Genomic DNA, 55466 nt, shown 5'->3' on the forward strand with positions numbered 1-55466 from the left:
TGTTGTAGAAGGAAAGCCTCAGGGTCTCGATCAGCGGCAACACCATGATGGCCGAATAAATGATGAAGGCTGGCAGCAGGAACACGCCGATATGCCAGCGCACCGGACGCTTGATGGCTGGCTCATGTGTTGCTGGCAGATCGGTCATCAATGGCTCGCCCTTGGCTTAGTTCTCCCTCGTTTTCCTGTGCTGTCACAGGATCAGCCACGCCAACTTCTTCGCGTGCAGGGAGTGTCTTGCGTCGCGGACGCAATGCTGCTTTGTTCCTGCGCAAATACAGGGATAAGGGGCGCCTAATGCGCCCCTCTTGAACGTCGGTTCACTTAGCCGGCTTGTACCAGCTGTCGAGGCCCTTCTGGAGCTTTTCACCGGCGACCTTCGGCGTATCCGTGCCGTTGATGACATTGGCCGATTCCACCCAGGTCTCGTTTTCGAGGTTGGGCTTGCCCCGCGACAGGATCTGGTAGGTCGAGCGCACGGTCGGCTTGAACGAGTCCCGCCAGGAAACGAATTCCTGGGCCAGCGGATCGGCCATCTTCACTGGCGTCGAATTGAGGCTGAAGAAGCCCGGCAGCGCATTGGCGTAGATGTCCGCAAATTCCGGCGAGGCGACCCAGGCGAGGAACTTCTTGGCTTCTTCCTGATGGGCGCTCTTGGCATTGAGGCCTACGCCGATATCCGGATGGTCGGAAATATAGCCCGTCTCGCCAGCCTTCAGGACCGGCGGCGGGAAGGCGCCCATCTTGAACTGCGCCTGGCTGGTGAAGAGCGCGATTTCCCAGGAGCCGGCCGGATAGATGGCGGCGCGCCCGAGCGTGAAGAGGTTCTGGCTGTCGGAATAGGTCTGGGCTTCGAAACCGTCACCAAGATAGGGCTTCCACTTGGCAAGCTCCTCATAGGGCTTGACCCATTCCGGATCGGTCAGCTTCTGCTTGCCCTCGATCAGCGCCTTGCGGCCTTCCTCGCCCTTCCAGTAGTTCGGGCCGATGTTCTGGTAGCCCATGGTGGCGGCTTCCCAGAGATCCTTGGTGCCCATGGCGAGCGGGATATAGGTGCCGTCGGCCTTGATCTTGTCGAGCGCGGCGTGGAATTGGTCCACCGTCTTCGGCACCGAAATGCCGAGCTTGTCGAAAGCATCCTTGTTATAGATGAAGCCGTGAATAACGGAAGCCATAGGCACGCAGAAGGTCTTTGCGCCATCGTCTGTGGACCAGGCGGCCTTTGCGACGGGCGAGAAGTTGGCCATGCCCGACAGGCTGGTCAGATCCGCAAGCTGCTTCTTGTTGAAGAGCTCGAGTGCCGCATCGAAGGGACGGCAGGTAATAATGTCGCCGGCCGAGCCCGCGTCGAGCTTGGCATTCAGCGAGGCATTATATTCGGTCGGCGCCGTCGGCGAGAAGTTGAGCTTGATGCCGGGGTTCTTCGCTTCGAAGGCCGGGATCAGCTTTTCCTGCCAGATGGCAAGGTCGTCATTGCGCCAGCTCTCGATGGTGAGCGTGACGTCAGCCGCATGCGCCATGCCGGCCGATGCCAGCACGGTGGATGCGAAGAGCATGCCTTTGATTATGCGGGTCATGATGTTCTCCCTCATTGTTAGCGCTTTGCGGCGCGTTTCACGGTCGTTTCCGTCGTGTTCAGTTCCGCCAGTGCTTTCCTCAACACCTGACCAGAACGAATAAGAATATGCCTTGCCGCATCGGCATTGGCAGCGCCGGCGGCGAGCAGTACGGCGATCTTGACCGAATTGTCGGCCGCATGAAGCAGTTGCTGCGCCTCGTCGAAACCGATGCCGGCAATCTCGGCAACCATGCCGGCGGCGCGGAGGCGCAATTTTTCGTTGTCGGGGCGCAGATTGACCATGTGGCCGTCATGGACATGGCCGAGCTTGATGGCAACCAAGGTCGACAGCATGTTGAAAGCGATCTTTTGGGCCGTCCCGGCGCCCATGCGGGTCGAGCCGGCGACAAGCTCCGGCGGCGTCTCGAGCAGGATCGAGACATCGGCCTGCGCAAACAACCGGGCGTCCCTGTTATTGGCCATGGCCACGACCTTAGCACCCCGGGCGCGCGCCACGTCGGCCACCGCCATGGCATAGGGTGTGGAACCGCTGGCGGACACGCAGATGACGCAGTCGTCCCGCTCCAGAACCGCGGCATCCCTTGCGGCAAGCGCAGTGTCGTCTTCGGGAGCGCCTACCATATCGGTCAGGCTCGACACGCCGCCGGCCAGCAGAAGGACGATCTGCTCACGTGGAATGCCATAGGTTCCGGGAAGCTCCAGGGCATCGGCCATGGCCATGAGGCCCGAACTGCCGGCGCCCGCATAAACAAGCTTGCGCCCCTTTGCCAAAGCGGCGGCAACCAGCTCAGCGGCCTCGGCTATGGCCGCGATAGACGGATTGACGACCCTGGCCGCCTCCTGCTGGCCCGACGCCAGAAGCTCAAGGATTGCCGTCGGCTCGAACGTGTCGAGCCCTGCAGCCATCCCATGTCTTGCTTCCGTGGCGTTTCTGCTCATCCGGATCTCCCTCAAGACAAAATGATGCCAAAAAAATACCAATTGTCTAGCAGGAAATTAAGATACGGAAATAATTCGTAAACGCCAGAGCTTTGTCGCCTGCCAAGACCCTTTTAAATCAACGTGTTAGAAACTCACGCTGCCGACTCTAGATTTCCCCCTTGGTAAATGGTATTTTTTTGGTATCATCTCCACCGGAGGTATCCATGACGTCCTATTTCCTTGGTATCGATGGTGGGGGAACCAGCTGCCGCGCAGCGCTGGCCGACAGTGCCGGCAGGATATGCGGCCGCGGCAAAAGCGGCGCCTCCAATATCCTGACCGATCCGGACACCGCGTTGAAGCATATTGCCGAAGCGTCACGGCTCGCCTTTGTGGAAGCTGGGCTGGAGCCGGATCTGGCCTCCGTCTGCGCCGTCCTCGGGCTTGCCGGCAACAATGTCGGCGATGCGGTCAACTATGTGAAGGCGCGGCTGCCATTCGCTAGAGCGGACATTGTTTCGGACGGTGTGATCGCGCTGCAGGGCGCCATCGGTGACGAGGACGGCGCCATCGGCATTGTCGGCACCGGCACCGTCTTCATTGCCCGGCACGAGGGACGGCTTCATTCGGTGGCCGGCTGGGGCTTCCATGTCAGCGATCTCGGCAGCGGTGCGCGGCTCGGCCAGCTCGCCCTGCAGGAATGCCTGCTTGCCTATGACAGCATCCATCCGATGACGGATCTGTCGCGCGCCATCCTCGCCGAATTCGCCGGCGATCCGGAAAATGTCGTCGATTTTGCCCGGCTTGCGAAGCCCGGCGATTTTGGACGCTATACCCCCAAGGTCTTCGAATACGCCGAAAAGGGCGATGCGGCCGCAATCCATATTCTGAAAACCGGTGCCAGGGGCATCGACGAGGCGCTCGATGCGGTGAACACCCTTACCCGCTCCACAGGCCGGCTTTGCCTGCTCGGCGGACTTGCTCCCCTCTACCCGCCCTATCTGGCGGAACGCCACCGGAACCGTTTGTCCCAGCCGATCGCCGATGCCCTGACCGGCGCCGTTGCGCTTGCCGTGCAGACCTATGGCGGCGCTAAGGGCATCCGTGCGGAGGCACGGGCATGAGCCAGATGCTTTCCGCCATCCTGCCGCTCGATGGCCTTCAAGGCGCCGGCACCGGTCCGCTCTACAGGAAGCTGCGCCAGAGCCTTGAAGATGCGATCCGATCGGGAAAGCTTGAGCACGGCGACGCCCTGCCGGCCGAACGCGACCTGGCCGATTATGCCCATGTCAGCCGCGTCACTGTGCGCAAGGCCGTGGATGACCTCGTCAAGGGTGGCCTGCTGAGCCGCCGGCATGGCTCCGGCACCTTCGTGGTCAAGCCGATGTCGCGGGTCGAGCAGCCGCTGACCCGCCTCACCTCGTTTACCGAAGACATGGCAAGGCGCGGACTGATCACCAGGTCGGAATGGCTGGAGCGCGGACTTTTCCATCCTTCTCCCGAAGAAATGATGATGCTCGGCCTTGCCCCAGGCACCAGCGTCGCACGCATCGGCCGGTTGCGCATCGCCAATGACATGCCGCTGGCGATCGAGCGGGCCAGCATTTCGGCGGAATTCCTGCCGGATCCGGCAGCCGTGACCACATCGCTTTATGCCGAACTGGAAAAGAAGAATGCCCGCCCGGTGCGCGCCATCCAGCGGATTTCCGCCTGCAACATGAAGAAGGCGGATGCCGGGCTGCTGGCCGTGCCAATCGGCGCGGCGGGACTGTCGATCGAGCGGGTGTCCTATCTGGCCTCGGGCCGGGTGGTGGAACTGACGCGCTCGCTTTACCGCGGCGACGCCTATGATTTCGTGGCCGAGCTCTCGCTCGGCGAAGGGTAATTTTTCGAGGAAGAGATAAGCATGCAAACCAATATGCGGCGGGAAATCAGCGAGATCCCCGAGGCGGCAGCCCGGCTGCTGGAACGGTCCTCGGCTGATCTGGCGGCCGCGGGGCGGGCGCTTCGCGACAAGGATCCGGCCTTCCTGATCACCATTGCGCGCGGCTCTTCCGACCATGCCGCAACCTTCATCAAATATGCGGTCGAGCTGACGGCGGGGCGCCCGGTCGCCTCGCTCGGCCCATCGCTCGCTTCCATCTACGGCGCCAGGCTGAAGCTTTCAGGCGGAGCCGCGATCGCCATTTCGCAATCTGGCAAGAGCCCCGATATTGTTGCCATGGCGGAGGCGGCAACGGCGGCCGGTGCCGTCACCGTCGCGCTCACCAACACCCTGCCCTCGCCGATCGCCAGCGCATCGTCCCATGCGATCGACATCAATGCAGGACCCGAGCTTGCGGTCGCCGCGACGAAGTCCTTCGTCAACTCGATCGTCGCAGGCCTTGCCCTCTTGTCCGAATGGGTCGGCGACGAGGCGTTGAAGAGCGCACTGCACAGCCTGCCCTCACATCTGGAAAAGGCCGTCCAGCTCGACTGGAGCGAGCTTGCGCAGGAGCTGGGCGACGTGGATTCTCTCTACATGCTGGGCCGCGGGCCTGCTCTGGCAATTGCCAGCGAGGCCGCGCTGAAGTTCAAGGAAACCTCGAACATGCATGCGGAAGCTTATTCGGCGGCGGAAGTGCTGCACGGACCCGTCGCATTGGTCGAGAAGCGGTTTCCCGTGGTCACCTTTGCCGCTCGCGACGCGGCGGAAGCCTCGGCAGCCGAAATCGCCGATAGCTTAGCGGGCAAGGGAGCGCTGGCCTTTGCAACCTCCGACAAGGTGCAGGCGGCGCGTAGATTGCCTTTTGTGGGGACCGGTCACCCTCTCACCGATGCGCTGGCTTTGATCCTGCCCTTCTATGGCTTTGTGGAAGCATGGTCGCGCGCCAAGGGCTTCAATCCGGATGCGCCTGTTGCGCTGAAGAAGGTCACCGAGACGCTATGACTTTTCGCAAGGCCGTTACCGGCGCCCGCATATTCGACAGCATGGTCTGGCACGATAATGCGGCGCTCGTTCTTTCGCAGGGCAAGATCGAGAGGATCATGCCGATCGCCGATCTGCCGCCGGATATTGAGATCGTCCGTGCGGGCGGCGGCCTGGTCGCGCCCGGCTTCATCGACCTGCAGGTCAATGGCGGCGGCGGCGTGCTTCTGAACGAGGCGCCGACGGTTGCAGGCATTGCCCGGATCTGCCAGGCGCATGCGCAATTCGGCACGACCGGCCTGCTGCCGACGCTGATCACCGATACGCCGGAGATCACTGCCGCTGCGATCGAGGCGGGCAAGCAGGCCAAGGATCAGGGCGTGCCGGGCTTTCTCGGCCTGCATCTGGAAGGGCCCCATCTTTCCGTCGGCCGCAAGGGCGCTCACGACCCGCGACTGATCCGCCCGATGGAAGAGAAGGATATCGAGCTTATCCTGTCCTGCCGGGGTCGTTTCGATGCCCTGATGACCACGATTGCCCCGGAAAACGTGTCGCTCGTACAGGTGGCAAGGCTTGCGGGAGCCGGCTTCATCGTCAGCATCGGCCATACGGACAGCAGCTACGCGACAGCGCACGCCTATGCGCAGGCCGGCGCTCGCACCGTCACCCACCTCTTCAATGCAATGAGCCCGCTCGCCCATCGCGAGCCGGGTCTCGTCGGCGCGGCTCTCGATATCGGCACGCTTCACGTCGGCATCATCGCGGATGGCATCCATGTCCATCCGGCCGCCATGGGTGTCGCTTTGCGCGGCAAGAACGGGCCGGCCAAGATCTTCATCGTCACCGATGCCATGTCGCCGATCGGCACCGATCTCACCAGCTTTACCCTGAACGCCCGCGAAATCCTGCGCCGCGACGGTCGCCTCACGCTTGCCGACGGAACCTTGGCCGGCGCCGATATCGATATGGCTGCATCGGTCCGCTTCGTGCATGAGGCGCTCGGCCTGCCGGTCGAGGAAGCCTTGCGCATGGCCTCGGCCTATCCGGCGCAGGCCGCCCGGCTCCACCATCGCAAGGGCGCACTGAAGCCAGGCTACGATGCAGATTTTATTCTTCTGTCGGAGGATCTGCACGTGAATGCGACCTGGATCGGCGGCAATCTCGCCTATGATTCTTAGCTGGCTACCAAAAATGCAACCGTCACCTTCAACCCTTTGCCGCCGGAGCCTTCCGATAAGGTGACGGCGGCACCGTGCAGGCGGGCGATCTCCTCGACAATCGGCAGACCGAGCCCGGTGCCGGACAGATCGCTGCGGCCACCCCGCTCGAAGCGCCTCAGCACGGCGGCGCGCTTGTCCGTTGCGATGCCTGGGCCGTCGTCCTCGACTTCAAGCACTGCCGACTGATCGACCCTCCTCACCCTGACGGTGATTTCGGCACCGCTGCCGGCATAAAGCAGGGCATTGTTGATGAGGTTCTTCAGAAGCTCGACGATCAGCAGCGGTTCAGCCAGCACGGACAACTCGCCATCACCCTCGAAACCCAGATCCAGGCCGGCTTCGGAAGCCTGCGGCACATGGTCGGCTGTTGCCGAACGGGCCAGTCCGACGAGATCGACCGGCTGCATGGAAGCGGCCCGGGTTGCGGCGTCGATCTTCGCCATCAGCAGAAGCTGGGCGAGCAGGCGTTCCGCATCGCCGACGGCCTCATCCGCCTTGCGAGCGGCTGCCCTCGCTTGATCGAGCGTCACCGCACGGTCCGCCAGCGCCAGCTGGGTGCGGATGATGGCGAGCGGCGTGCGCAGCTGATGGCTGGCATTGCCGGTAAAGTGGCGCAGCGCCTCGAGCGCGCCCTCGAGCCGCACCATGAAGGAATTGACCGTGTCGACCAGGCCCTGCACCTCGCTCGGCACCCGCTGGCGGATCGGGTGGAGATCATCCGGACTGCGCTCGGCGATCGCCTCGCTGAAACGGTAGAGCGGCCGCAGCGACAGCGTCACCGCCACCCAGACAATCACGGCCGCCCCGGCAATCATGAAGAGCAGCCTGAGCGCCGAGCGGATCAGGATCGTTCGGGTCAGTTGCTGGCGGGCAATGGTGGTTTCGGCAACGGTCACGGTAAAGGGAACCGACCGGATGCCGGTCGAAGCGGAACGGGCAAGCGACGCCACCCGGATCGGCTCGCCGCGAAAGGCTGCGTTTTCGAAGGCGGCCGCCTGTCCCTCGCGCCTCGGGATCGAGGGCAGGTTCTGGTAGCCGGTGATAAAGGTGCCGGGCGGTCCGTCGACCCGGTAAAAAACCCGGTCCTGCGCCGCCGAGGTCAGCATTTCGAGCGCGACATAGGGGATGTCGACCTCCAGCGAGCCGTTTTCGGCAACGATCACCCGTTCGGCAATGGCCAGCGCCGAGCCGGCCAGCACCCGGTCGGAGACCTCGTTTGCTGTATCCACCGCTTCGTCCCAGGTGTCGGCCATGGCGATCGTGCCGATCACCGCTGTCGCGATCAGCAGCCAGGCAAGCAGCCTGCGGCGCAGCGAATAGACCCCTGCCGGCGTCATTCGGCCGCCGCCCCGCGTTCGAGATAATAACCTATGCCACGGGCCGTCTTGACCGTCAGCCCGTGCGGCGCGAGCCGGCGCCGCAATCGGCTGACATATTGCTCGATCGCATTGGCCGACAGATCCTCGTCGAAACCGGTCAGTGAGCGAATGATGGCATCCTTGGAAACCACCTTGCCGGCCCGCAGGAACAGGAGTTCGAGCAGGGCCACTTCGCGGGCCGGAAGATCGAGCGGCACGCCCTCGCTGGCAAAGGCCCGCGATGTCAGATCAAAGGTGATGCCGCCATAGGTGACGATGGAACTGCGCAAGCCGGCATGGCGGCGAAGCAGGACGCGGATGCGCGCCTCGAATTCCGGCACGTCGAAGGGCTTGATCATGTAGTCGTCGGCACCGAGATCGAGCCCCTTGACCCGCTCTTCCGGCGCGCCCCGGGCAGTTAGGATCATCACCGCCGCCCCGTTCTGCCGCGCCCGCATGGCGCGCAGCACGTCCAGCCCGTCCATTTCCGGCAGGTTGAGATCGAGGATGACCAGATCATAGGCCTCCGCTGCGGCTGCCGCTTCGGCGGACAGGCCGTCGGCGACGAGGTCGACGACATAGCCGCTCCCACGCAGGATCGCCGCCAGCCCTTCGGCCAGCGCGCGATTGTCCTCCACCAGAAGAATGCGCACCCGATCATGTCCCCGTTGCGGCCCCGTTTTACAGGCAAGCGTCCCGGAAGTCACGGATGGGCTGGGGCTATGGTTACGGGGCGCGGCCGATATAATCCATCTTGCCGACCGGCACGCCCTTGTGGCGCAGGATGGCGTAGGCGGTCGTCACGTGGAAATAGAAGTTGGGCAGGGCGAAGCCGAGGACATAGGTCTTGCCGGTAAAGGTGGTCGATCCGCTGCGGGTCTTGACGACCACTTCCGCTTCCTCGCGGCCGCTCATGCTGGCCGGATCGACGGCCTTCAGGAAGGCCACCGTCTTTTCGATGCGGGCATGCAGGTCGGCAAAGCTTGCCTCCTCGTCCGCCATCGGCAGGTTTTCGATCTGGCCAACCCGGACAGGCACGAATTTGGCGCTGTCGCTGGCCCGCTGGATCTGGCCGGTCAGCGGCAGCATATCCTCGTAAAGGCGGGCCTGAAGCAGGTCTTCATGGGCCATGCCTTTTTCGTCGGCGAAGGCTTCGCCTTTCCTGAGGATCTCGCTCAGATTGTCGAGGGCACGGAGGAAGGCGGGAACGGTGACGTCATGCAGGGAAAGCGACATGGAGGAAACCTCTTGTGCAGCGAGCACCGGACCTCCGGCGCCAAGGCGGAGCAGAGGTAAGGACAGCCGCGACCAAAACAAGCCGGCTGCAACGGCGGTCCTGCCGACGTGGCAGGAATGTCACGTCGTTGCGGTGCTTGTCGCTGGAAGCCGGCTCAGGCATTGTTTGCCGATGAAACCGATCGCCTTCGCCTTGCTGGCCGCCCTTGTCCTTCCCACCGCGGCCTGGGCCGAAACCACCCTGTTTGCGCCTGTCTCCGGCCGCAGCGACGCGCCGGTCCTGACTGTTTACTCCTCGCTGGACGAGCCGCTTGCCAAGCCGATGATCGCCGGCTTCCAGGCCGCCAACCCGGATGTGGCGGTCCGCTACGAGGAAATGCTGACAGGCGAGATCTTCGACCGGATCGTGCAGGAAACCGACCACGGCGGCAAAACCGCGGATTTTGCTTTCTCCTCGGCCATGGACCTGCAGGTAAAGCTTGCCAATGACGGCTATGCCCAGCGGAGCGACTTGCCGATGAGCACCGCCTGGCCGGTCTGGGCCAACTGGCGCAATACGGCTTATGCCCTGACATTCGAGCCGGCCGTCTTCGTCTACCACAAGCCGAGCTTCAAGACTTCGCCGCCGCCGTCCACGCGGGCCGAACTGGTCGACTTCCTGCAGCGCCGCGGCGATGCGGTCTACGGGCGGATCGGCACCTATGACATCGAGCGCTCCGGCGTCGGCTTCCTCTTCATGTCTCGGGACCAGGAGCAGTTCGGCGATATCTGGTCGGTCATCCGCGCCATGGGCGCCGGCGGCGTCAAGCTTTACTCGACCAGCCAGGCGATCCTCGAACGCGTTGCCGACGGCCGCTTCCTGCTCGGCTACAATATCCTCGGCTCCTATGCGGCCGACTGGGCCTCCCGCCACCCGGATGTCGGCATCCTGCTGCCCAAGGACTATACCGTCGTCATGTCGCGCATCGGGCTGGTGCCGCAGGCGGCGGCGGCGCCGGATCTCGGCAAGCGCTATCTGCAGTTCTTCATGTCGAAGGAAGGCCAGACGATCATGGCGCGCGAGCTGCAGATCCCCGCCGTCAGCCCGGAAGTGGCAGGCGACAATACGGCGACGACGATGCGCGAAATGCTCGGGGGACAATTGAAGCCGGTTCCGGTCAGCCTCGGCCTGATGGTTTATCTCGACCAGGTCAAGCGGGCGCGGCTGATCTCCCGCTGGAACGACGAGCTGAGGCTGCGATGACCATAAAATCGGTTGCAAGTGGCAATCTGCTGCTGTCAGAATGGGATGTCGCGGAAAATGTCAGCTAAATGTCAGGTTGATATGCTGGCTTAGGCCATTCGGTACCGTGGAGGCGGGACCCGATCAACGACGGGAGGCTGCCACAGCGGTGATCGCTGCCGGCCTTCCTTCGTTCAGCTCATAACAGCCGCGTCCGCAGTGACGCCAACGGAGGAATACCCCTTGAAACACTTTATTCTTGCTTCCATTCTGGCTGGCGCGATGGCGCTGCCGGCCTATGCCGCCGATTACTCGATCATGGCGCCGGCCGCTCCCGGCGGCGGCTGGGACCAGACTGCCCGCTCGCTGCAGACCGCCCTGCAGAAAGAAAAGATTTCCAACCGCGTGCAGGTGATGAACGTCCCCGGCGCCGGCGGCACGATCGGTATCGCCCAGTTCGCCAGCCAGCAGAAGGGCAATCCGAACGCTCTGATGGTCGGCGGCTATGTCATGGTCGGCGCGATCCTCACCAACAAGTCGCCAGTGACCTTGAAGGACGTCACGCCGATTGCCCGCCTGACCGGCGAATATGAAGCCATCGTCGTGCCGGCCTCGTCCGAGATTAAGACGATCGGCGATCTTGTCGCCAAGCTGAAGGAAAATCCGGGCGCCGTGTCCTGGGGCGGCGGCTCCGCCGGCGGTACCGACCACATCGCCACCGGCCTGATCGCCAAGGCTGCCGGCGTCGATCCGACCAAGATCAACTACATCGCCTTTTCGGGCGGCGGCGAAGCACTGGCCGCCATTCTCGGCAGCCAGGTCACGGCCGGCATCTCCTCCTTTGGCGAATTCGAGTCGCAGATCAAGGCCGGCTCGCTGCGCCTGCTGGCAGTCTCTTCCGAACAGCGCATCCAGGGCGTCGATGCACCGACGCTGAAGGAATCCAAGCTGGATGTGGTAATCCAGAACTGGCGCATGGTGGCCGCGGCTCCGGGCATTTCGGCCGAACAGAAGGCAGCGATCCTGGCCGACTTCGAGAAGCTCGAAAAGTCCGCAACCTGGCAGGAAACCATGAAGACCAAGGGCTGGGCCGATACGTACCTCGCCGGTCCTGCCTTCGAAGAGCAACTTGCCAAGGACATCGCGTCCACAGAAACCATTCTTAAGGACATCGGACTCGTCAAATGAGCCTCGACAAGACACCATCGACAAGCATGCAGCGCCGCCCTGATTGGGCGGCGCTTGTTATTGCAGCCATTCTCCTCGTCCTCGCCGGCGTCATTCTTTTCGATGTGTCGCGTCTGCGCGATCTCGGCGGCTATTCCCAGGTCGGTCCCGCAACCGTTCCCGGCTGGATCGCCTATGGACTGATCGGCCTGGCGATCTGGACGGTCGTCGCCGCCTTCCGCGGCGATTTCCCGGTTCGCGAAAAGCAGGAAGTGAAGCCGGTCGTCTGGATCGTGGCGGGCCTTGCGGCCCAGATGCTGCTCATCCGCCCGCTTGGCTTTTCGATCGCCACCGGCATCCTGTTCGGCCTGACCGCGGCGGGCTTCGGCGCCCGTAGGCTGTGGATCAGCATCCCGATCGCGATCGTCATCTGTCTTGCCATCTGGTGGGTATTCTCGGTCGTTCTTTCGCTTTCGCTTCCCGCCGGCCCGCTGGAAAACCTCCTCCAGTGACACGCCCCAGAGAGTAAGATCATGAGCACATTTCAATTCCTTCTCGAGGGGCTTGCGGCAGCCATGCTGCCGATGAACCTCCTTTATGCGCTGGTCGGCGTGACGCTCGGCACCATGGTTGGGGTTCTGCCCGGCATCGGACCGGCGACCACGGTCGCGCTTCTGCTGCCGGTCACCTACCAGCTCGACGCCACCGGCTCGCTGATCATGTTCGCTGGCATTTATTACGGCGGCATGTATGGCGGCTCGACCACGTCGATCCTGCTCAATACGCCCGGCGAAAGCGCCTCGATCGTCACCGCGCTCGAGGGCAACAAGATGGCCCGCGCCGGCCGCGGCGGCCCAGCGCTTGCCACCGCCGCCATCGGCTCCTTTGTCGCAGGCCTGATCGCCACCCTGGCGCTCGCCTTCGTCGCGCCCTTCATCGTCAAGATCGCCCTCGTCTTCGGGCCGCGCGAATATTTCGCGCTGATGGTTCTGGCTTTCATCACCGTGTCCTCGGCCTTTGGGGATTCCACCCTGCGCGGCCTGACCTCGCTGTTCATCGGTCTTGCCCTGTCACTCGTCGGCATCGACCAGCTGACCGGCCAGAACCGCCTGTCCTTCGGCGTCCCGGACCTTCTCGACGGTATCGAGGTCACGACCATGGCGGTTGCCATGTTCGCGATTGGCGAGACCCTCTATATTGCTGCACAGGGTGCGACCGCTCCCGACAAGATCGAGGCGGTCAAGGGCTCCGTCTGGATGACCGGCCAGGACTGGGCGCGCTCCTGGAAAGCCTGGCTGCGCGGCACCCTGATCGGCTTCCCGATCGGCGCCATGCCGGCCGGCGGTGCGGAAATCGGCACCTTCCTCTCCTATGCGACCGAGAAGAAGCTCAGCAAGCACCCGGAAGAATTCGGCAAGGGCGCCATCGAGGGCGTCGCCGGCCCGGAAGCCGCCAACAATGCCTCGGCCGCCGGCACGCTTGTGCCGCTCCTGACGCTCGGCCTGCCGACGTCCGCGACCGCCGCCATTATGCTGGCCGGCTTCCAGCAATATGGTCTGCAACCGGGACCGCTGCTGTTTGCTACCAATCCGCAGCTCGTCTGGGGACTGATCGCCTCGCTTCTGATCGCCAACCTCATGCTGCTCGTGCTCAACCTGCCGCTGGTCGGCCTTTGGGTGCGTCTGCTGACCATCCCCAAGCCCTGGCTCTATGCCGGCATCCTGCTGTTTGCGACGCTCGGCACGATCGGCGCCAATCCTTCCGTCTTCGAGCTCGGCATGCTGCTGCTCTTCGGCCTCATCGCCTATGGGATGCGGGTTTTCGGCTACCCGATCGCGCCCGTGATCGTCGGGCTGATCCTCGGGCCGCTGGCGGAACAGCAGTTGCGGCGCGCGCTGGCCATCAGCCAGGGCGATGTGACGGTGCTCTTCACCTCGCCGATCGCGGCCGGGCTTCTGATCGTGGCGGCGCTCGCCCTGATCGTCCCGCTGATCCTGCGCGCCCGCGGCCGCGGCGACGTGCTGAACCAGATGGCGGCCAGCGAGGATTGATCTCCTCCTGACCCTGGAACGCAAAGCCCGGCTTCGGCCGGGCTTTTCTTTTTGCAGCTTATTCCCGAGGTCTACTGGCCGAAGACCGACCAGCCGGTGCGGTCAGCGAGCATTTCCAGCGCGAGCGATCCGATCAGCGAATTGCCGTTGTGATTGAGGCCCGGGGACCAGACCGCCACCGATGCCTTGCCCGGTGCGACGGCCAGGATTCCGCCGCCGACGCCGCTCTTGCCCGGCAGGCCGACGCGGTAGGCGAAATCGCCGGATCCGTCGTAATGGCCGCAGGTCAGCATCAGCGCATTGATCCGCCGCGCCCGCTGGCTCGGCACGACCCTGTGGCCGGTCAGCGGGTTCTTGCCCGCAGCCGCAAGAAAGAGGCCTGAATGGGCCAGCTGCGTGCAGGTCATGGCGAGCGCGCAGTGGTGGAAATAAACGCCGAGCACGTGCTCGACCGGATGATCCAGCTTGCCGAAAGACGCCATGAAATTGGCAAGCGCGAAATTGCGGTATCCCGTCGCCTGCTCGGATTTCGCCACTTCCGGATCGATGGCGATCGTTTCGTCATCAGCCAGATAGCGCACGAAGCGGACGATCTCGCCGATCGCCTCGCGCGGCGTGTGACCGGCGAGAACCAGATCGCTGACGGCGATGGCACCGGCATTGATGAAGGGGTTGCGCGGCTTGCCTTCCTCGTGTTCGAGCTGAACGATGGAATTGAAGGCCGAGCCGGAGGGCTCGCGGCCGACCCGGTTCCAGGTCGTTTCGCCATGCTTGCCGAGCGCCAGCGTCAGCGTGAAGACCTTGGAAATGCTCTGGATCGAAAAGGGAATGTCCGCGTCGCCGGCCTTATGCACCTCACCATCGACGGTCACGATCGCCATGCCGAACTTCTTCGGGTCGACATGGGCGAGCTGCGGGATATAGTCCGCCACCTTTCCCTCGCCGCGCCTGGGCTTCAGCTTGGAATAGATCTCGTCGACGATCTTCTGCAGGTCCGGCATGTCATCCCCTTGTTGTTCCGGGCGAATTACATCATTCCCGAGCGGCCGGGGAAAGCCGAAAAGCATGAAGGGACGCCACTAAAGCGACGCTGCGGCGCGGGCGGCCTGATCGTAATGCCCCGACAGGGCGCGCAGCCGGGCCGCCATGGCCGACAGGGTGTCGGCCGAGACTTCGGTGGCCAGCACGGACTTAACCAGCAAAGCTTCGCGCACGGAAGCATAGCGGGTGCAGGCCTGCGTGCCGGCATCGGTGACCATCACCAGCTTTTCCTTGCCGCGCCGGCCGGACTTGATCAGCTTCAGGCGCTCCAGCTTCTTCAGCGCGTAATTGACCACATGGGTATCCTCGATATTGAGGACCAGCGCGATGTCGGCCAGTGTCTTGGGCTTGTTGCGGCTGTTGATATTGTGCAGCACGAGGATGTCGATCGGCGACAGGTCCGGCACGCCGGCTGCCGACATGCAGCGCACCATCCAGCGGCTGAAGGCGTGGTTCAGCATGATCATGCCGAATTCGATTTCGGACAGCGCCGGAAGCGCGCCGGTGGCCAGGTGGCCGGAAGATACGATCGGACCGAAATCATCCACGTCGGGCATTGATCATCTCCTCCTCCGCCGCAAGTCACAGGCGCCGCCGCAGATTGCCGGCGGCGCCTATCAATCACATCTTCTTATAGGCGTCCACGATGGCGACGCCATCCGTACCGGCCTTTTTCGACCAGTCCTCGGTCAGCTTGGCGCCGATTTCCGACAGGCCCTTCTTGAGCTCGTCGCTCGGGGCGACCACGGTCATGCCGTTCTTCTTCAGCGTTTCCATGTAGCTCGCGGTCTTCTCCGCGCCGAGCGCCCAGCCTCGCGTTTCCGCCGCGACGGCCGCATCGGTAACGGCCTTCTGGACGGCCGGATCGAGAGCTGCAAACGCTGCCTTGTTGACGAAGACGACGTTCTTCGGAATCCAGGCCTGAGTGTCGTAGTAGTGGTTGAGGGATTCCCAGATCTTCGAATCCACGCCGGTGGCGCTCGAGGTCATCAGGCCGTCGACGACGCCCGTCGCGAGCGCCTGCGGCAGTTCGGCCGCCTGGACGGTCACCGGCTGGGCACCGACCAGATCGGCGATGCGCGACGTGCCGACATTGTAGGCGCGCCATTTCAGGCCCTTCAGGTCGGCAACGCTGTTGACGTCTCTCTTGGTGAAGATGCCCTGCGGCGGCCAGGGCGTCGTGTAGAGAAGCTTCAGGCCCTGCTTGTCGAGCGCCTGTTCGATTGCCGGCTTGGAAGCTTCCCACAGCTTCTTCGACTGCTCGAAGCTAGTGGCGAGGAAGGGCACGACGTCGAGACCGAAGACGGGATTCTCGTTCTCATGCAGCGACAGCAGCACTTCGCCCGCCTGCGCCTGGCCGGTCTGAACGGCGCGCTTGATGTCCGGCGCCTTGAACAGCGAGGCATTGGGATGAACGGTGATCTTCAGTTCGCCCTTGGTGGCCGTATCGACGTCCTTGGCGAACTGGTTGAGGTTTTCGACATGATAGTTGGCCGGCGGATAGGCCGATGGCAGGACCCATTGGGCTGCGAGCGACGGTGCGGTGGTGGCGAGCAGCACGGCTGCGGCAAGTCCCCATTGGGCAAATCTGGAAGTCGTCATGGTCATGTTCATTCCCCTTTTGTTGACGTTAACCCGGAAATGCCATTCGCGGCAGGATCATCACGATGTCCGGGAAAACCGTGATGATGGCGACTGTCGCCACGAGCAGGAAGAAGAAAGGAAGCGAAGCGCGGGCCACCGTCAAGCTGTCGCGTCCGCTCATGGTCTGCAGCACAAAGAGGTTGAAGCCGACCGGCGGAGAAACTTCGGCCATTTCGACAATCAGCACCAGAAAGATGCCGAACCAGACAAGGTCGAAACCGGCCTGCTGGATCATCGGAAGAACCACGACCGTGGTCAGCACGATCATCGACAGGCCGTCCAATGCCGCGCCGAGCAGGATATACATGACGGTCAGCACGGCGATCAGCGCATAGGGGCTGAGGTTGAAGCTGTCGACCCAGGCGGCAAGCGCATTCGGAATGCCCGTATAGCCCATGGCGATCGACATGAAGCCGGCGCCGGTCAGGATCAGCATGATCATGCAGGTGAGACGGGTGGCCCCCATGACGCTATCCCAGAAAGCCTTTGCCGTCAGGGTCCGCGACCAGGCGGCGATGCCGAGCGAGCCCAGCACGCCCCAGGCGGCGCATTCGGTCGCCGTCGCCCAGCCGAGGATCAGGGTGGCGAAGACGAGGACGATCAGCAGCGTCACCGGAATGAGGTTGGCCGATTCCTTGAGCTTCTCCCTGAAGCTCATCTTCGGCGGTGCCGGCGGCTGCTTGTCGGGGTTGAGCAGCGACCAGACGATAATATAGCCCGAATAAAGCACCATGACGATCAGGCTCGGCAAGAAGCCGGCGAGGAAGATCTGGATGATCGAGACATTGGCAGCAACCGCATAGACGACCATGGTGATCGACGGCGGGATGAGGATGCCGAGCGTGCCGGCGCCGGCAAGCGAGCCGAGGCTGACCATTTCGTCATAGCCGCGCTTCTTCAGTTCCGGCAGGGCGATCTTGGCGATCATCGCCGTGGTCGCCGCCGAAGAGCCGGAAATCGAGCCGAACAGGCCGCAACCCAGCACATTCACATGCATCAACCGTCCCGGCAGCCAGCCGAGCCATGGCGCAAGCCCGCGGAACATTTCCTCCGACAGCCTGGTGCGGAACAGGATCTCTCCCATCCAGACGAACAGCGGCAGGGCCGCCAGCGACCAGGAAGCACCATTGCTCCAGGAATTGGTGGCGAGCACCGCGCCGACCGGAATGCCCGGCACGAACAGCATAGCGATCCAGCCGCAGATCAAGAGGGCAATGCCGATCCAGACGCCGGCGGTTAGAAGCGCCAACAAAGCGACGAGGACGACGCCCGCGATTTCAACGAGTTCAAGCGTACCCATAACATCAAGCTCCGCTCTGGATGGCGCGTTCTATGGCTTCTTCGGCCGTTTCCGGCGCCGGCTTTTCGTAGCGCGGCAGGCCGCCGAACAGCACATGCGCAAGCTCGTCGACAAAGGCGATGGCGAGGATGATCAGTCCGCCGGAAAAGCCGAGCTGCGGGATCCACAGCGGCATGGCGATGACACCCTGGGCCAGATCGTTGAACTGGTAGGAGGTGCGCGTCATGTCGAAAGCAAACCAGGCGAAGTAGATGGCCGCCGCCGTGCCCGTTACGAGTGCGGCGATCTCGATCAACTGCCGCGGCCGCCCGTGAATGCGCTCGACCAGAAGGCCGACGCGGATCATTTCGCCGGAGCGGAATGTATGCGCAAGGCCGAGAAAGGCCGAGGCGGCCATGGCCCAGGAGGCGAAATCGTCGCCGGCGGGAACGTCGATGCCGAGCGGCCGGCCCGCCGACAAGGCGAGCATGATGACGAAGATCGCCACCAGGAAAAGCCCGGCAAGATAACCGGATGCCAGGTAGAGCCCATCCAGCCCCTTGCGGAGCCATTCCGGAAATATGCTGTGGCGCGGATCAGTGGTGGACATGCATTGCCCCTCCCTGGACGAAACGGAATTCGCTCATGTGGCTTCCCCTCGGTTGCCGGTGCGGGCCAAGCTCTTGGCGGCTTCATTGCCCGTTCTGTAGGCATGATGCAGCAAGAGGCATTTTCCTGTCAATCAATCATTGACGTTTTATCGACGAAATGTTTTCGTTAGGGCAATCGAACAGTTGAGGGCGGATCATGGCACTTGGAAAATGGGACTTCTGGATTGATCGCGGCGGCACCTTCACCGACATCGTCGGGCGTCGGGCGGATGGCACGCTGGTGGCCCACAAGGTGCTTTCGGAAAATCCGGAAGCCTATCGGGACGCGGCGGTGCAAGGCATCCGCGAACTTCTGGGGCTTGCTGCCGGCGAGCCTATTCCTTCGGGCGCCATCGGCGCGGTCAAGATGGGCACCACGGTTGCCACCAATGCGCTGTTGGAGCGCAAGGGCGAGCAGACCCTGCTGGTGACCACGCGCGGCTTCCGTGACGCCCTGGCGATCGGCTATCAGGCCCGTGCCGACATTTTTGCCAAGAAGATCGTCAAGCCCGAACTGCTCTACAGCGCCGTTATCGAGGTCGACGAACGCGTTCGCGCCGATGGTACGATCGAAGCTGTGCCGGACGAAGGCGCCATCCGTGCAGACCTGCAGGCGCAGTTCCATGCCGGTTATCGCGCCGTCGCTATCGTCTTCATGCATGCCTATCGTTACCCGGCTCACGAACAGCTGGTCGCGCGCATTGCCCGGGAAATCGGATATGCCCAGGTCTCCGTCAGCCACGAGGTTTCGCCGCTGATCAAGCTGGTCGGGCGCGGCGATACGACCGTGGTCGACGCCTATCTGTCGCCGATCCTGCGCCGCTATGTGGAGCAGGTTGCGGGCGAACTGGGCGCCGACACCGATGCCGAGGATGGTCCTCAGTTGATGTTCATGCAGTCTTCCGGCGGATTGACGGCGGCGCGGCTGTTCCAGGGCAAGGATGCCATCCTGTCCGGTCCGGCGGGCGGCGTCGTCGGCGCGGTGGAAACATCGCGACTGGCCGGCTTCGAGAAGATGGTCGGCTTCGACATGGGCGGCACGTCCACCGACGTCTCCCATTACGACGGCGAACTGGAGCGCTCCTTCGAAACGGAAGTGGCGGGCGTACGCATGCGCGCGCCGATGATGTCGATCCATACGGTTGCGGCCGGCGGCGGCTCGATCCTGCATTTCGAAAACGGCCGCTTCCGCGTCGGTCCCGATTCGGCCGGCGCCAATCCGGGGCCGAAAGCCTATCGCCGCGGCGGGCCGCTCACGGTCACCGATGCCAATGTCATGCTCGGCAAGCTGTCGCCGGAACTTTTCCCGAAGATCTTCGGGCCGAACCGCGATCAGCCGCTTGATGCGGATGCCGTTCGCGTCGCCTTCGAGGATATGGCCAGGACGATCGGCGACGGCCGCACGCCGGAAGAAGTGGCCGACGGCTTCCTCGCCATCGCCGTGGAAAACATGGCGAATGCGGTGAAGAAGATCAGCGTTCAGCGCGGCTATGACGTCACCCATTACGTGCTGACCTGTTTCGGCGGCGCCGGCGGCCAACATGCCTGCCTGACTGCCGATGCGCTCGGCATTTCCACCGTGCTCATCCATCCCTTTTCCGGCATCCTGTCGGCCTATGGCATGGGGCTGGCCGATATCCGTGCCTCCCGCCAGCGCACCGTCTCAGTGCCGCTGTCCGCCGCGCTGGACGGCCTTGCACCGGTTCGCGACGAACTGACGGCGAGCGTTCTGGACGAAATGGCGTCGCAGGGCGTTGCAGGCAGCGACACAGACGTGCTGCATCGGGCCCATCTACGCTATCATGGCACGGACACGACATTGTCCGTAACCGTGAGCGATGCTGCCGAAATGACCGCGGCCTTCGAGGCCGCCCACAAGAAGCAGTTCGGCTTCATCTTCGAAAACCGCGACATCATCTTCGAGGCCTATGAGGTCGAGGCGATCGGCGGCGGCGCGGATTCTTCGGAGCCGGAATTCGAGCTTGCGGCCGACGCGCCGACTGCGGCCGAGGAAGCCAGGTTCTTTTCGGGCGGTGCATGGCGCCAAGCGCCGGTCTACCGTCGCGCCGGCATCCAGCCGGGTGCGCGCGCCAATGGCCCCTGCCTGATCGTCGAACCGCACCAGACGATCGTCGTCGAAGACGGCTGGGCTTTCGAGATCACCAGGCTCGATCATGTCGTCCTGAAGCGGATGACCGCGCTTTCGCGCGCCAGGCCGATCGGCACACAAGCCGATCCGGTGCTTCTGGAAGTGTTCAACAACCTGTTCATGTCGATCGCCGAGCAGATGGGCGTGACGCTGCAGAACACCGCCTCTTCAGTCAACATCAAGGAGCGGCTCGACTTTTCCTGCGCCGTCTTCGACGAGAACGGCGCGCTGGTTGCCAATGCGCCGCATATGCCGGTGCATCTCGGCTCCATGGACCGCTCGGTCGAAAGCGTCATCGCCCAGAACCAGGGCAGGATCCGCCCCGGCGACGTGTTCGCGCTCAACGCACCCTATAATGGCGGCACCCATCTGCCGGATATCACGGTCGTCACGCCTGTTTTTGACGACAAGGGCGAGAGCATTCTCTTCTATGTCGCCTCGCGCGGCCACCATGCGGATGTCGGCGGCACCGCACCCGGCTCGATGACGCCGCTGGCGACGACTGTGGACGAGGAAGGCGTGCTGTTCGACAACGTCCTGCTAGTCGATCGCGGCCGCTTCGACGAAGACGGGATCACCCGGCTTCTCTCCGACCACCCCTACCCGGCTCGCAATGTCGCCCAGAATGTCGCGGACCTGCGCGCCCAGATCGCCGCCAATGAAAAGGGCGTCCACGAAATGCGCAAGATGATCGCGCAGTTCGGGCTTCCCGTGGTGCAGGCCTATATGGGTTATGTCCAGGACAATGCGGAGGAAAGCGTTCGCCGCGTCGTCGAGAAGCTGGACGATTGCGAATATGCCTACCCGACCGATCAGGGCAGCGTCATCAAGGTGAAGATCACTGTCGACAAGGCCCGGCGCGAGGCAACCGTCGATTTCACCGGCACCAGCGAGCAGAAAAAGAACAATTTCAACGCGCCGGAACCGGTGACCCGCGCCGCCGTGCTGTATGTCTTCCGGGTCATGGTGGAAAGCTCGATCCCGATGAATGCCGGCTGCCTGAAGCCGATCCGCATCATCGTGCCGGAAGGCTCGATGCTGAAGCCGCAATATCCGGCGGCTGTCGTCGCCGGCAATGTCGAAACCTCGCAGCATGTCACCAATGCGCTGTTCGGCGCACTCGGCGCCATTGCCGCAAGCCAGGGCACAATGAACAATCTCACCTTCGGCAATGCCACCTACCAGTATTACGAGACGCTGTGCTCTGGCTCGCCCGCCGGCACCTATAACGACGGCACCGGCTTTGCCGGCACGGATGCGGTGCACGTGCATATGACGAATTCGCGGCTCACAGATCCGGAAATCCTGGAAACCCGCTATCCGGTGCTGCTCGAGGATTTCCGTATCCGCGAAAATTCCGGCGGCCAGGGCAGGTTTGCGGCCGGCAGCGGCACCAAACGGACCATCCGTTTCCTCGAAACCATGGACTGCGCCATCCTGTCCTCGCATCGCACCATCCGGCCGCAGGGCCTTGCCGGCGGAGGCGAGGGTGAACTCGGCTCCACCTTCGTGCGGCGCCTCGACGGCACGGTCGACGAACTGGGCGGCTGCGCCCAGACACGTCTCGAGGCCGGCGAAAGCGTCACCGTCGTGACGCCGACGGCGGGAGGGTACGGGAAGGCCTGAACAGCTGTGCTGGCATCGGACAAGAATCCGCTGGCTGCCCTTGTGACGACTCAGAGCCGGGATTAACGTCCCGGTTCTCGTCATCACCTCCGGAGCCGCATTTCCCTCATGCCCAGCGAAAACCGCCAGTATCGCCTGGGCGTGATCTATGTTGCCCTGTCGGCAGTGGCCTGGTCGCTGTCCGGCCTCTTCATGCGGGCGATCGAGGCTGACCTGCCGACCATCCTCTTCCTGCGTGGCCTTGTTTCCGGCTCGGCCACCTTCGCCTTCTTCTTTTATCTCGAGGGCCGGGGCGGCTGGAACATCCTGAAATCCATCCGCGGCCCCACGCTGGCGGCAACCTTCCTGTCCTCGGCCTCTATGGTCGCCGGTCTCGGCTCGATCTATTACACGTCCGTCGCCGATGCGATGGTGATCTATGCGACCGTGCCCTTCGTCACCGCCGCTATCGCCTTCCTGTTCATCGGGGAAAAAGCCGGCCGCTCGACGCTGATTGCCAGTGCCGTCGCTTTTGCCGGCGTCGCGGTCATGCTGGTCGATGTCCAACCGGGTGGCTCGCTGCTCGGCAAGGGCCTTGCCGCGGTCATGACCCTAACGGTCGCCGCCCTTGCCGTGGTGATGCGCCAGCACCGCAATGTGCCCATGCTGCCCGCCATGGCGCTGTCGGCCTATCTCTGCTCGGCCTGCACCTTCTGGTTTGCCAGCCCGGCCATGGCTACGCAGAGCGATATCATGCTGATCGTCGGCTTTGGCGTCGTGCAGAACGCGCTTGGCCTCATCCTTTACACCTTTGGCGCCAAGCGGATCCCGGCAGCCGATGCTAGCCTGCTCACCGCGCTGGAAGTGCCGATGACGCCGCTCTGGGTCTGGATCTTCATGTCGGAAGTGCCGCCGCAGGCAACGCTGATCGGCGGACCGATCGTGCTCATGGCGCTGTTCGGTCATATCTGGGTCGAGGTCAGGCGCAACCGCGAGCCTGCACCAGCCTTGCCCCATACTTGAGATGGAACAAGGCGCAGCCTTGCCGGGTTCAGTCAGAATAACCGGAGGCTCGGCCATGACAGCAGAAGACGATCGCTTGACGGGAGGGGCCGGCAGCGCCGGCGGCATCAAGAATGTCGATGCCGTGCCGCCCGGCACGCCGGATGCCGCGGAAAACCTCTGCCGCCGTTGCGCCGGCACCGGCACGGTGGAGGATGGAGAATGCCCCGAATGCGGCGGCAGCGGCAAGGTTCTGACACCTGTCGGCGGCGCCGGCTAGAAGCCCGCTGACGGATCGCGCAGCCCGTGATATGAGCCGCCGAACGGGAGACGGCTCTTGGCAGACAAAACGATTGCGATCATCGGCGGCGGCCCGGCGGGCCTGATGGCGGCGGAGGTCCTTTCTGCGTGCGGCCACAGCGTTACCATTTACGAGGCCATGCCGACCTTCGGGCGCAAGTTTCTGTTGGCCGGCAAGTCGGGCCTCAACATCACCCATTCCGAACCCTTCGATCCGTTCGCCAGCCGGTTTGGGGAAGCGTCCTCCCGTTTGCGCCCTGCCCTGAACCTGTTTTCGCCGCACGAGGTGCGCGAATGGGCGGCAGGGCTCGGGACGCAAACCTTTGTCGGCACGTCCGGCCGGGTCTTCCCTCAGGTCATGAAGGCCTCGCCGCTCTTGCGCAGCTGGCTGCGCCGCCTGGAAGCGCAAGGCGTCTCCTTGAAAACACGGCATCGCTGGATGGGTTTTTCCGACCAGGGCTACCGGTTTCTGACCCCTGAGGGCGAGATTGTCGTCTCGCCGGACGCGACACTGTTGGCACTCGGCGGTGCGAGCTGGCCGCGTCTCGGATCGGATGCCGCCTGGATCGCCTGGCTTCACGCAGAGGGAGTTTCGGTCAAGGCTTTCCAGCCCGCCAATTGCGGCTTCGATGCTGTCTGGAGCGAGATCTTTCGGTCCCGCTTTGCCGGCGAACCGCTGAAATCGGTGACGGCCACATCCGATGCCGGCGCGGTTCAGGGAGAATTCGTGATCTCCCGACACGGCATCGAGGGAAGCCTCGTCTATGCCCATGCCGCGGCCCTGCGCGAAAGGATCAACCGTGACGGCGGCGCCGTCCTTTCGGTCGACCTCGCGCCCGGCCGCACAATCGTACGCCTGATGCAGGATCTCGGCCGTCAGGATCCCAAGGCAAGCTTCTCCAACCGGCTGCGCAAGGGCGCCGGGCTCGACGGCGTAAAGGCCGCGCTGGTACGGGAGATCGCCGCCGATGCCCATCGCGCTTCGCCGCTTGATCTTGCCCGCCTGATCAAGGCGCTGCCGATCCCGCTGGTTCGACCCCGGCCGATCGAGGAAGCCATTTCTTCGGCCGGCGGTATTGCCTGGAGCGAGGTGGATGAGCGCTACATGCTTAAGCGCTTGCCCGGCCTGTTCGCCGCCGGCGAAATGCTGGACTGGGAAGCGCCGACAGGGGGCTATCTGCTGACGGCCTGCCTTGCCACGGGCCGCGCCGCCGCAAAGGGCATCCATACCTGGCTGTCGGTGGCACACAGCGCTGCCGTCCCGCCAGCCACTGTTGATCAAAGGCCATAGCCATGTTCCTTCTGTCCAAGCTGGTCTGGCTTGCCGCCCAGCCTCTGTCGATCGCCTTCCTGCTAACGGTTCTAGGCGGCGTGTTCGCCCTTCTGGGGCTGCGCAAGCTTGGAGGATTCGCGGCTTTGGCCGCCGCTCTGATGCTCTTCGTGACGCTCTACACAACGGTCGGGGCGCTTGCCCTCCAAACGCTCGAAAATCGCTATCCGAAGCCCGTCGCCGATCCGAGCAATCCCTTCTGCATGATCGTGCTCGGCGGCGCCATCGAGACGCAGGTCGTGACGAGCCGCGGCGGCGTCGAATTCAATCAGGCGGCCGATCGCTTCGTCGAGGCAGCCCGGCTCGCGCTGCGCTATCCGCAGGCGCGCATCCTGATTTCCGGTGGCGACGGTTCCTTCAGCGGCGTCTATGAAGGCGAAGCGCAGGCCTCGGAACGCTTCTTTGCGGGCCTGGGGATCCAGGCTGACCGGCTGGTCAAGGAGAATTCCTCGCGCACCACCTATGAGAACACCGCTTATACGACCGCCCTCTTGAAGACCGAAGGTCTGCAGAACTGCCTGCTGATCACCTCGGCCTTTCACATGCCGCGGGCTCTGGCCCTGTTTGCCAAGGCAGGCATTGCCGTTACGGCCTGGCCGGTGGATTACCGCACGAGCGGCAAGGTAGAAGCTGGCTTCGACTTCACCCAGCCTGCCCTCAATGCGCAGCTTTCCTCGACCGCGGCGCGGGAATGGATGGCGATTGCCGGCTATTATCTGGCCGGTCGGATCGACGGCATCCGCCCATGAGGCCTACTTCTTGAAGATCGTCAGGAACCGCCCGCCACGTACCCGCACGGTCATTTCGCACGGCGCCGCGTCCTTGCGCTCGCAAAAACGGGCATGCATCTTTAGAACAAAGACCATATTGCCGAAGCGCTTGATGAAATCGTAGCCGTAGATCTGTGCGGTGGCGATCATGATATAGCCGCCTTCCTTGACCTGCACATAGAAGTTGTTGGGACACCCGTCCCCGTTGCAGGCCGGCCCGCGAACGCCGTCGCAGGTCAGTTCGCCGTGATTGACGACCGCATCGGTAATCCCGTCATTGTTGACGTCGAAGCGCCTGACGAAATCGGCACCAAACTCTGCCATCTTGCAAGATTTCTGAAAATGCTCCTTCTCGTAGACTTCGGGATCGCTGATCAGTGTCTGCTGGGCCAGCGAAAGCGTCGGCATCAGCGTCAGCGCGATCACGTGGGCGATTATCACCAAAAGCGTCTTCAAGGGCAGTTATCCTCGGAAATCATCTGTTCATGGGCGCGCCTGCGGGATGACGCGTAGGGCCGACGGCGGCTACACTAGGGCGACCTACTTGCGCGACGCTGGAGGATGGGATGTCCCTGCTGATGATTCTCGATTATGCCGGCGTCGCCCTGTTTGCGGCAACCGGCGCTCTGGCCGCGTCGCGAAAGCAGCTCGATCTCATCGGCTTCCTGTTCTTTGCGGCGGTGACCGGGCTCGGCGGCGGCACCGTGCGCGATCTGGTGCTCGGTCGCACGCCAGTCTTCTGGGTGCTCGACCCAACCTATATCCTAATCTGCGTCACCGCCGGGGCCTTCGTCTTCCTGACGGCCCACCGAGTGGAATGGCGCTACCGCCTGCTGATCTGGCTCGATGCGATCGGCATTTCCGCTTACAGCGTGCTTGGCGCTGCCAAAGGTCTCGCAGTCACCGGCTCGCCGACCATTGCCATCGTCACCGGCGGCCTGACCGCAACCTTTGGAGGGATTCTTCGCGATCTCCTGGCCAATGAAGCTTCGGTTCTGCTGCGGCCGGAAATCTACATTACCGCAGCGCTCGCAGGCGCCGGCGCCTTCACGGCGGCCAATGCCTTGGACCTGCCTGTTTATGCGAGCTCCTGCATCGGTGCCGGCGTTGCCTTCGCATTGCGCGGCGGCGCTATTCACTATGGCTGGACCCTTCCGCGCTACAAGCCGCGCCCAGGCCGTCATCCCGACGAAGCGATGAAAGGCCGGAAAAGGAAAAAGGGGCGTTAGGCCTTCTTCTCGCGCAGCCGGATGATCACATCCACATGCGCGATTTCCATCCCGTCCGGCGCTTTCGGCAGGTTGTCGATAGCCAGATTGTTGATCGGGATGTCGAGGACCTCGTTGCGGCCTTCCACGAAGAAGTGATGGTGATCCGAGATATTGGTGTCGAAATAGGTCTTGGAGCTTTCCACCGCGAGCACGCGGATCATACCGGCTTCGGTGAACTGGTGCAGCGTATTGTAGACCGTTGCCAGCGAGACCGGCACGCCCGCGGCGCTGGCTTCCTCATGCAGTTCCTCGACCGTCAGATGCCGGTCGCCCTTGGCAAACAGCAGATCCGCAAGGGCAATACGCTGCCGTGTCGGGCGAAGGCCGCAATCACGCAGTCTCGTCTCGATCTCCAGATTGGCGTCTGCCATATGCTGTTCAGCTCCCAAAGCAGCTCGGATGAGGTATCTTGACTTTCCGATATAACTTTTGCCGCTAACAGTTTCAATAGTTTCCCGCGGGCGAGAATCCCGGACAGGCCCGAAATCGCGTTATTTCCCCTCAAGGCCTCTGGTTTGCGCCCACCGCTTCCTATATGCGAACCTGATACGGGATGCTCGAGCGTCCCCCGTCCATCCCCAGGACGCCGGACGCTCGAGCATCGTGATGCTTCAGTTTTGGGCGATTTTGCTCTAGAGCTTGGGAAAGACGAGCATTAAGGCTTCAAGGGGGAACGGGTATTCGATGGCGACCAGACAGTCCAGTTTTAACTATGAAGAACTCATCGCCTGTGCGCATGGCGAACTGTTTGGACCAGGCAATGCGCAGCTTCCGCTGCCGCCCATGTTGATGGTTCATCGAATCACGGACATTTCCGAAACCGGCGGCGCCTTCGACAAGGGCTATCTGCGGGCTGAATACGATGTTCGGCCGGACGACTGGTATTTTCCCTGCCATTTCGAAGGCAATCCGATCATGCCGGGTTGCCTCGGGCTCGATGGCATGTGGCAGCTGACCGGCTTCTTTCTCGGCTGGCTCGGCGAGCCGGGCCGCGGCATGGCTCTGTCGACCGGCGAGGTGAAGTTCAAGGGCATGATACGTCCCGATACCAAGCTTCTCGAATATGGCATCGATTTCAAACGCGTCATGCGCGGCCGCCTCGTGCTGGGCACGGCGGACGGTTGGCTGAAGGCTGACGGGGAAACGATTTACCAGGCGACCGACCTTCGCGTCGGTTTGTCAAAGGAAAAGGCGGCCTGAGCGGCAATCGCCGAAGGCAAGAGCAACAGGAAAAAGGTCATCAGATGAGACGGGTAGTTGTCACGGGTCTGGGCATCGTGTCGTCGATCGGAAACGACGCGGCCGAGGTTACCGAATCCCTGCGGCAGGCAAAGTCCGGCATTTCCTTTTCGCCGGATTTCGCCGAGCACGGCTTCAAGTGCCAGGTCTGGGGAAAGCCTAATCTGGATCCGGCCGAACTGGTCGATCGGCGTGCCATGCGCTTCCTTTCCCAAGGCGGCGCCTGGAACCACGTCGCCATGAAGCAGGCGATCGCTGATTCCGGCCTTGAGGAAAAGGATTACAGCGAGAACGAGCGGACCGGAATCATCATGGGTTCCGGCGGTCCTTCGACCCGCACCTTGATCGAAGCCGCCGAGATTACCGTCAAGAACAACAGCCCCAAGCGGATCGGCCCTTTTGCTGTGCCGAAGGCCATGTCTTCGACCGCATCGGCAACGCTTGCCACCTGGTTCAAGATTCACGGCGTCAACTATTCGATCTCGTCGGCCTGCTCGACCTCGGCGCATTGCATCGGCAATGCCGCGGAAATGATTCAGTGGGGCAAGCAGGACGTGATGTTTGCAGGTGGCCACGAGGATCTCGACTGGACCATGTCGAACCTGTTCGACGCCATGGGCGCCATGTCGACCAAGTACAACAACCAGCCGGACCGCGCGTCGCGCGCTTATGACGTCGATCGCGACGGCTTTGTGATTGCCGGCGGTGCGGGTGTCCTTGTTCTTGAAGAGCTCGAGCATGCCAAGGCCCGTGGCGCGAAAATCTATGCGGAACTCACCGGCTACGGCGCCACGTCCGACGGCTACGACATGGTCGCTCCGTCCGGCGAAGGCGCCATCCGCTGCATGCGCCAGGCGCTGGCAACGGTGGAAGGTGAAGTGGATTACATCAACACCCACGGCACTTCGACGCCGGTCGGCGACAGCAAGGAAATCGGCGCGATCCGCGAAGTCTTCAAGGACAAGATCCCGCATGTGCAGTCCACCAAGTCGCTGACTGGCCATTCGCTGGGCGGTGCAGGTGTACAGGAATCGATCTATGGCCTGCTGATGATGCAGGAACGCTTCATCGGCGAAAGCGCCCATATCGAAACCCTCGATCCGGAATTCGACGGCGTGCCGATCGTGCGCAAGCGCATCGACGACGCCAAGATCGATACGGTCCTCTCAAACTCGTTCGGATTTGGCGGCACCAATGCCACGCTCGTCTTCCAGCGCCATAACGGATAATTCATGACCGGAATCATGCAGGGAAAACGCGGCCTGATCATGGGTGTCGCCAACAACCATTCGATCGCCTGGGGGATTTCCAAGGCGCTCGCCGCACAGGGCGCCGAATTGGCCTTTACCTATCAAGGCGACGCGTTGGGCAAGCGCGTCAAGCCGCTGGCAGCCGAAGTCAATTCGGATCTCGTTCTGCCCTGCGATGTCGAAGATATTGCTTCGGTGGACGCGACCTTCGCCGCCATCAAGGAGCGCTGGGGCAAGCTCGATTTCCTCGTGCATGCCATCGGCTTTTCCGACAAGAACGAGCTGAAGGGCCTTTATGCGGAGACGACGCGCGAGAACTTCTCCCGCACCATGGTCATTTCCTGCTTTTCCTTCACGGAAGTGGCCAAACGCGCCGCCGAACTGATGACCGACGGCGGCTCGATGCTGACGCTCACCTATAACGGCTCGCAGCGGGTCATCCCCAACTACAATGTCATGGGCGTTGCCAAGGCGGCGCTGGAAGCTTCGGTCCGCTATCTCGCCGCAGACTACGGTCCACGCGACATCCGGGTGAACACGATTTCGGCCGGACCGGTGCGCACCCTCGCCGGCGCCGGGATCTCCGACGCCCGGGCGATCTACTCCTGGAACCAGCAGAATGCGCCGCTGCGCCGCACGGCGACCATCGAGGATATCGGCGGCTCTGCCCTCTATCTGCTTTCGGACCTGTCCCGAGGCGTGACCGGCGAGGTGCATTACGTCGATGCCGGCTACAGCATCACCTCGCTGCCGACGCTCGAACGGCTGCGCAAGGCAGACGTCGAGTAGCTTATCGCTTTCAAGTGATGCGCATATTGATGCGCATTACTTGCTATCCGAGCCTCTCCGCGCTATGTTCAGCCGTGATCGGAAGCGCCTTGTGGAACGCAACAGCCACAAGATCATCGCGCGCCTGAAGCGCGACGGGTTTGAGCTTATATCGATCAAAGGCTCGCATCACAAGCTGCGTCGCGGCACCCAGACCATCATAGTCCCCCACCCGAAGAAGGACCTTCCGATTGGGCTGGCAGTGGCGATTGCGAAGCAAGCTGGATGGACGTGAGGTGAATGCCATGAAATATTTCATCGCCGTTGTACATAAGGAAGATGACAGTGCCTTCGGTGTCAGCTTTCCGGACCTCCCTTCCGTCTTTTCCGCGGCTGATGCAGAGGCCGACTTGACCGCAAATGCGATCGAGGCGCTCCGTCTGTGGGCGGAGGACGAGACACTTCCCGATCCGTCTTCCATAGAACAGGTCATGGCACGTGACGATATTCGCAAGAAACTCGCGACCGGATCGATCCTTATCCGTGTTCCCTTCATCGAAGATGGCACGCGAGTTGTGCGTGCTAACGTCACGTTCGAGAAAGGCATGCTGGATGCCATCGATGCGACTGCGCGCGAAAGGGGCCTGACGCGCTCCGCCTTCCTCGCGAGCGCAGCCCGCAAGGCAATCGAAGCAGCCTAATTGAGTTTCCTCAGTTCTTCCGCGGCTTGAGCATTGCCGGCCGCAGCCGCTTCTTTCAGCAGGTTCCTGGCCCTTTTCGGGTCCTCCTGCGCCAGCAGGCTGGCCAGCTTCCATTTCGCCCAATGGTCATTGGTCTTCGGCAGGCTGATCTCGAAATAGCGTCTTGCCAGAGCGAGATCCTGCTTCATGCCCTGGCCATCGGCAAGCATGAAGGCCAGCATGTGATAGGCCCAGACATTCTTGTTTTCGGCTGATATGCGATACCAGATCGCCGCGATCTGCGGGTCCGGCTGAACGCCTATGCCCTTCTGGTAACACCAACCAACCTTGAGCTGCCCGTCCTTGTCGTTACGGGCAGCGGCACGCATGTACCAGGTGAAGGCTTGGATGGGATCCTTGGGGAGGCCGATGCCATTCTCGTAGATCTCGCCGAGCTTGAAGGCTGCAACCGCATTCCCTTTTTCCGCCGAAACGCGGAAGTAGCGGGCGGTTGTCTTGAGATCCTGCCGACCCTTCATCTGGCCGCCCTGGTAGAACTCGGCGGCGTTGAACCATTCCCAGGAATCCCTCACCTGATCGCCAAGCGCATTTGACGCCGGCAGCAGCAGCATGATCATGGCGAGGATCAAGTTTCGCATCCGTGCCCCTAAACGCGACCAGATGCAACCTTAACCTGCAAATGCCGAACCTGACAAGGGGCGTTGAGATCGTGATGACGGATCGCTATTTCCGCGCCCAAAGAACCTTGAACCGCGCATTTCGGCAGGTCTCGCCATGCTCGCGAAACCCTTCCGCCAGGACCGGCTCATAAGGCAGGCCGCGATTGGCGACCAGCATCAGGCGGCCGCCCTGCTTCAGCGCGGCCGCCGCAGTACGGATCATCGTCTTGCCGAGTTCCGGATCGGTCGCCTGCGTCTCATGGAATGGCGGGTTCATGACGACCAGGTCGTATTTTTCCTTCGGCGGCTCGCCTCCCAGATCCTGCCAATAGAAGCGGGCGTTGAGATCGGGGCAATTGCGGGCCAGATTGCGCTTGGCGAATTCCAACGCCTGATAATCGGCTTCAAAGAGATCGATGCGGTTCACGCGCGGCGACTTTTCAGCGAGCATGACCGAGAGATAGCCCCAGCCGGCGCCGAAATCGGCGGCATTACCGTCAAAATCCGTCGGCAGGCGGCTTGCGAGCAGCTCGGATCCGCCGTCGACCTTTTCATGCGAGAACATGCCGGGTGCCGCCTCGTAGCGCGCTTCGATGACCACCGGAGCCGCCTTCAGCGCCTCAATCGCCGCATCGGCATTGTCCGGCCTCCCGAGCCAGATGGCTACGCCATGATATTTGGGCGTATAGTCGATCTGCAGGCCGAGCTTCATGAGCCGGGTGCGCAGCGGCTGGATCCCGTCTTCCTTGCCGCCGGCAACGACGATCAGGCCGCCTTCGCGAACGCGCGCCAGCGCTTCGGCAATGCGGTTCTCATTCTCACCTTTATGCTTGCCGCAGAGCACCAGGCCGACGTCGTAGCCCTCTCCCTCCGCCAGGGGAAAGGCCCCTTCGCCCAAGGCACGAAACAGTGGCCGGAACGACTGCACAGCGGTGATCTCCGCCTTGAAATCCTCCGGCAGCGCATGGCTCGCCTCGGCGCCGAGGAAGATGACGCGCTCGCCCTCGCCGGGCATTGGCACCGCTTCGGTTACGAAGGGATGGAAGAGGGTTTTCAATGCGTCGCGGCTCATGGCAGATCTCTGGTTCCGGATAAAGAAAAGGCGCGGAAGAACTTCCGCGCCTCGCTTTCTTGAGGAGGAGGGAAGCTTATTCGGCAGCTTCGCCTTCAGCCTTTTTGATTTCCTGGCCGGTGGCCTGGTCGACGACCTTCATCGACAGGCGAACCTTGCCGCGCTCATCGAAGCCCATCAGCTTGACCCAGACCTTGTCGCCTTCCTTGACGACGTCGGAGGTCTTGGCAACCCGCTCGGAAGCCAACTGCGAGATGTGCACGAGGCCATCACGGGCGCCGAAGAAATTGACGAAGGCGCCGAAGTCCGCAGCCTTGACGACCGTACCTTCGTAGATGGCGCCAATTTCCGGCTCGGCAACGATCGAATGGATCCACTTGCGGGCCGCTTCGATCTCCTTACCGGAGGACGAAGCGATCTTGATCGTGCCATCGTCCTCGATGTTGATCTTGGCACCGGTCTTTTCGACGATTTCGCGGATGACCTTGCCGCCCGAACCGATGACTTCACGGATCTTGTCGACGGGGATGTTCATCACCTCGATGCGCGGGGCGAACTCGCCGAGCTGGCCACGGCCTTCGGAGATGGCATTGGCCATTTCGCCGAGGATGTGCTTTCGGCCGCCCTGTGCCTGCTCCAGAGCCACCTTCATGATCTCTTCGGTAATGCCGGCGATCTTGATGTCCATCTGCAGCGAAGTGATGCCGTCAGCGGTGCCGGCAACCTTGAAGTCCATGTCACCGAGGTGATCTTCATCGCCGAGGATGTCGGACAGAACCGCAAAGCGCTCGCCTTCGAGGATCAGGCCCATGGCAATGCCGGCAACCGGCTTGGCCAGAGGAACGCCGGCGTCCATCAGTGCCAGCGAGGTGCCGCAAACGGTTGCCATCGAGGACGAGCCGTTAGACTCGGTGATCTCGGAAACGACGCGCAACGTGTAGGGGAACTGCTCGGGCGACGGCAGCATCGGACGGATGGCCCGCCATGCGAGCTTGCCGTGGCCGATTTCGCGGCGGCCCGGGGAGCCCATGCGGCCGGTTTCACCAACCGAGTAGGGAGGGAAGTTGTAATGCAGAAGGAAGCGTTCCTTGTACATGCCCGTCAGGCTGTCGACATACTGTTCGTCTTCCCCGGTACCAAGCGTGGCGACGACGATCGCCTGGGTTTCGCCGCGGGTGAACAGGGCCGAACCATGGGTGCGCGGCAGGATGCCGACTTCCGAGACGATCGCACGAACGGTCTCGAGATCACGGCCGTCAATGCGGCTCTTGGTGTCGAGGATGTTCCAGCGGACGATCTTGGCCTGCAGGTGCTTGAAGGTCGCGCCGATGACTTCGGCTGTATATCTCGGCTCTGCGCCTTCCGGGAAGAAGTGTGCCTTGACCTTGGCCTTGACGGCGTCGACGGCAGCGTAGCGTTCAGCCTTCTGGATGTTCTTGTAGGCGGTGCGTAGTTCGGCTTCGAAATGCTGCAGCATTTCGGCTTCCAGTTCGGAATAATCTTCCGGCTGGAAATCACGCGGCTCCTTGGCGGCCACTTCAGCGAGCTTGATGATCGCGTCGATCACTGGCTGGAAGCCGCGATGGCCGAACATGACGGCGCCAAGCATGACGTCTTCGTTGAGTTCCTTGGCTTCCGACTCGACCATCAGGACGGCGTCCTGGGTGCCGGCGACGACGAGGTCGAGGACCGACTCGTCCATCTCGTCGAGATGCGGGTTCAAAACGTATTCGCCATTGATATAGCCGACGCGTGCGCCGCCGACCGGACCCATGAAGGGTACGCCGGAAAGCGTCAGAGCTGCGGAAGCGGCAACCATCGACAGGACGTCCGGGTCGTTTTCAAGGTCGTGCTGGACGACGGTGACGACAACCTGGGTGTCGTTCTTGTAGCCTTCCGGGAAGAGCGGGCGGATCGGGCGGTCGATCAGGCGGGAAACCAGCGTTTCCTTTTCCGAAGGACGACCTTCGCGCTTGAAATAGCCGCCCGGAATCTTGCCGGCGGCATAGGTCTTTTCCTGGTAGTTGACGGTCAGCGGGAAGAAGTCCTGGCCAGGCTTCGGCGACTTGGCTGAAACGACGGTGGCGAGAACGACGGTTTCGCCGTAGGTGGCAAGGACGGCGCCGTCAGCCTGGCGGGCGATCTTGCCTGTTTCCAGCTTCAGCGGGCGGCCTGCCCATTCGATTTCGACGGAATGTGTATTGAACATGTCTTGTCCTTCAATGCGGGAGCACACGCATCGCCAAACGAGGCGCAGCGCATAGTCGACCGCAATCAATGTGACACATCACGGGCAAGACAACGGGAGGCTTTGTTGTTCAGCTCCCTGGCGAGGAGCCGTGGCCAAAGCCCTGCGGGCTTTCGGCTAAAAGCATCCGGCAATCCTGCCCCATGACAGGTCAACGGTTCGTTTGGCAGAACCGGCCCATCCGGGTCTGCCGGCAGTCTCGCCGCGCCGATCTTTGAAGAGCGGTTACGGCAGTGGTGGGCTTGGGGCCCAAAAGAGGTCCGGCGAGCCCGTTGCCGAGCTCGCCGGAAAGTCTTAGCGGCGGATGCCCAGAGCAGCAATGATCTTGCTGTAACGGGACTCATCCTTCTTCTTGAGATAATCAAGAAGCGAGCGTCGGGTGGAAACCATCGTCAGAAGGCCACGGCGGGAGTGGTTGTCCTTCTTGTGGTCCTTGAAGTGATCCGTCAGGTTGTTGATCCGTTCGGTCAGAATGGCAACCTGAACTTCCGGAGAACCGGTATCGCCTTCAACGGTTGCGTATTCCTTGATAAGCTGCGCCTTGCGCTCGGCAGTGATCGACATCGGACGATCCTTTCTATGGAGAGGAATTAGGGACGCCAAAAGCCGAGATGTCGGTCAGCTTTGGCCATGAAAGCAAAAACAGCGCCCAAAGGGCATCTTTATGCTGGCGCTGCCTATAAACCATTCAGATGCGGATTGGAAGAGCCGATCTTATTGGCGCAAAGCGGCTCAGATGAAGACGCGCTTGGGGCGGAACTCGCCCTGCTCGATCTCGCCGATAGCGATCAGCTTGCCGCGCGCCGTCGCATAGACATCCTGCTCCGCCACGGGCGCATCCCGGCCCCTCAGGATCACTGGATTGCCCATCTTGAGGCGGTGCGCCTGGTCGTCCGTTACCGGCAGATGCGGCAGGTTGGACAGTGCCTCCGCCGTATCGATCAGGTAAGCATCGAGTGCCGCCAGTCGTTCATCGCGATCCTCGATCGTTTCAAGCGCCACGAGATCGGCCAGCGGCACCATCTTGTCTTCGGCAAACGGCGCCACGAAGGTGCGGCGAAGATCGGAAACATGGCCGCGGCAGCCGAGATCGCGGCCGAAATCGCGCGCAAGCGCGCGTACATAGGTGCCCTTGCCACATTCCACCTCGAAATGCGCCTTGTCGGTCGTCGCGCCCAGCAGGGTTAGCCGGAAGATTTCCACCTCGCGGGACGGGATCTCCACCGTCTCGCCGTCGCGGGCCAGGTCATAGGCGCGTTCCCCGGCAATCTTGATGGCGGAAAACTGCGGCGGGATCTGGCTGATCCGCCCTGTATAATTGGGCAGGAGATCGCGGATCGCCTGCTCGGTTGGACGGCTGTCGGAAGTGGCGACGACCTCGCCCTCCAGGTCGTCGGTTGAACGCTCCTCGCCCCAAGTGACGGCAAACTCATAGATCTTGCGGCCATCCATGACGTAAGGAACGGTCTTGGTGGCGTCACCCAGCGCGATCGGCAGCATGCCGGAAGCAAGCGGATCGAGCGTACCGGCATGGCCGGCCTTCTGGGCATTGAACAGCCATTTGATCTTGGAAACGGCTTCGGTGGAGCCGAAATCCACCGGCTTGTCGAGGATCAGCCAGCCCGAAATCGGGCGGCCCTTGGGTTTACGTGGTTTGGACATATCTGCTCTTGGCTGTTCTTATTCTTCGGTGTCGCCGGAAAGGTCGCGCTGGACCTCCGGCGAGCGCAGCAGTTCGTCAATCTTCTTGTAATTGTCGAAGCTGGTATCGTCGCGAAAGCGAACTTCCGGGATGGACTTCATCTGCCGGAGCTGGCCGCCGATGCGACCGCGAATGTATTTGGCATTGCGGTTGAGCGCCTCGATCACCGCATCATGGTCCGGCAAACCGAGCGGCGTCACATAGGCGGTGGCGATCTTCAGGTCCGGCGACATGCGCACTTCGGACACGGATATCACGGTCTTTTCGATCAGGTCGTCGCGCACTTCGCCGCGCTGCAGAACCTGGGTGATGGCGGCACGGACCTGTTCGCCAACGCGAAGCATGCGCTGGGAGGGCGCCGAGGATGTTGCTTTTGTCATTGTATTTCTCTTCTCAGGCACCGCCGGGGATCGTCCCGCATCGTGTGCCACGTCAGCAAATCGGTCAAATGACCCAGCCCAACTCAAAGGTCAAGGCTTGGCGCGCCCATTATCGGGATAAATAAGGCAACGGCTTGACCTTCCCGGCGCCGATCGAACGAGGCTCAGATCTTAGCAGCCAGACCTTCGTTGATCAGAACAGCGCGTCGTCGATATCGTCATCGCTCATGACGCTGGCAACAACCGGCGCTTCGATCGGCGCGGCCGTTCCCAGAAGGCGGGCATGCAGTTCGCGCTCCGACACCATCGTATACAGGCGGGCAATCCTGCCGCCGATATCGGCCAATGCCTGATCGAGACCGGCCGCCTCGCGGACATGACCTTTGACGCCGATATCGTCGGCGCAGGCCCGCAGAACATCACCAAGCTCCGCCTGAAAATCGAGCCGCGCAAGCGAAGCATCCATCTGGGTGACGGCGGTCTGGCTCTGCTCGCCAAGCGCGGTCATTTCGGCGTCCATCCTGTCGCCGGCGGCACGGATATTGGCCATGGCCGTTTCCAGACGCTGATCGAGGGAATGCTCGTCCTTCACCTCTTCAACGAGGCTGAGCTTCTGCGCCGCCGCTTCCAGGCTCTGCAATTCGAGGAGGATCTTGTCGGCCGTCTCGTCGAGATGGGCGGCAAAATTGCGCAGTTCGCTGGTCACGACATTGATCGCCTTGCCTTCCTCGCCGATCTTGCTGCAGCGCAGGTTGGTGTTGAGCGCCATATAGTGGATGTCGGTCCTGACCAGCTGGACCACGCCGATGCCCTTGACCAGGTCGTTGACCGTTTGCCCGGTGGAGCGGCTCAGGTCCGTCGCCTCGTGGGCCACGGCCTCGATTTCCCGCACGGCCTTGCGCGCCGCACCCACACCGTTTTCCAGCTGGCGGATGGCATTGTCGCTGCCGCCGTCGCCATCGTTCTCCGTCATTGCCCGGCGCAGCGCCTCGATCTCCATCAGGTCCGAGCGGAAGCTCGCCACGGTGGCAACGATCTTGCGGGTATCACGGTCGAAGTCGTCGATCGACTGGTTGAGCTGCTTGGAAACGAGATTGGCGATCACCTGGGACAGGCTGTCCCGCTGGACGGCGTCAAGGCCTTTCGCTTCGGGCGAGGCCAGGAATTCGTCCAGTATGGCGAGGCTCGACTGGCAATGCTCGATCCGCTGGCGGGTAATATCGCCAATCTGCATGGCCGAGAGCGTCGATGCCAGTTTGCCCTGGATGCCCTTGGCGATGATGCGCACGCTGTCGGCGCGCTGCATCAGCATGCGGCGATGGCTGCCGATCTCGGCGCCCCCGCTTGAAAGGCCGGCAATGATGCGCGGAATGGTTTCCTTATAGCTCTGGATGATCTTTTCGCCCTTGGCCTGGATCGGCCGGAGCCCGCTGCCGAGCTGCTGCAGCTTGTCGGCAAATTCGTTGACCTGCCGGGTGCCATCCTGGATGCGCTGCAGGATTTCCTCGGCGAAACCTGCAAAATCCTCGACGCCGGCCCCGGTGATCTTGGCCGTCACCGCGAAGGTCCGCAGATAGCGCAGGGTTTCCTGCATGTCGTCGACCTGCGGACGCAGATTGCGCTCCGCCGAGGAGATCTCCTGAAAGCGGGCCTGGCGGCCGGTCTCGATGACGCTGAGGCCGGAGAGACCCGATACGGTTCGCTCCAGTTCGTCCATGGTGGCTTTGGCAGTCTGCTCGTCCAGCGAGCCGGTGACCTGATCCAGCGAGCCGATCAGCTTGTTCAGCACGTCGAGAATGGACAGAAGCGCGGCTCCGCCCTCCAGGAAGCGCTCTTCGATGCGGCTGCGTGCGATTTCCATCCGCTCCACGAAGGGCGATGATCCCGCCGATGGGCTTACCGTCTCAATCCTAGCTGCACTGATCGCCACTGTATTACCTTTCAGGTCCATCCTGACCGCCGCCTTTTGAAAGACAGAGGTGACTTCTTCTGTTTCGTTACAAGACAGGCTCGAGCAGAAATCCGGACAAAGCTTGGCTTGGGCAGTTCACTCTGCAGTTGCGACGGTTAACCCGAGAAAAACGGCCGGGCGCTTTCATGGTCCGTGGTTAATTTTTACTACGCGCAACAGTGCGAGATTCCGCCTATCACTATTGCTGCGTGAAAAATTGGTCGGTGCAATTAAGGCGGCTTTAACAGTCTAAGTCCAGAATTGCGCTGTTATTTCAGTTTTTTCGGATTCATGTGAGGTTTCGATGTCTGCTTCCGATGTTAAAGAAAGCAGCTTTTCCTTGCCGTCGAACATGACGGTTCGGAACATTACTTCCGCACATCAGGATCTGCTGCAGTTCATCGATCAAAACGAGGCGACCAGCCTCGTTCTGGCAACGGATCTGCAGGCCGATATCAGCACCGTGCAACTTCTGGAGGCGGCGCGGATCTATGCCTCGACCGGCGGCAAAAGCGTTTCGCTCGCCGAACCGGCAACAGGAACACTTCTCGATACCTTGCGCCGAAGCGGCTTCCTGGAAGGCATGTCCCGGGAAGACGCACAGTTTTGGCTTCACCAAGAGGAAATACAATGAGCGCCACCATCCTGACCGTTGACGATTCGGCGAGCATCCGCCTGACAACAAGGGTCGCCCTCACCAATGCCGGCTATCAGGTGACAGAGGCCGTCGATGGCCTGGACGGCCTGGCTAAGCTGGACGGCGGGCAGTTCGACCTGATCATCACGGATCTCAACATGCCGAACATGGATGGCCTGACGATGATCCGCGAATTGCGCAAGCTTCCGGCACATATGGGCGTTCCGGTGGTATTTCTGACGACGGAATCTGATGCCGAGATCAAGCAGCAGGCAAAAAGCGCCGGCGCTACGGGCTGGTTGACCAAACCCTTCGATCCCGAAAGCCTCGTCAAGATCGTCCGGAAGGTTCTCGGCCGATGAGCTTTCCCGATCCTATCGCAGTTTTCCGGACCGAAGCTGCAGAGGTTTTGGAACAGATCGAGGCTGGCCTCCTCGATTTGAACGTCAATCTCGGCGATAAGGATCAGGTCGACGCCGTTTTCCGGGGACTGCATACGCTGAAGGGCTCGGGAGCCATGTTCGGGTTCGAAGCGCTGGCCGCCTTCACCCATCATTGCGAAACCGCATTCGACCGTGTGCGCAAGGGCGAGGTTCCGGCAACCCGGGAACTGGTGACGGCGGTTTTGGGGGCCAAGGATCACATGCGGGCACTGGTGGAAACCCCGACCGGTGACCACGAAGCGGCCAGCGAAGCGCTGCTGGCGACGCTTCGCCGCGCGGTGGAAGGTTCCGGCGACGGCTCTTCCGCCCCGCCTGCCGCGACGACCTCCCATACCCCGGCGGCTGTCGCTTCTGCCGCATCCGCACCAAAACAAATCCTCTACAAGATCCGTTTCAGCCTGCCGCAGAATGCCATGGCGAACGGTACCAATCCTTTGCCGCTTCTCGATGAGCTGGTCGATCTCGGCGAATGCCGCATTGTTGCGGATCGCTCCGCCATTCCCTCGCTCGACCAGCTGTTTCCCACCGACCTGCATATAGCCTGGGATGTGGAACTCCTCACCTCCCAGCCGCGCGCGGCCATCGAGGATGTGTTCATCTTCGTCATGGATGAGATGCAGCTGCAGATCGACGAAATCGAAATCGCGGCGCCCGTAGCTGCAGCGGTCGCGACCGTAGCGAGCGCCGTCCAGCAACCGGTGCCGGTCGTGCAGCAGGCGCCGCCGCCTGCGCGCGCGGCATCGCCCGCTCCCACTGACGCCAAGCAGGCCAAGGCCGCCGAAAATGTCCGCGTCCCCGCCGAAAAGCTGGACGAGCTGATGGACCGGGTCGGCGAACTGGTGATTGCCCAATCGCGCCTCAGCCAGCTGGCCGGCAGCAGCGGCGATCTCCAGCTGCGCGCCGTGTCCGAAGATGTGGAACGCCTGTCGGGCGAGCTTCGCGATACCATGATGGTGCTGCGCATGGTGCCGGTCACCCAGCTTTTCGGCCGTTTCCGCCGCCTGGTTCATGACCTGTCCATTGAGACCGGCAAGGCGATCGAACTGGTCATGGAAGGCGAAACCACCGAGGTCGACAAGAGCGTCATCGAACGCCTTGCCGATCCGCTCGTCCACCTGGTTCGCAATTCCTGCGACCACGGACTGGAGACGCCCGAAGAACGGCTCGCGGCCGGCAAGCCCGAAGCGGGCCGCATCCTGCTTTCGGCCCGTCAGCAGGCCGGCGAAGTGATCATCACCATCAAGGACGATGGCCGCGGCATCAACAAGGAACGGGTCCGGGCGAAGGCCGAATCCTCCGGCCTCATCCCGGCCAATGCGAGCCTCAGCGACCAGGAACTCTACCAGCTGATCTTCCAGCCGGGTTTTTCAACGGCGAGTCAGGTCACTAATCTGTCCGGCCGCGGCGTCGGCATGGATGTGGTCAAGCGCACCATCGACGCGCTGCGCGGCACGATCAATGTCGTCAGCCAGCCGGGGCAGGGCTCGGAAATCTCGCTCGCCATCCCGCTGACGCTCGCCATCATCGACGGCCTGCTGGTGCGGGTCGGCACCGGCCGCTACGTCATTCCCTTGTCGGCAGTGGAAGAATGCCTGGAACTGTCGGTGGAAGACGATATGCGCTCGCGCGGCCGCAGCTTCATATCGCTGCGTGACAGCCTCGTGCCCTTTATCCGCCTGCGTGATCTCTTCCGCACCGGCACGAAGCCCGATCCGTTCCAGAAGGTGGTTGTCACCTCGACCGGGTCGGAGCGCGTCGGTCTCGTGGTCGATCAGATCATTGGCGACCACCAGACGGTCATCAAGTCCATGTCGAAGCTGCATCACGACGTTGCCACCTTTTCCGGCGCCACCATTCTTGGAGATGGCGACGTGGCGCTGATCCTCGATGTCGGCCACCTGGTCGCTGAAGGACAACAACAGGAGGCGCATTTGCGCGCGGCGGGATGAACGAGGCCATCAGGAAAATCTCCGCTGAGGTCTGGAGCGGACGCGACGAGCTGGAAGTGCTCACCTTCGATATCGCCGGCGAGATGTTCGCGCTCGAGGCGTTCATCGTGCAGGAAATCCTTGATCTCCTGCCGGAAACCACGGTGCCGGGCGCCAAGGCCTTTGTCGGCAGCGTCATCAATTTCCGCGGCAAGGTTATTCCTCTCGCCGATATCCGGCTGGCTTTCGGTATGGAGGCCACCAAGCCGACGATCGATAGCCGGATTATCGTCATCCAACTGGAAATCGACGGTGAGAGCATGCTGACTGGCATCCGGACAGACAAGGTCCACGAGGTCACTACCTTGCTGCGATCGGCCGGAGAGCCGCCGCCGAGCGTCGGCATGCGCTGGCGGCCCGATTTTATCGACTGCCTGGTCAGGCGCGGAAGCGAGTTCATCATTCTTCCGAACCTGCAGGCGATTTTTACAGCACAGCACGACCATGCCGTGAGCAAAAGCTCGCACGGTTGATGACATCCACGACGGAGACAGTATATGCGCGCCTCAATCAAGCTTAAGCTGGCTTCGGCTTTCGGCTTCATCATCGTAATGCTGGTTGTAACCGCCGGCTATGGCATTTTCAGCCTCGGCAATCTCAACGACACCTTGGAAAACGTTCTGCAGGGTCCGGCAATGCGCCTGAAGCTTGCTCAAACCCTCAACAACGACCAGTTGCAGCAGATCCGCCAGCAGAAGAATCTGCTTCTGGCCGCCAATCCCAGCGAGATGCAGGGATATATCGCCAAGAGCGACGAAGCGCGGCGGGGCTTTGACGATACCTTCAAGGCAGTTGAGGCCCGCGCTACCGAACAGGGCAAGGCGCTGTGGGCGAAACTCGCGACACTGACCGCAGAATTCCGCAAACAGGACGACCATATCCGCACGCTGATGCTCGGCGGCGATGCAGCTGGCGCCTTGAAGGTGTCCATCAATGAAGCTCGGACCGTCACCAATGATATCGACGCGCTGCTTTCCGACGTCGTGAAGCTTGAAGAAGGTCGCCTCACCGCGGCCGACGATCAGGCGGATGCCGATTATGCCCAGACCCGGATGATCATGATGGCGGTTGCCGCAGGCGCCTTCATTGTTGCAGCCCTGGCTGCCTTCTGGATCGCCATGAGCATCAGCAAGGGTCTGCGTAGCGCGGTTCAGGCCGTGCAGAACGTTTCCGACGGTGACCTGACCCGATTTGCCCCCGTCACCAGCAAGGACGAGATCGGCGAGCTGCTCGGATATGTCAACACGATGATCGAGCGCCTGCGCGGTGTAGTCGGCGATGCGCTTGCCGCCTCCGACAACGTGTCTTCCGGCAGCCAGGAGCTGTCCGCCAGCGCCGAACAGCTTTCCCAAGGCGCCACGGAACAGGCATCGTCTGCCGAAGAAGCCTCTGCGTCGATGGAAGAAATGGCCGCCAACATCAAGCAGAATGCCGACAACGCTGCCCAGACCGAAAAGATCGCTCGCCAGTCTTCGCGCGACGCCGAAGCGTCCGGCCAGGCCGTCGGCCGTGCCGTCGGAGCGATGCGTACGATCGCGGAAAAGATCTCGATCGTCCAGGAAATTGCCCGCCAGACCGATCTGCTCGCTTTGAACGCTGCCGTGGAAGCAGCCCGAGCGGGCGAACATGGAAAGGGATTTGCGGTCGTCGCCTCCGAAGTGCGCAAGCTCGCCGAACGCTCGCAGGCCGCCGCCGCCGAGATCAGCACGCTTTCGGGCGGCACCGTCCAGGTGGCGACCGAAGCCGGCGAAATGCTCAACAGGCTCGTACCCGACATTCAAAAGACGGCCGAACTGGTTTCCGAAATCTCGGCAGCCTGCCGCGAGCAGGATATCGGCGCCAGCCAGATCAACGAGGCCATCCAGCAGCTCGACAAGGTGACGCAGCAGAATGCCGGCGCATCGGAACAGATGTCGGCAACCTCGGAAGAACTCGCATCGCAGGCGGAAGAGCTGCAAGCGTCGATCGCTTTCTTCCGGGTCGAGCAATCCGGCGCCAAACAGCCGAAGCGCGCCCCTGCTACGAAGCTTGTCGCCAAGCCTGCGCCCATGAGCCGTCCCGTGCCGCAGGCCCGCAGGCCGGACCAGTCGGTCATGGCCCAGCAGGCCCGCGCGAAGGGTTTTGCTCTCGACATGTCTATGGGTGGGCCGGACGCCGACGACGCGGATTTCCGTGAAAGCGCCTGACGCCGGAAAATGATCTTGCCTGGAAGTATCCCTGAGATTGGCGAATAAAAAGCCTGAGGAAGAACGTCATGAGACTTACGATCAAATCTAAACTGATGGCTGCCTTCGGCACGATCCTCGCCTTGATGCTGGTGATCGGCGGATACGGTCTTTACGAGCTCCACAAGTCGAGCGCCATGCTGCATGAGGTTATTTCGGGGCCGGTTGCCCGGCAGGCCAATGCCCTCGGCATGAGCAATAACCAGAGGCAGATCGCCCGCTCGCAGCTGGAACTCGTCAATGCGACGAGCCCGGAGGAATTCCGTACTTATGCCGCGGCCGGCGACGAGAGCCTGAAGCAGTTGATCGATAGCGCGCAATGGGCAAGCCAGGCAGCCCAGACGGAAGGCGGCAAGAAGGCCTATGCCGAGATCGTCGGCATGGCCAGGGAGATCGGCCGTGTCGGCGAGCGGATGCGCTCGGTTGCGCAGACTGGCGACAAGACAGGCGCTCTCAACATCTACAAATCCGAGATCATGGTGCTGATGCAGAAGGTCGAGACCTTGCTTGAGGCCCGCCTGCAGACCAACCGCCAGCAGATGACGGACGCGGAAGAAACCGAGGCCAAGAGCTTTGCTATGACGCAAATGCTGGTCATTTCCGGCTTGGCAATCGCGCTGTTGATTGGCGGCGTGGCAGCATTCCTCATCCTGCGCAGCATTGGTCGTGGGCTCAAGAGCATCCAGACGGCCGCCGATGCGATTGCGGTCGGCAATCTCAACCAGAAGATCGAGGTCGCTTCCAACGACGAACTCAAGGATGTCATCGACAAGGTAAATGTCATGGCGGCCAACCTGCGCAACACTGCGATGGTCGCCGATCGCATCGCCGCCGGCGATCTGAAGGTCGAGGTCCAGCCGCTCTCCGACCAGGACGTGCTCGGCATTTCCATGCGCAACATGGTGACCAACCTGCGCGCGACCGCCGATGTCGCCGACCGCATCGCGGCGGGCGACCTGCGCATCGCGCCGAAGCCGCTGTCCGAGAAGGACGTGCTCGGCATTTCGCTGCTCAGCATGGTGGAACGTCTGCGCGGCGTGGTTGCCGATGCACTGACCGCCTCCGACAACGTATCCTCCGGCAGCCACCAGCTTTCGGCCGGGTCCGAGCAGCTTTCCCAGGGCGCCACCGAACAGGCAGCATCGGCCGAAGAGGCATCCGCCTCGATGGAGCAGATGGCCGCCAACATCAAGCAGAATGCCGACAATGCCGCCCAGACGGAAAAGATCGCCCGCCAGTCTTCGCGCGACGCCGAAGCCTCCGGCCAAGCCGTCGCCCGCGCCGTCAGCGCCATGAAAACCATTGCCGACAAGATCTCCATCGTCCAGGAGATCGCCCGCCAGACCGACCTGCTCGCGCTCAACGCCGCCGTGGAAGCGGCCCGCGCCGGCGAGCATGGCCGCGGTTTTGCGGTCGTCGCCTCGGAAGTCCGCAAGCTGGCTGAACGCAGCCAGACGGCCGCGGCTGAAATCAGCGCCCTGTCGGGCGAAACGGTGCAGATCGCCGCCAATGCCGGCGACATGCTCAACCGCCTGGTCCCCGACATCCAGAAGACGGCCGAACTGGTATCCGAAATCTCGGCCGCCTGCCGCGAGCAGGATATCGGCGCCTCCCAGATCAACGAAGCGATCCAGCAGCTCGACAAGGTCATCCAGCAGAATGCCGGCGCTTCCGAGGAAATGTCGAGCACGTCCGAAGAGCTTGCCGCCCAGGCGGAAGAATTGCAGGCCTCCATCGCCTTTTTCCGGGTCGATCGCAGCAGCGAAAGCCAGCGGCCAGTGACCACCCAGCCCGGCCGCCCTGTCTTGAACCCGGCAAAGCCGCGGGCCAACCACACAGTTCCGGCCCAGCAGGCGCGCGTCCGTGGCTTCGCCCTCGACATGTCCATGGGCGGCCCGGATCAGGATGACAACGATTTCCGGGAGAGCGCGTAATGGCTGTTTCCGTTGAATCCCAATATGTCACCTTCAGCCTGGGCGAGGAGATCTTTGCCGTTCCCGTTTCGGTCGTGCGGGAAATCCTTGACCATGAGGAGCCGTTCAAGATCCCCCATGGCCCGGATTATCTTCTGGGACTGCGCGACGTGCGCGGCCACGGCATACCGGTCATCGACCTTCGCCTGCGGCTCGGCATGAACAGGACGGTGAAGACGCCGCATACGCGTATCCTCGTGCTCGACGTTCCGGTGGCCGATCGCGTCCTGGCGCTGGGCTTGGTCGCCGACCGCGTCTTCGAGGTCGTGCCCTTCCGGGCCGAGCAGGTGGAAACCGCGCCCGATATCGGCATCCGCTGGCGCTCCGATTACATCGCCGGCGTGGTGCGCCGGGATGTCGGCTTCGTGGTGATCATCGACCTTGCCCGGCTGTTTTCGGATTCGGGCCCCGCGCTCGCCCATGTCGGACCGTCGGCGCAGGTGGCCTGACATTCAACCCTGGCAGCAGCCCGAGCTGAACATTTGAGACCTGTGGAGACGCGCGTGGGATTGGCAATGACAAGCCAGCCGCTGGACGACCGGCTGAGCAAGCGCAATTTCGATATGCTGTCGAAATATATCTACGACTACAGTGGCATAAAGATGCCGGAGAACAAGATGACCATGCTAGAGGGTCGCCTTCGCCGGCGCCTTCGGGTCACCGGTGCGACGAGCTTCGACAACTATTGCGACTATCTGTTCAACCAGGGCGGCCTCGAAACCGAGGACATTTACCTGATCGACGCAGTCACCACCAACAAGACCGACTTCTTCCGCGAGCCCAAGCATTTCGAATACATGACGAAGATGGCGCTTCCGGACATTGTCGCGTCCGGGCCGGAGCGTCGCATACGCACCTGGAGTTCGGCATGCTCCACGGGTGCCGAGCCCTATACCATGGCCATGGTCATGTCCGAATTCCTCGCCGCCTCGGCACCGGACCGGGACTATTTTGTGCTGGCCACCGATCTTTCGACCGACGTCCTGCAAAAGGCAAAGCGCGGCATCTACCAGAAGGAGCTGCTGCAGCCCGTTCCGCCGGAGATGATGCGCAAATATGTGATGCGCTCGACCAACAACAAAAGTGGCGACATGCGCATCACGCCGAAACTGCGCTCTAAGGTGGGCTTTGCGCGCCTGAACCTGATGGACGACAAATATCCGGTCGGCGATCCGATGCACATCATCTTCTGCCGCAATGTTCTCATCTACTTCGACAAGCCGACGCAGCAGCATGTGCTGACACGGCTCTGCGATTGCTTGGCGCCGGGTGGCTATCTGTTCATCGGCCATTCCGAAAGCGTCACCGGGCTCAACCTGCCGGTCACCCAGGTGGCCAATACTGTCTTCAAACGGATGTAATCCATGCCCGGCAAGATCCGCGTCCTGATCATCGACGACTCCGCCAGTGTCCGGCAGGTCTTGAGCGCGGTCCTTTCCGCCGATCCCGAGATTGAGGTCATGGGGGTCGCCAATGATCCCTTCATGGCCGCCCGCAAGATCCGCGAGGAGATACCGGACGTCATCACGCTGGACGTGGAAATGCCGCAGATGGACGGCATTACCTTCCTGCGCAAGCTGATGGCGCAGCATCCGATCCCGGTGGTGATGTGTTCGTCTTTGACCGAAAGCGGTTCGGAAACCCTGATGCAGGCGCTGGAAGCGGGTGCGGTCGACATTATTCTCAAGCCGAAGATCGGCGCTGCGGACCATCTGGCGGAAGCCGCCGAACAGATCTGCACCGCTGTCAAGGGCGCGGCCCGGGCGCGTGTCCGCCGGTTGCGGCCTTCCCGGCAGACGGAAGGATCGACCACGGCCAAGCTGACGGCCGATGCGGTGCTGCCGCCGCCGACCAGAACCGGCGCCATGGCCAAGACCACCGAAATGGTCGTCTGCGTCGGCGCCTCCACCGGCGGAACCGAGGCCCTGCGCGAACTGCTCGAAGCGCTGCCGGCCAACTCGCCGGGCATGGTGATCGTCCAGCACATGCCGGAAAAGTTCACCGCCGCCTTCGCTAAACGGCTCAACGGCCTTTGTCAGGTCGAGGTCAAGGAAGCCGTGGACGGCGATCCGGTGCTGCGCGGGCATGTGCTGATCGCACCGGGCGACAAGCACATGCTGCTGGAACGCAAGGGCGCACGCTATGTGGTTTCCTTGCGGGCCGGCCCGCTGGTCAGCCGCCACCGTCCGTCGGTGGACGTGCTTTTTCGTTCCGCGGCGCGCTCGGCCGGCGTCAATGCCATGGGCGTGATCATGACCGGCATGGGCGACGACGGCGCCCGCGGCATGAACGAAATGCACGAGACGGGTGCCTATACGCTGGCCCAGGACGAGGCGACATCCGTGGTTTTCGGCATGCCCAAGGAAGCGATCGCCCATGGCGGCGTCGACAAGGTCGTGCCGCTCGAGCAGATCGCCCGCGAAATCCTCGCCGCCGACAAGCGAAGGTAGATCGCACTTGAACGTGGGCGGCGGCTGTGCCTTCTCGCTCGAAAGGGGCAGGCAGGAAAAGCGGCTGGATCTGCCACCTTTCCGACGACGAAAGCCTCTACGAGGCCGTGAAGGTTACCTTCACGCCACGCTGCCGAAAATACGCCTGCATCAGTTTTCTGCCGGACCGATTGTTCTGCACCAGTCGGGCGGGATCGAACTCGGCTTCTTTCAAGCCTTCGCGCATCAAGGCCGCCTTGAGCGTGGCAATGTGCAGGTCGATGTCGGCATTATCCGCCTGCAGCGATTCATAAATACGGTTGGTTGCGTCTGCTACGGTAGGGTCGCTCACGATGATACTCCGATGCGGGGTTTCGCTGGCACTAGCATGTCTTTCGCCTTTGCCAAACATAACAATCCTGACTTGTCTGGTTTGGCGGCTGCTGTCTTGACGCCGGGACGCTGAAGCGATTGCGGGCCATTCCTGGCAGGTTCTCCGTGACTAATCGTTAGATCCTATTCCGCCACATATGCGGCCAGTTCCTCCGGCGCTCCCGTGGGAAAGGCCTCCTTCAGATAATCAAGGAAGGCGGAGACGCGGGCGCTGAGCAGCCGTCGCGTCGGATAAAGGGCCCAAAGCCGTGTTTCCGGTCCATCGATATCTCCCCAATGAACCAGCCTGCCTGCAGCAAGATCCCGGCTGACCAGGGATATGGGAAGCCGCGCCGCGCCGACGCCCATCCGCACGGCGTCCCGCACCATGGTCAGGGAAGACAGGCAGAGAACCGGATCAACGGTGATTTCTGCTTGCCCCTCGGCAGTTGTCATCGTCCAGGTCCTTGCCTGATCCGGTGAGCCGCGCACGACGACAGGCACCACCGCGCCCTTTGCCGGGCGCGCGATCGTCGGGCTTGCCACGATCACCAGGGCGTCGCGCAGAAAAGCGCGCCCGACAAGGCTTTCGTCCGGATCCGGATTGACCCGGATCACCAGATCATAGCCTTCCTCCACCATGTCCACGGCGCGATCTTCCGTGATGATTTCCAGGCGTACCTCCGGATATTGCATGGCAAATCCCGCCCCCAGCTTGCCCATGGCCGTCTGGGAAAACAGCAATGGCGCGCTGATCCGCAACCTGCCCCGCGGCCGGTTGCTGCCCGATGCGATGGCTGCCGCCGTCTCGTCCAGTTCGGTCAGCAATGCGCCCGCCCGCTCAAAAAGCGCCCGCCCCTCCTCTGTCAGCTTCAACATCCGCGCGCCTCGCTCGAAGAGGCGCAGGCCAAGGCCCGCCTCGAGTTCCGCCACCCGGCGCGAGAGCGTGGCCTTTGGGCGTCCCGTCGCGCGGGCGGCGCGGCCAAACCCGCCATGGCGCGAAACGGTGACGAAATCGGCAAGAGCAAGCAGGTCCATCTGTTCCACCTCTGAGACAGCGAGTCCAGATTAAGCGTCTATTGGATCATCCATGGACCGGCCATATTCGGGTTGTCAACAATGACCAACCCGGAGACATGCAAATGACCATTCTCGTTACAGGCGCAACCGGCCGCGTCGGCCGTCACGTCGTCAGCCAGCTTCTGAAGCGTGATGCCACCGTCCGCGCCCTTGTCCGTGACCCCTCGAAAGCTGCTTTGCCGGCCGGTGTGGACGTGGTGCAGGGCGACATGCTCGATATCGACGCCCTGCGCTCCGCCTTCACCGGCATCCGGACCCTCTTCCTGCTCAATGCGGTGTCCGGCGACGAATTCACCCAGGCGCTCATCGCCCTCAATATCGCCCGGGAATCCGGCGTGGAGCGGGTCGTCTACCTGTCCGTGATCCATAGCGAGCACTTCGTCAACGTGCCGCATTTTGCCGTCAAGTCCGGCGCCGAGCGTATGATCGCGCAGATGGGCTTCAGCGCCACCATTCTGCGTCCGGCCTATTTCATCGACAATGAGCTGATGATCAAGGACGTCATTCTCAACCACGGCGTCTACCCCATGCCGATCGGCGGTAAGGGCGTGGCCATGGTGGACGCGCGTGATATTGCCGAAGTTGCGGCCATCGAACTCATCCGCCGCGATACCGCCCCCGGCAAGCTGCCGATCGAGACCATCAACCTGGTCGGCCCCGATACGCTCACCGGCTCGGATCTGGCCGGCATCTGGTCGCAGGTGCTGGGTCGCCCGGTCGTTTACGGCGGCGACGATCCGACCGCTTTCGAGCAGAACCTCGCTACCTTCATGCCGAAATGGATGGCCTATGAAATGCGGCTGATGGCCGAGCGCTATGTCAGCGACGGCATGGTGCCGGAGGCTGGCGATGTGGAGCGTCTCACCCGTCTCCTCGGGCGGCCGCTGCACAGCTACCGCGCCTTCGCCGCGGGCCTTGCTGCTTCGGCCTGAGCGCCGCGCAAGTCCCCAACCACAAGGAACATCGCCATGATCTATTCTAATGCCACCGTTCCCGTGAACCCGGAACATGAAATACCGCTGACCCGCGCGCAGATCTGGGCGGGGCTGGAGCTCAAGGCCCGCGATGCCCGGCTGTTTCTGCCGCCGGGCCTCTGCACCCGCTGCGAGGTCGTCGAGGAGAGCGAGACCCATTTGGTGCGCGAAGCGACGATCGGCGGCGCCGATCTGCGGGAAATCATCACGCTGGACCGCGAGCGCAAGGTCACCTTCTTCCAGGCCACCGGCCCACGCGAAGGGGCGATCGTCAACGAGCTCTTCGAAGACGAGGCAGGAGCGCTTCAGCTGCGCTTCTATTGTTATCTCGGCTTGCGCGACAAGCAGCCCGGCGGTCCGCAAGAGCAGGCGGAACAGGCGCAGTTCGACAGCGACAAGGGCTACAGGGCAGCGCTTGTGTCGACCCTCGCGCGGACCCGTGAGCTTCTCGCCCAAGGCAGTCTCTGACCGGCAGCCGATGGGATCATCCGGGACGCCTTTGTCACAGGCGTCCCCCCGCTTCCGGCACGTCCATCCATCCATGGGGGACGAACTCTTGCAGTCGCGTTTTCGGACTTCCTTAACCATGTTTGGCAAGAATGCGCTGACGCATCATGAGGGTGCAATGCCAGAGCAGTGGGCTCGCAGCCAAACAGGACCTCGAGATGCCAGTCATTACATTTGCCAATACCAAGGGCGGCGCCGGCAAGACCACTGCCGTTCTGCTGCTTGCAACCGAACTGGCGCATCAGGGCTATCGCGTGACCATTCTGGATGCGGATCCGCAGCGCTGGATCTCGCGCTGGCATCAGCTTTCGCCCCTCGATAGCAAGCTCAACGTCATTTCCTATGTGACGCAGGCCTCGATCGAGCGGCAGATCGCCGAAAACCTCTACAAGACCGACTATTTCGTGATCGACCTGCCGGGCGCCCAGAGCCCCCTGCTCGCCAAGGCGATCGGCCTGTCCGACCACGTGCTGATCCCGATCCAAGGTTGCGCCATGGATGCTCAGGGCGGCGCCAACGTCCTTGAACTGCTTCGTTTCCTGGATGAGAAGGGCGGCATCAAAGTGCCCCATTCCGTCGTCCTCACCCGCGTCAATTCCATGGTCACCACGCGTGCCCTGCTGGCCGTCAAGATGCTGCTTGCGGAACGCAATGTGGAAGTGCTTGGCACGCCGATCATCGAGCGTGCGGCCTTCCGCGACATCTTCGATCTCGGCGGCACGCTTCATACGCTGGACGAAAACCGCATCAGCAATCTCGACAAGGCGCGCCAGAACGCCCGCGCCTTTGCCGCCGAGATGATCCGCCGCGTGCCGATCCGCGGCACGGTGCCGCTGTCCGAGCGCTATACCCGGGTCGCCTGAGGAGACGATTGCCTGGGCAACGACCCGGCTGAATTCGTTGAAGGCAGCTGCTTGCGCAGAACGATTTGCACGCGATCCTGAAGACGGGTTACACAAGGCGTGACCGTTCAGGAGGAAACATGCGGGCAGTCTTGGGTGAAGTCGAAAAGCGCCGTGCCGAGGCGCGTCTCGGCGGCGGTGAAAAGCGCATTGCCGCACAGCATGCCAAGGGCAAGCTGACCGCCCGCGAGCGGATAGAGGTGCTGCTCGACGAAGGCTCCTTCGAGGAGTTCGACATGTATGTGACCCACCGTGCCGTGGATTTCGGCATGGAGAGCCAGAAGATCGCCGGCGACGGCGTCGTCACCGGCTGGGGCACGATCAACGGCCGCCAGGTCTATGTCTTTTCCCAGGATTTTACTGTCTTCGGCGGCTCGCTGTCGGAAACCCATGCGCAGAAGATCTGCAAGATCATGGATATGGCGGTGCGGGTCGGGGCGCCGGTGATCGGGCTCAACGATTCCGGCGGTGCCCGCATCCAGGAAGGTGTCGCCTCGCTTGCCGGTTATGCGGAAGTCTTCCGGCGCAATGCCGAAGCCTCAGGCGTCATCCCGCAGATTTCCGTCATCATGGGCCCCTGCGCCGGCGGAGCGGTCTATTCGCCGGCCATGACCGATTTCATCTTCATGGTGCGCGATTCGTCCTATATGTTCGTCACCGGCCCGGATGTGGTGAAGACGGTCACCAACGAGATGGTCACGGCCGAGGAACTGGGGGGCGCCGGCACCCATACGAAAAAATCTTCGGTTGCCGATGCCGCTTACGAAAACGATGTCGAGACGCTGGAAGCGGTCCGCCAGCTCTTCGACTTCCTGCCCCTGAACAACCGCGACAAGGTGCCGGTGCGGCCCTATCACGACGACCCGGCCCGGATCGACGAGCGCCTCGACACGCTGATTCCCGACAGCCCGACCAAACCCTATGACATGAAGGAGCTGATCCTGGCGGTTGCCGACGAGGGCGATTTCTTCGAGATTCAGGAAGCCTTTGCGCGCAACATCCTGACCGGCTTCATCCGCATTGAAGGCCAAACGGTCGGCGTGGTCGCCAACCAGCCCATGGTGCTGGCCGGCTGCCTCGATATCGATTCATCGCGCAAGGCGGCCCGCTTCGTGCGCTTCTGCGATGCCTTCTCGATCCCGATCCTGACGCTGGTCGACGTTCCAGGCTTCCTGCCGGGCGTCGCGCAAGAATATGGCGGCGTCATCAAGCACGGCGCCAAGCTGCTGTTTGCCTATTCGGAAGCGACCGTACCGATGGTGACGCTGATCACCCGCAAGGCCTATGGCGGCGCCTATGACGTCATGGCATCAAAACACATCGGCGCCGACATCAATTATGCCTGGCCAACCGCCGAGATCGCCGTCATGGGCGCCAAGGGTGCGGCCGAAATCCTCTACCGCTCGGAACTGGCCGACCCGGAAAAAATCGCAGCCCGCACCAGCGAATACGAGGTGAATTTCGCCAACCCGTTCAAGGCGGCCGAGCGCGGCTTTATCGACGAGGTGATCATGCCGCATTCCTCGCGCCGCCGCATCGCCCGCGCCTTCGCCTCGCTGAAGAACAAGCAGGTGACCACCCATTGGAAAAAGCACGACACGATTCCACTATGATAGGACGCTTTTGTTGCAGGGAACGCGATGCCAAGGGTATTCGAATGGAAGGGGTGGCGTTTTGAATTCTACAGCCTTGATCGTCATGAGCCGCCGCATGTGCACATCCGCAAGGATCGCAAGGAAACGAAGATCTGGCTCTAATCGTTGACTATAGCGCGCAACAAGCGCTGCACTGATAAGGGACTGAACGAGCTTCTTGCCGTCGTTCAGAAAAACCAAGGGTCCTTCCTGGAGAAGTGGCATGAGCATTTTGGAAATTGAAGATGACCTTCTCGAACCGGTCGAGGCCTACTGCACCGATACAGATCTCGTCGTGCAGCTGGAGAACGGGGCGTCGCTCGTTACGCCGCTTTGGTGGTATCCGCCGCTGCTCGCCGCCGCAGCCAAGGACCGCAACACGATAGAGCTTTCGCCCTATGGCGTTCACTGGCCCATGCTCAACGAAGATCTCAGCATCGAAGGCATGCTGAAAGGCTCCCGATATCCTGATGCCAAGCCGCCTGCCGAGGCCGCCGCCGAATAAAAGTCCGTCTTAGCGCAAGCGCTTTGTCCCGAGGACAGGCGTTTTCTGCACCTATGTTCATACCACTGCTAGCAAGGACCGATTTCATGACCGACAAATCCGCCGCCGACAATTTCCCCGCCGGCTATGAACTGCCAAAGGTCTGGACCTGGGAAAAGGGCAATGGCGGCCAGTTCGCCAATATCAACCGGCCGATCGCCGGCCCGACCCATGACAAGGACCTGCCGGTCGGCAAGCATCCGCTGCAGCTTTATTCGCTGGCGACGCCGAACGGCCAGAAGGTCGGCATCATGCTGGAGGAGCTTCTGGCCGCCGGCCACAAGGGCGCCGAATACGATGCCTGGCTGATCAGGATCGGCGAGGGCGACCAGTTCGGCTCCGGCTTTGTTGAGGTGAACCCGAATTCCAAGATCCCGGCGCTGATGGACCACTCGACGCCCGAGCCGACCCGCGTCTTCGAATCCGGCGCCATCCTCCTCTACCTCGCCAACAAGTTTGGCGATGCCTTCCTGCCGAAGGACCACAAGGCACGCACGGAAACGATGAACTGGCTGTTCTGGCAGATGGCCTCGGCGCCCTATCTCGGCGGCGGCTTCGGGCATTTCTATGCCTATGCACCGATCCACATCAAATATGCCGTCGACCGCTTTTCCATGGAGGTGAAGCGCCAGCTCGACGTGCTCGACCGCCACCTCGCCGACCACCGGTTCATGGCAGGCTCTGAATATTCCATCGCCGACATTGCGATCTGGCCCTGGTATGGAAAGCTGGCGCTCGGGCAGGCCTATGGAGAGGCCGGCGCCTTTCTTGAGGTCGAAACCTACACGCACCTGCAGCGCTGGACAGCCGAGATCGCAGAGCGCCCGGCGGTCACGCGCGGCTGCATGGTCAACAAGGTCAATGGTGATCCGTCGGAGCAGTTGCCTGAGCGCCATGATGCCTCCGACTTCGAAACGAAGACGCAGGACAAGGTCGCCAAGGCCTGAAGAACGATTGCAAGGAGATAGGGATGGCCAGACCGCCCGAAATGACGAAACACCGGGGCTTTCCGTCCGGCCTGCCGGGCCACGGCCATCACTTCACCATCCGCCGTGCCAATGAAAAAGGCGCCACGCCGCTGAAAC

At 62.3% G+C, this 55466-nt stretch carries 58 protein-coding genes (2 of these 58 only partly in view); 36 read left to right on the forward strand and 22 right to left on the reverse strand.

From position 1 onward, the window contains the following. From E2F50_RS15390 to E2F50_RS15400, 3 genes are all read right to left on the reverse strand, one after another. On the reverse strand, positions 1-148 hold the 5' end (the start) of the coding sequence (locus tag E2F50_RS15390; protein WP_133317028.1) for a carbohydrate ABC transporter permease. 797 nt of this gene lie to the left of the window's left edge; the window shows 148 of its 945 coding nt (coding positions 1-148); its start codon is at positions 146-148; the stop codon falls past the left edge of the window. A gap of 172 nt (positions 149-320) precedes the next feature. Next, on the reverse strand, positions 321-1577 hold the full coding sequence (locus tag E2F50_RS15395; protein WP_133317029.1) for an ABC transporter substrate-binding protein: 1257 nt from the start codon (positions 1575-1577) through the stop codon (positions 321-323). A gap of 17 nt (positions 1578-1594) precedes the next feature. Further along, the gene (locus tag E2F50_RS15400) at positions 1595-2518 is read right to left on the reverse strand and encodes an N-acetylmuramic acid 6-phosphate etherase (RefSeq protein ID WP_133317030.1); all 924 of its coding nucleotides are present in this window, start codon (positions 2516-2518) and stop codon (positions 1595-1597) included. Positions 2519-2724: 206 nt separating this feature from the next. On the opposite strand from E2F50_RS15400, the gene E2F50_RS15405 reads away from it, so the two are divergent. Genes E2F50_RS15405 through nagA form a run of 4 tightly spaced genes read left to right on the forward strand, consistent with a single transcriptional unit; the run spans position 2725 to position 6586 of the window. Further along, entirely contained in the window at positions 2725-3624 is a 900-nt protein-coding gene (locus tag E2F50_RS15405) for a glucosamine kinase nucleotide-binding domain-containing protein (protein WP_133317031.1), read from the forward strand. Then, the gene (locus E2F50_RS15410) at positions 3621-4385 is read left to right on the forward strand and encodes a GntR family transcriptional regulator (protein ID WP_133317032.1); all 765 of its coding nucleotides are present in this window, start codon (positions 3621-3623) and stop codon (positions 4383-4385) included. The genes E2F50_RS15405 and E2F50_RS15410 overlap by 4 nt, the downstream gene beginning before the upstream one ends. A 21-nt stretch (positions 4386-4406) precedes the next feature. After that, positions 4407-5429: an SIS domain-containing protein gene (locus E2F50_RS15415; protein ID WP_133317033.1), complete on the forward strand. Its 1023-nt coding sequence runs from the start codon at positions 4407-4409 to the stop codon at positions 5427-5429. Beyond that, complete coding sequence (gene nagA / locus E2F50_RS15420) at positions 5426-6586, forward strand: N-acetylglucosamine-6-phosphate deacetylase (RefSeq protein WP_133317034.1); 1161 nt, start codon at positions 5426-5428, stop codon at positions 6584-6586. Before E2F50_RS15415 ends, nagA begins: the two co-directional genes overlap by 4 nt. Here the strand turns inward: nagA and E2F50_RS15425 are convergent. From E2F50_RS15425 to E2F50_RS15435, 3 genes are all read right to left on the reverse strand, one after another. After that, entirely contained in the window at positions 6583-7965 is a 1383-nt protein-coding gene (locus E2F50_RS15425; RefSeq protein WP_133317035.1) for a sensor histidine kinase, read from the reverse strand. The two genes, nagA and E2F50_RS15425, sit on opposite strands and share 4 nt — an antisense overlap. Next, positions 7962-8639 carry a response regulator gene (locus E2F50_RS15430; RefSeq protein ID WP_133317036.1) on the reverse strand — a complete coding sequence of 226 codons (678 nt, stop codon included), beginning with the start codon at positions 8637-8639 and terminating at the stop codon, positions 7962-7964. The genes E2F50_RS15425 and E2F50_RS15430 overlap by 4 nt, the downstream gene beginning before the upstream one ends. Before the next feature lie 73 nt (positions 8640-8712). Beyond that, positions 8713-9249, reverse strand: a complete 537-nt coding sequence (locus E2F50_RS15435) for a DUF1993 domain-containing protein (RefSeq protein ID WP_342635734.1) — start codon at positions 9247-9249, stop codon at positions 8713-8715. Between the two features lie 145 nt (positions 9250-9394). On the opposite strand from E2F50_RS15435, the gene E2F50_RS15440 reads away from it, so the two are divergent. The 4 genes from E2F50_RS15440 (at position 9395) to E2F50_RS15455 (ending at position 13662) form a co-directional block, all read left to right on the forward strand. Next, entirely contained in the window at positions 9395-10465 is a 1071-nt protein-coding gene (locus tag E2F50_RS15440) for an ABC transporter substrate-binding protein (RefSeq protein WP_133317037.1), read from the forward strand. Positions 10466-10687: 222 nt separating this feature from the next. After that, entirely contained in the window at positions 10688-11632 is a 945-nt protein-coding gene (locus E2F50_RS15445; protein WP_133317038.1) for a Bug family tripartite tricarboxylate transporter substrate binding protein, read from the forward strand. Then, positions 11629-12123, forward strand: a complete 495-nt coding sequence (locus E2F50_RS15450; protein WP_133317039.1) for a tripartite tricarboxylate transporter TctB family protein — start codon at positions 11629-11631, stop codon at positions 12121-12123. The genes E2F50_RS15445 and E2F50_RS15450 overlap by 4 nt, the downstream gene beginning before the upstream one ends. A 21-nt stretch (positions 12124-12144) precedes the next feature. Beyond that, on the forward strand, positions 12145-13662 hold the full coding sequence (locus E2F50_RS15455; RefSeq protein ID WP_133317040.1) for a tripartite tricarboxylate transporter permease: 1518 nt from the start codon (positions 12145-12147) through the stop codon (positions 13660-13662). A 71-nt stretch (positions 13663-13733) separates the two neighbouring features. Here E2F50_RS15455 and E2F50_RS15460 read toward each other — a convergent pair whose 3' ends face one another. The 5 genes from E2F50_RS15460 to E2F50_RS15480 all read right to left on the reverse strand — a co-directional run bounded on the left by E2F50_RS15460 (position 13734) and on the right by E2F50_RS15480 (position 18236). Continuing rightward, on the reverse strand, positions 13734-14663 hold the full coding sequence (locus E2F50_RS15460) for a glutaminase (RefSeq protein ID WP_133317041.1): 930 nt from the start codon (positions 14661-14663) through the stop codon (positions 13734-13736). Between the two features lie 78 nt (positions 14664-14741). After that, entirely contained in the window at positions 14742-15260 is a 519-nt protein-coding gene (locus E2F50_RS15465; RefSeq protein WP_133317042.1) for a winged helix DNA-binding protein, read from the reverse strand. Positions 15261-15324: 64 nt separating this feature from the next. Then, a complete protein-coding gene (locus tag E2F50_RS15470) occupies positions 15325-16311 on the reverse strand; it encodes a TRAP transporter substrate-binding protein (protein ID WP_245515424.1) in 987 nt (328 codons plus the stop codon). A 22-nt stretch (positions 16312-16333) separates the two neighbouring features. Beyond that, positions 16334-17647, reverse strand: a complete 1314-nt coding sequence (locus E2F50_RS15475; RefSeq protein ID WP_133317043.1) for a TRAP transporter large permease — start codon at positions 17645-17647, stop codon at positions 16334-16336. Positions 17648-17651: 4 nt separating this feature from the next. Continuing rightward, a complete protein-coding gene (locus tag E2F50_RS15480; RefSeq protein ID WP_133317044.1) occupies positions 17652-18236 on the reverse strand; it encodes a TRAP transporter small permease in 585 nt (194 codons plus the stop codon). Between the two features lie 197 nt (positions 18237-18433). Here E2F50_RS15480 and E2F50_RS15485 point away from each other — a divergent pair, with 197 nt between their 5' ends. From E2F50_RS15485 to E2F50_RS15505, 5 genes are all read left to right on the forward strand, one after another. Beyond that, positions 18434-22051 (forward strand): hydantoinase B/oxoprolinase family protein, encoded by a 3618-nt coding sequence (locus tag E2F50_RS15485; RefSeq protein ID WP_133317045.1) that lies wholly within the window; start codon positions 18434-18436, stop codon positions 22049-22051. A 108-nt stretch (positions 22052-22159) separates the two neighbouring features. Then, positions 22160-23053: a DMT family transporter gene (locus E2F50_RS15490; RefSeq protein WP_133317046.1), complete on the forward strand. Its 894-nt coding sequence runs from the start codon at positions 22160-22162 to the stop codon at positions 23051-23053. 55 nt (positions 23054-23108) lie between these two features. Continuing rightward, positions 23109-23312, forward strand: coding sequence for a hypothetical protein (locus E2F50_RS23250; protein WP_133317047.1), 204 nt, complete (start codon positions 23109-23111; stop codon positions 23310-23312). A gap of 57 nt (positions 23313-23369) precedes the next feature. Continuing rightward, the gene (locus tag E2F50_RS15500; RefSeq protein WP_133317048.1) at positions 23370-24623 is read left to right on the forward strand and encodes a TIGR03862 family flavoprotein; all 1254 of its coding nucleotides are present in this window, start codon (positions 23370-23372) and stop codon (positions 24621-24623) included. A 2-nt stretch (positions 24624-24625) separates the two neighbouring features. Continuing rightward, complete coding sequence (locus E2F50_RS15505) at positions 24626-25411, forward strand: YdcF family protein (protein ID WP_133317049.1); 786 nt, start codon at positions 24626-24628, stop codon at positions 25409-25411. A 3-nt stretch (positions 25412-25414) separates the two neighbouring features. Here the strand turns inward: E2F50_RS15505 and E2F50_RS15510 are convergent, their stop codons facing one another. Continuing rightward, entirely contained in the window at positions 25415-25888 is a 474-nt protein-coding gene (locus E2F50_RS15510; RefSeq protein WP_133317050.1) for a hypothetical protein, read from the reverse strand. Positions 25889-25998: 110 nt separating this feature from the next. Between E2F50_RS15510 and E2F50_RS15515 the strand changes: the two genes are divergently transcribed. Continuing rightward, entirely contained in the window at positions 25999-26661 is a 663-nt protein-coding gene (locus E2F50_RS15515; protein WP_133317051.1) for a trimeric intracellular cation channel family protein, read from the forward strand. On the opposite strand, the gene irrA is transcribed toward E2F50_RS15515, so the two are convergent. After that, positions 26658-27074, reverse strand: coding sequence for an iron response transcriptional regulator IrrA (gene irrA, locus E2F50_RS15520; RefSeq protein WP_133317052.1), 417 nt, complete (start codon positions 27072-27074; stop codon positions 26658-26660). The genes E2F50_RS15515 and irrA overlap by 4 nt on opposite strands. A 313-nt stretch (positions 27075-27387) precedes the next feature. On the opposite strand from irrA, the gene fabA reads away from it, so the two are divergent. The 5 genes from fabA (at position 27388) to E2F50_RS15545 (ending at position 30661) form a co-directional block, all read left to right on the forward strand. Further along, positions 27388-27903: a 3-hydroxyacyl-[acyl-carrier-protein] dehydratase FabA gene (gene fabA, locus E2F50_RS15525; protein WP_133317053.1), complete on the forward strand. Its 516-nt coding sequence runs from the start codon at positions 27388-27390 to the stop codon at positions 27901-27903. A 44-nt stretch (positions 27904-27947) separates the two neighbouring features. Beyond that, complete coding sequence (gene fabB / locus E2F50_RS15530) at positions 27948-29171, forward strand: beta-ketoacyl-ACP synthase I (RefSeq protein ID WP_133317054.1); 1224 nt, start codon at positions 27948-27950, stop codon at positions 29169-29171. A gap of 3 nt (positions 29172-29174) precedes the next feature. Next, positions 29175-29981, forward strand: coding sequence for an enoyl-ACP reductase FabI (fabI, locus tag E2F50_RS15535; protein ID WP_133317055.1), 807 nt, complete (start codon positions 29175-29177; stop codon positions 29979-29981). 91 nt (positions 29982-30072) lie between these two features. Then, positions 30073-30255 (forward strand): type II toxin-antitoxin system HicA family toxin, encoded by a 183-nt coding sequence (locus E2F50_RS15540; RefSeq protein ID WP_133317056.1) that lies wholly within the window; start codon positions 30073-30075, stop codon positions 30253-30255. A gap of 10 nt (positions 30256-30265) precedes the next feature. Continuing rightward, positions 30266-30661, forward strand: coding sequence for a type II toxin-antitoxin system HicB family antitoxin (locus E2F50_RS15545; RefSeq protein ID WP_133317057.1), 396 nt, complete (start codon positions 30266-30268; stop codon positions 30659-30661). On the opposite strand, the gene E2F50_RS15550 is transcribed toward E2F50_RS15545, so the two are convergent. The 7 genes from E2F50_RS15550 to E2F50_RS15580 form a co-directional block, all read right to left on the reverse strand. Continuing rightward, on the reverse strand, positions 30658-31299 hold the full coding sequence (locus tag E2F50_RS15550) for a tetratricopeptide repeat protein (protein ID WP_133317058.1): 642 nt from the start codon (positions 31297-31299) through the stop codon (positions 30658-30660). The two genes, E2F50_RS15545 and E2F50_RS15550, sit on opposite strands and share 4 nt — an antisense overlap. Positions 31300-31384: 85 nt before the next feature. Further along, positions 31385-32392 (reverse strand): class I SAM-dependent methyltransferase, encoded by a 1008-nt coding sequence (locus tag E2F50_RS15555; protein WP_133317059.1) that lies wholly within the window; start codon positions 32390-32392, stop codon positions 31385-31387. A 76-nt stretch (positions 32393-32468) separates the two neighbouring features. Then, on the reverse strand, positions 32469-34601 hold the full coding sequence (gene pnp, locus E2F50_RS15560; protein WP_133317060.1) for a polyribonucleotide nucleotidyltransferase: 2133 nt from the start codon (positions 34599-34601) through the stop codon (positions 32469-32471). A gap of 333 nt (positions 34602-34934) precedes the next feature. Further along, the gene (rpsO, locus tag E2F50_RS15565; protein ID WP_133317061.1) at positions 34935-35204 is read right to left on the reverse strand and encodes a 30S ribosomal protein S15; all 270 of its coding nucleotides are present in this window, start codon (positions 35202-35204) and stop codon (positions 34935-34937) included. 168 nt (positions 35205-35372) lie between these two features. Continuing rightward, positions 35373-36302, reverse strand: a complete 930-nt coding sequence (gene truB / locus E2F50_RS15570; protein WP_133317062.1) for a tRNA pseudouridine(55) synthase TruB — start codon at positions 36300-36302, stop codon at positions 35373-35375. Positions 36303-36320: 18 nt separating this feature from the next. Next, positions 36321-36722, reverse strand: a complete 402-nt coding sequence (gene rbfA / locus E2F50_RS15575; RefSeq protein WP_133317063.1) for a 30S ribosome-binding factor RbfA — start codon at positions 36720-36722, stop codon at positions 36321-36323. A gap of 193 nt (positions 36723-36915) precedes the next feature. Next, the gene (locus E2F50_RS15580) at positions 36916-38673 is read right to left on the reverse strand and encodes a methyl-accepting chemotaxis protein (protein ID WP_133317064.1); all 1758 of its coding nucleotides are present in this window, start codon (positions 38671-38673) and stop codon (positions 36916-36918) included. Between the two features lie 304 nt (positions 38674-38977). Between E2F50_RS15580 and E2F50_RS15585 the strand changes: the two genes are divergently transcribed. From E2F50_RS15585 to E2F50_RS15625, 9 genes are all read left to right on the forward strand, one after another. Next, positions 38978-39307, forward strand: a complete 330-nt coding sequence (locus tag E2F50_RS15585) for a hypothetical protein (RefSeq protein WP_133317065.1) — start codon at positions 38978-38980, stop codon at positions 39305-39307. Beyond that, the gene (locus E2F50_RS15590; protein ID WP_133317066.1) at positions 39304-39672 is read left to right on the forward strand and encodes a response regulator; all 369 of its coding nucleotides are present in this window, start codon (positions 39304-39306) and stop codon (positions 39670-39672) included. The genes E2F50_RS15585 and E2F50_RS15590 overlap by 4 nt, the downstream gene beginning before the upstream one ends. Continuing rightward, entirely contained in the window at positions 39669-41702 is a 2034-nt protein-coding gene (locus tag E2F50_RS15595; protein WP_133317067.1) for a chemotaxis protein CheA, read from the forward strand. Before E2F50_RS15590 ends, E2F50_RS15595 begins: the two co-directional genes overlap by 4 nt. Next, a complete protein-coding gene (locus E2F50_RS15600) occupies positions 41699-42214 on the forward strand; it encodes a chemotaxis protein CheW (RefSeq protein WP_133317068.1) in 516 nt (171 codons plus the stop codon). Before E2F50_RS15595 ends, E2F50_RS15600 begins: the two co-directional genes overlap by 4 nt. A gap of 24 nt (positions 42215-42238) precedes the next feature. Then, complete coding sequence (locus E2F50_RS15605; RefSeq protein WP_133317069.1) at positions 42239-43927, forward strand: methyl-accepting chemotaxis protein; 1689 nt, start codon at positions 42239-42241, stop codon at positions 43925-43927. Between the two features lie 68 nt (positions 43928-43995). Next, positions 43996-45900: a methyl-accepting chemotaxis protein gene (locus tag E2F50_RS15610; protein WP_133317070.1), complete on the forward strand. Its 1905-nt coding sequence runs from the start codon at positions 43996-43998 to the stop codon at positions 45898-45900. Further along, on the forward strand, positions 45900-46388 hold the full coding sequence (locus tag E2F50_RS15615; RefSeq protein WP_133317071.1) for a chemotaxis protein CheW: 489 nt from the start codon (positions 45900-45902) through the stop codon (positions 46386-46388). The genes E2F50_RS15610 and E2F50_RS15615 overlap by 1 nt, the downstream gene beginning before the upstream one ends. A 66-nt stretch (positions 46389-46454) precedes the next feature. Further along, positions 46455-47300: a CheR family methyltransferase gene (locus E2F50_RS15620; protein ID WP_133317135.1), complete on the forward strand. Its 846-nt coding sequence runs from the start codon at positions 46455-46457 to the stop codon at positions 47298-47300. 3 nt (positions 47301-47303) lie between these two features. Beyond that, the gene (locus E2F50_RS15625) at positions 47304-48389 is read left to right on the forward strand and encodes a protein-glutamate methylesterase/protein-glutamine glutaminase (protein WP_133317072.1); all 1086 of its coding nucleotides are present in this window, start codon (positions 47304-47306) and stop codon (positions 48387-48389) included. Between the two features lie 97 nt (positions 48390-48486). Here E2F50_RS15625 and E2F50_RS15630 read toward each other — a convergent pair whose 3' ends face one another. Further along, the gene (locus E2F50_RS15630) at positions 48487-48723 is read right to left on the reverse strand and encodes a hypothetical protein (protein ID WP_133317136.1); all 237 of its coding nucleotides are present in this window, start codon (positions 48721-48723) and stop codon (positions 48487-48489) included. 161 nt (positions 48724-48884) lie between these two features. Next, positions 48885-49778 carry a LysR family transcriptional regulator gene (locus tag E2F50_RS15635; RefSeq protein WP_133317073.1) on the reverse strand — a complete coding sequence of 298 codons (894 nt, stop codon included), beginning with the start codon at positions 49776-49778 and terminating at the stop codon, positions 48885-48887. A gap of 104 nt (positions 49779-49882) precedes the next feature. Here E2F50_RS15635 and E2F50_RS15640 point away from each other — a divergent pair, with 104 nt between their 5' ends. The 8 genes from E2F50_RS15640 to E2F50_RS15675 form a co-directional block, all read left to right on the forward strand. Next, positions 49883-50752, forward strand: coding sequence for an SDR family oxidoreductase (locus E2F50_RS15640; RefSeq protein ID WP_133317074.1), 870 nt, complete (start codon positions 49883-49885; stop codon positions 50750-50752). A gap of 36 nt (positions 50753-50788) precedes the next feature. Then, positions 50789-51262 carry an SRPBCC family protein gene (locus E2F50_RS15645; protein WP_133317075.1) on the forward strand — a complete coding sequence of 158 codons (474 nt, stop codon included), beginning with the start codon at positions 50789-50791 and terminating at the stop codon, positions 51260-51262. Positions 51263-51459: 197 nt separating this feature from the next. After that, positions 51460-52164: an AAA family ATPase gene (locus E2F50_RS15650; RefSeq protein ID WP_245515425.1), complete on the forward strand. Its 705-nt coding sequence runs from the start codon at positions 51460-51462 to the stop codon at positions 52162-52164. A 119-nt stretch (positions 52165-52283) separates the two neighbouring features. Further along, on the forward strand, positions 52284-53816 hold the full coding sequence (locus E2F50_RS15655; protein ID WP_133317077.1) for an acyl-CoA carboxylase subunit beta: 1533 nt from the start codon (positions 52284-52286) through the stop codon (positions 53814-53816). Between the two features lie 27 nt (positions 53817-53843). Beyond that, the gene (locus tag E2F50_RS23690) at positions 53844-53960 is read left to right on the forward strand and encodes a DUF4160 domain-containing protein (protein ID WP_202615464.1); all 117 of its coding nucleotides are present in this window, start codon (positions 53844-53846) and stop codon (positions 53958-53960) included. 100 nt (positions 53961-54060) lie between these two features. Next, complete coding sequence (locus E2F50_RS15665) at positions 54061-54342, forward strand: DUF2442 domain-containing protein (RefSeq protein WP_133317078.1); 282 nt, start codon at positions 54061-54063, stop codon at positions 54340-54342. Positions 54343-54428: 86 nt separating this feature from the next. Then, entirely contained in the window at positions 54429-55328 is a 900-nt protein-coding gene (gene yghU / locus E2F50_RS15670; protein ID WP_133317079.1) for a glutathione-dependent disulfide-bond oxidoreductase, read from the forward strand. 23 nt (positions 55329-55351) lie between these two features. After that, positions 55352-55466, forward strand: the start of a protein-coding gene (locus E2F50_RS15675; RefSeq protein WP_133317080.1) for a hypothetical protein. Its footprint extends 263 nt past the window's final position; only the first 115 of its 378 coding nucleotides appear in the window; it begins with the start codon at positions 55352-55354; its stop codon lies beyond the right edge, outside the window.

The organism is Rhizobium deserti (assembly GCF_004358025.1).
Lineage (GTDB): Bacteria > Pseudomonadota > Alphaproteobacteria > Rhizobiales > Rhizobiaceae > Neorhizobium > Neorhizobium deserti.

Excerpts from the sequence above, each read along its gene's own strand:
- E2F50_RS15395 (WP_133317029.1), bottom strand. The coding sequence starts at position 1,577 with ATGACCCGCATAATCAAAGGCATGCTCTTCGCATCCACCGTGCTGGCA.
- E2F50_RS15400 (WP_133317030.1), bottom strand. The coding sequence starts at position 2,518 with ATGAGCAGAAACGCCACGGAAGCAAGACATGGGATGGCTGCAGGGCTC.
- E2F50_RS15405 (WP_133317031.1), top strand. The coding sequence starts at position 2,725 with ATGACGTCCTATTTCCTTGGTATCGATGGTGGGGGAACCAGCTGCCGC.
- E2F50_RS15410 (WP_133317032.1), top strand. The coding sequence starts at position 3,621 with ATGAGCCAGATGCTTTCCGCCATCCTGCCGCTCGATGGCCTTCAAGGC.
- E2F50_RS15415 (WP_133317033.1), top strand. The coding sequence starts at position 4,407 with ATGCAAACCAATATGCGGCGGGAAATCAGCGAGATCCCCGAGGCGGCA.
- nagA (WP_133317034.1), top strand. The coding sequence starts at position 5,426 with ATGACTTTTCGCAAGGCCGTTACCGGCGCCCGCATATTCGACAGCATG.
- E2F50_RS15425 (WP_133317035.1), bottom strand. The coding sequence starts at position 7,965 with ATGACGCCGGCAGGGGTCTATTCGCTGCGCCGCAGGCTGCTTGCCTGG.
- E2F50_RS15440 (WP_133317037.1), top strand. The coding sequence starts at position 9,395 with ATGAAACCGATCGCCTTCGCCTTGCTGGCCGCCCTTGTCCTTCCCACC.
- E2F50_RS15450 (WP_133317039.1), top strand. The coding sequence starts at position 11,629 with ATGAGCCTCGACAAGACACCATCGACAAGCATGCAGCGCCGCCCTGAT.
- E2F50_RS15455 (WP_133317040.1), top strand. The coding sequence starts at position 12,145 with ATGAGCACATTTCAATTCCTTCTCGAGGGGCTTGCGGCAGCCATGCTG.
- E2F50_RS15460 (WP_133317041.1), bottom strand. The coding sequence starts at position 14,663 with ATGCCGGACCTGCAGAAGATCGTCGACGAGATCTATTCCAAGCTGAAG.
- E2F50_RS15465 (WP_133317042.1), bottom strand. The coding sequence starts at position 15,260 with ATGCCCGACGTGGATGATTTCGGTCCGATCGTATCTTCCGGCCACCTG.
- E2F50_RS15470 (WP_245515424.1), bottom strand. The coding sequence starts at position 16,311 with ATGACCATGACGACTTCCAGATTTGCCCAATGGGGACTTGCCGCAGCC.
- E2F50_RS15475 (WP_133317043.1), bottom strand. The coding sequence starts at position 17,647 with ATGGGTACGCTTGAACTCGTTGAAATCGCGGGCGTCGTCCTCGTCGCT.
- E2F50_RS15480 (WP_133317044.1), bottom strand. The coding sequence starts at position 18,236 with ATGTCCACCACTGATCCGCGCCACAGCATATTTCCGGAATGGCTCCGC.
- E2F50_RS15485 (WP_133317045.1), top strand. The coding sequence starts at position 18,434 with ATGGCACTTGGAAAATGGGACTTCTGGATTGATCGCGGCGGCACCTTC.
- E2F50_RS15490 (WP_133317046.1), top strand. The coding sequence starts at position 22,160 with ATGCCCAGCGAAAACCGCCAGTATCGCCTGGGCGTGATCTATGTTGCC.
- E2F50_RS23250 (WP_133317047.1), top strand. The coding sequence starts at position 23,109 with ATGACAGCAGAAGACGATCGCTTGACGGGAGGGGCCGGCAGCGCCGGC.
- E2F50_RS15505 (WP_133317049.1), top strand. The coding sequence starts at position 24,626 with ATGTTCCTTCTGTCCAAGCTGGTCTGGCTTGCCGCCCAGCCTCTGTCG.
- E2F50_RS15515 (WP_133317051.1), top strand. The coding sequence starts at position 25,999 with ATGTCCCTGCTGATGATTCTCGATTATGCCGGCGTCGCCCTGTTTGCG.
- irrA (WP_133317052.1), bottom strand. The coding sequence starts at position 27,074 with ATGGCAGACGCCAATCTGGAGATCGAGACGAGACTGCGTGATTGCGGC.
- fabA (WP_133317053.1), top strand. The coding sequence starts at position 27,388 with ATGGCGACCAGACAGTCCAGTTTTAACTATGAAGAACTCATCGCCTGT.
- fabB (WP_133317054.1), top strand. The coding sequence starts at position 27,948 with ATGAGACGGGTAGTTGTCACGGGTCTGGGCATCGTGTCGTCGATCGGA.
- fabI (WP_133317055.1), top strand. The coding sequence starts at position 29,175 with ATGACCGGAATCATGCAGGGAAAACGCGGCCTGATCATGGGTGTCGCC.
- E2F50_RS15545 (WP_133317057.1), top strand. The coding sequence starts at position 30,266 with ATGAAATATTTCATCGCCGTTGTACATAAGGAAGATGACAGTGCCTTC.
- E2F50_RS15550 (WP_133317058.1), bottom strand. The coding sequence starts at position 31,299 with ATGCGAAACTTGATCCTCGCCATGATCATGCTGCTGCTGCCGGCGTCA.
- E2F50_RS15555 (WP_133317059.1), bottom strand. The coding sequence starts at position 32,392 with ATGAGCCGCGACGCATTGAAAACCCTCTTCCATCCCTTCGTAACCGAA.
- pnp (WP_133317060.1), bottom strand. The coding sequence starts at position 34,601 with ATGTTCAATACACATTCCGTCGAAATCGAATGGGCAGGCCGCCCGCTG.
- rpsO (WP_133317061.1), bottom strand. The coding sequence starts at position 35,204 with ATGTCGATCACTGCCGAGCGCAAGGCGCAGCTTATCAAGGAATACGCA.
- truB (WP_133317062.1), bottom strand. The coding sequence starts at position 36,302 with ATGTCCAAACCACGTAAACCCAAGGGCCGCCCGATTTCGGGCTGGCTG.
- rbfA (WP_133317063.1), bottom strand. The coding sequence starts at position 36,722 with ATGACAAAAGCAACATCCTCGGCGCCCTCCCAGCGCATGCTTCGCGTT.
- E2F50_RS15580 (WP_133317064.1), bottom strand. The coding sequence starts at position 38,673 with ATGGACCTGAAAGGTAATACAGTGGCGATCAGTGCAGCTAGGATTGAG.
- E2F50_RS15585 (WP_133317065.1), top strand. The coding sequence starts at position 38,978 with ATGTCTGCTTCCGATGTTAAAGAAAGCAGCTTTTCCTTGCCGTCGAAC.
- E2F50_RS15590 (WP_133317066.1), top strand. The coding sequence starts at position 39,304 with ATGAGCGCCACCATCCTGACCGTTGACGATTCGGCGAGCATCCGCCTG.
- E2F50_RS15595 (WP_133317067.1), top strand. The coding sequence starts at position 39,669 with ATGAGCTTTCCCGATCCTATCGCAGTTTTCCGGACCGAAGCTGCAGAG.
- E2F50_RS15600 (WP_133317068.1), top strand. The coding sequence starts at position 41,699 with ATGAACGAGGCCATCAGGAAAATCTCCGCTGAGGTCTGGAGCGGACGC.
- E2F50_RS15605 (WP_133317069.1), top strand. The coding sequence starts at position 42,239 with ATGCGCGCCTCAATCAAGCTTAAGCTGGCTTCGGCTTTCGGCTTCATC.
- E2F50_RS15610 (WP_133317070.1), top strand. The coding sequence starts at position 43,996 with ATGAGACTTACGATCAAATCTAAACTGATGGCTGCCTTCGGCACGATC.
- E2F50_RS15615 (WP_133317071.1), top strand. The coding sequence starts at position 45,900 with ATGGCTGTTTCCGTTGAATCCCAATATGTCACCTTCAGCCTGGGCGAG.
- E2F50_RS15620 (WP_133317135.1), top strand. The coding sequence starts at position 46,455 with ATGACAAGCCAGCCGCTGGACGACCGGCTGAGCAAGCGCAATTTCGAT.
- E2F50_RS15625 (WP_133317072.1), top strand. The coding sequence starts at position 47,304 with ATGCCCGGCAAGATCCGCGTCCTGATCATCGACGACTCCGCCAGTGTC.
- E2F50_RS15635 (WP_133317073.1), bottom strand. The coding sequence starts at position 49,778 with ATGGACCTGCTTGCTCTTGCCGATTTCGTCACCGTTTCGCGCCATGGC.
- E2F50_RS15640 (WP_133317074.1), top strand. The coding sequence starts at position 49,883 with ATGACCATTCTCGTTACAGGCGCAACCGGCCGCGTCGGCCGTCACGTC.
- E2F50_RS15645 (WP_133317075.1), top strand. The coding sequence starts at position 50,789 with ATGATCTATTCTAATGCCACCGTTCCCGTGAACCCGGAACATGAAATA.
- E2F50_RS15650 (WP_245515425.1), top strand. The coding sequence starts at position 51,460 with ATGCCAGTCATTACATTTGCCAATACCAAGGGCGGCGCCGGCAAGACC.
- E2F50_RS15655 (WP_133317077.1), top strand. The coding sequence starts at position 52,284 with ATGCGGGCAGTCTTGGGTGAAGTCGAAAAGCGCCGTGCCGAGGCGCGT.
- E2F50_RS23690 (WP_202615464.1), top strand. The coding sequence starts at position 53,844 with ATGCCAAGGGTATTCGAATGGAAGGGGTGGCGTTTTGAATTCTACAGC.
- E2F50_RS15665 (WP_133317078.1), top strand. The coding sequence starts at position 54,061 with ATGAGCATTTTGGAAATTGAAGATGACCTTCTCGAACCGGTCGAGGCC.
- yghU (WP_133317079.1), top strand. The coding sequence starts at position 54,429 with ATGACCGACAAATCCGCCGCCGACAATTTCCCCGCCGGCTATGAACTG.